Origin of the sequence: Collinsella sp. TM05-37 (assembly GCF_003436455.1) — a bacterium.
Taxonomy (GTDB): domain Bacteria; phylum Actinomycetota; class Coriobacteriia; order Coriobacteriales; family Coriobacteriaceae; genus Collinsella.
Genome location: NZ_QSPN01000007.1, coordinates 1 through 57671, shown reverse-complemented (window position 1 = coordinate 57671; position 57671 = coordinate 1). Strand labels below are relative to the sequence as shown.

General features: G+C 61.4%; 56 protein-coding genes and 2 tRNA genes (1 of these 58 running past the window's edge). 12 read left to right on the top strand and 46 right to left on the bottom strand.

Annotated features, from left to right (window positions below; translation table 11 throughout):
- The 24 genes from DXD48_RS05195 to rpsP form a co-directional block, all read right to left on the bottom strand.
- A protein-coding gene (locus DXD48_RS05195) for an RIP metalloprotease (protein WP_117564266.1) crosses the window boundary here: on the bottom strand, positions 1–253 show its 5' end (the start). 1109 nt of this gene lie to the left of the window's left edge; the window shows 253 of its 1362 coding nt (coding positions 1–253); the start codon lies at positions 251–253; its stop codon lies off the left edge, out of view.
- A 25-nt stretch (positions 254–278) separates the two neighbouring features.
- Positions 279–1466: a 1-deoxy-D-xylulose-5-phosphate reductoisomerase gene (dxr, locus tag DXD48_RS05190; RefSeq protein WP_117564265.1), complete on the bottom strand. Its 1188-nt coding sequence runs from the start codon at positions 1464–1466 to the stop codon at positions 279–281.
- A complete protein-coding gene (locus DXD48_RS05185; RefSeq protein WP_233514965.1) occupies positions 1466–2380 on the bottom strand; it encodes a phosphatidate cytidylyltransferase in 915 nt (304 codons plus the stop codon). The genes dxr and DXD48_RS05185 overlap by 1 nt, the downstream gene beginning before the upstream one ends.
- Positions 2381–2382: 2 nt before the next feature.
- The gene (locus DXD48_RS05180; protein WP_117564264.1) at positions 2383–3177 is read right to left on the bottom strand and encodes an isoprenyl transferase; all 795 of its coding nucleotides are present in this window, start codon (positions 3175–3177) and stop codon (positions 2383–2385) included.
- Position 3178: 1 nt separating this feature from the next.
- Positions 3179–3715: a ribosome recycling factor gene (gene frr / locus DXD48_RS05175; RefSeq protein WP_006236112.1), complete on the bottom strand. Its 537-nt coding sequence runs from the start codon at positions 3713–3715 to the stop codon at positions 3179–3181.
- Positions 3716–3717: 2 nt separating this feature from the next.
- On the bottom strand, positions 3718–4440 hold the full coding sequence (gene pyrH, locus DXD48_RS05170; RefSeq protein WP_040359955.1) for a UMP kinase: 723 nt from the start codon (positions 4438–4440) through the stop codon (positions 3718–3720).
- A gap of 117 nt (positions 4441–4557) precedes the next feature.
- Entirely contained in the window at positions 4558–5427 is an 870-nt protein-coding gene (gene tsf / locus DXD48_RS05165; protein WP_022094736.1) for a translation elongation factor Ts, read from the bottom strand.
- A gap of 45 nt (positions 5428–5472) precedes the next feature.
- A complete protein-coding gene (gene rpsB, locus DXD48_RS05160) occupies positions 5473–6201 on the bottom strand; it encodes a 30S ribosomal protein S2 (RefSeq protein ID WP_006236109.1) in 729 nt (242 codons plus the stop codon).
- 219 nt (positions 6202–6420) lie between these two features.
- A complete protein-coding gene (locus tag DXD48_RS05155) occupies positions 6421–7329 on the bottom strand; it encodes a tyrosine recombinase XerC (protein WP_370446300.1) in 909 nt (302 codons plus the stop codon).
- An 8-nt stretch (positions 7330–7337) separates the two neighbouring features.
- Positions 7338–8675: a methylenetetrahydrofolate--tRNA-(uracil(54)-C(5))-methyltransferase (FADH(2)-oxidizing) TrmFO gene (trmFO, locus tag DXD48_RS05150; RefSeq protein WP_117564262.1), complete on the bottom strand. Its 1338-nt coding sequence runs from the start codon at positions 8673–8675 to the stop codon at positions 7338–7340.
- 14 nt (positions 8676–8689) lie between these two features.
- Complete coding sequence (locus DXD48_RS05145) at positions 8690–9625, bottom strand: DNA-processing protein DprA (protein WP_334202454.1); 936 nt, start codon at positions 9623–9625, stop codon at positions 8690–8692.
- Positions 9622–11145: a YifB family Mg chelatase-like AAA ATPase gene (locus DXD48_RS05140; RefSeq protein ID WP_117564261.1), complete on the bottom strand. Its 1524-nt coding sequence runs from the start codon at positions 11143–11145 to the stop codon at positions 9622–9624. The genes DXD48_RS05145 and DXD48_RS05140 overlap by 4 nt, the downstream gene beginning before the upstream one ends.
- Complete coding sequence (locus DXD48_RS05135) at positions 11145–11630, bottom strand: YraN family protein (RefSeq protein WP_117564260.1); 486 nt, start codon at positions 11628–11630, stop codon at positions 11145–11147. Before DXD48_RS05135 ends, DXD48_RS05140 begins: the two co-directional genes overlap by 1 nt.
- 189 nt (positions 11631–11819) lie before the next feature.
- Positions 11820–12608: a ribonuclease HII gene (locus tag DXD48_RS05130; protein WP_117564259.1), complete on the bottom strand. Its 789-nt coding sequence runs from the start codon at positions 12606–12608 to the stop codon at positions 11820–11822.
- A 93-nt stretch (positions 12609–12701) separates the two neighbouring features.
- On the bottom strand, positions 12702–13043 hold the full coding sequence (gene rplS, locus DXD48_RS05125) for a 50S ribosomal protein L19 (RefSeq protein WP_006236098.1): 342 nt from the start codon (positions 13041–13043) through the stop codon (positions 12702–12704).
- 211 nt (positions 13044–13254) lie between these two features.
- A complete protein-coding gene (gene ppdK, locus DXD48_RS05120) occupies positions 13255–16005 on the bottom strand; it encodes a pyruvate, phosphate dikinase (protein ID WP_117564258.1) in 2751 nt (916 codons plus the stop codon).
- A gap of 346 nt (positions 16006–16351) precedes the next feature.
- The gene (locus DXD48_RS05115) at positions 16352–17227 is read right to left on the bottom strand and encodes a pyruvate, water dikinase regulatory protein (protein WP_117564257.1); all 876 of its coding nucleotides are present in this window, start codon (positions 17225–17227) and stop codon (positions 16352–16354) included.
- A 34-nt stretch (positions 17228–17261) separates the two neighbouring features.
- Positions 17262–19358: a glycine--tRNA ligase subunit beta gene (glyS, locus tag DXD48_RS05110; protein WP_117564256.1), complete on the bottom strand. Its 2097-nt coding sequence runs from the start codon at positions 19356–19358 to the stop codon at positions 17262–17264.
- Positions 19359–19361: 3 nt separating this feature from the next.
- Positions 19362–20273, bottom strand: a complete 912-nt coding sequence (locus DXD48_RS05105; protein ID WP_117564255.1) for a glycine--tRNA ligase subunit alpha — start codon at positions 20271–20273, stop codon at positions 19362–19364.
- A 59-nt stretch (positions 20274–20332) separates the two neighbouring features.
- Positions 20333–20941, bottom strand: a complete 609-nt coding sequence (gene lepB / locus DXD48_RS05100) for a signal peptidase I (protein ID WP_233506722.1) — start codon at positions 20939–20941, stop codon at positions 20333–20335.
- Between the two features lies 1 nt (position 20942).
- Positions 20943–21689 (bottom strand): tRNA (guanosine(37)-N1)-methyltransferase TrmD, encoded by a 747-nt coding sequence (trmD, locus tag DXD48_RS05095; protein ID WP_117564254.1) that lies wholly within the window; start codon positions 21687–21689, stop codon positions 20943–20945.
- Positions 21690–21699: 10 nt separating this feature from the next.
- Positions 21700–22221, bottom strand: coding sequence for a ribosome maturation factor RimM (gene rimM / locus DXD48_RS05090; protein ID WP_089573449.1), 522 nt, complete (start codon positions 22219–22221; stop codon positions 21700–21702).
- Positions 22222–22225: 4 nt separating this feature from the next.
- Positions 22226–22471, bottom strand: a complete 246-nt coding sequence (locus DXD48_RS05085) for a KH domain-containing protein (protein WP_171021534.1) — start codon at positions 22469–22471, stop codon at positions 22226–22228.
- Between the two features lie 42 nt (positions 22472–22513).
- Positions 22514–22855 (bottom strand): 30S ribosomal protein S16, encoded by a 342-nt coding sequence (gene rpsP, locus DXD48_RS05080; protein ID WP_022094749.1) that lies wholly within the window; start codon positions 22853–22855, stop codon positions 22514–22516.
- Positions 22856–23056: 201 nt separating this feature from the next.
- Between rpsP and dinB the strand changes: the two genes are divergently transcribed.
- A complete protein-coding gene (dinB, locus tag DXD48_RS05075) occupies positions 23057–24310 on the top strand; it encodes a DNA polymerase IV (protein ID WP_117564252.1) in 1254 nt (417 codons plus the stop codon).
- Between the two features lie 98 nt (positions 24311–24408).
- Here dinB and rsfS read toward each other — a convergent pair whose 3' ends face one another.
- The 19 genes from rsfS to DXD48_RS04980 all read right to left on the bottom strand — a co-directional run bounded on the left by rsfS (position 24409) and on the right by DXD48_RS04980 (position 44292).
- Positions 24409–24864, bottom strand: a complete 456-nt coding sequence (gene rsfS, locus DXD48_RS05070) for a ribosome silencing factor (protein WP_117564251.1) — start codon at positions 24862–24864, stop codon at positions 24409–24411.
- Positions 24865–24891: 27 nt separating this feature from the next.
- Positions 24892–25425, bottom strand: a complete 534-nt coding sequence (gene yqeK / locus DXD48_RS05065; RefSeq protein ID WP_199407900.1) for a bis(5'-nucleosyl)-tetraphosphatase (symmetrical) YqeK — start codon at positions 25423–25425, stop codon at positions 24892–24894.
- 86 nt (positions 25426–25511) lie between these two features.
- On the bottom strand, positions 25512–26189 hold the full coding sequence (gene nadD / locus DXD48_RS05060) for a nicotinate-nucleotide adenylyltransferase (protein ID WP_117564249.1): 678 nt from the start codon (positions 26187–26189) through the stop codon (positions 25512–25514).
- Between the two features lie 3 nt (positions 26190–26192).
- Entirely contained in the window at positions 26193–27671 is a 1479-nt protein-coding gene (gene obgE, locus DXD48_RS05055) for a GTPase ObgE (protein ID WP_199407897.1), read from the bottom strand.
- Between the two features lie 84 nt (positions 27672–27755).
- On the bottom strand, positions 27756–28013 hold the full coding sequence (gene rpmA, locus DXD48_RS05050) for a 50S ribosomal protein L27 (RefSeq protein ID WP_006236075.1): 258 nt from the start codon (positions 28011–28013) through the stop codon (positions 27756–27758).
- 33 nt (positions 28014–28046) lie between these two features.
- Positions 28047–28421, bottom strand: a complete 375-nt coding sequence (rplU, locus tag DXD48_RS05045; RefSeq protein WP_035138585.1) for a 50S ribosomal protein L21 — start codon at positions 28419–28421, stop codon at positions 28047–28049.
- Between the two features lie 67 nt (positions 28422–28488).
- Positions 28489–29301 carry a TIGR03936 family radical SAM-associated protein gene (locus DXD48_RS05040; RefSeq protein ID WP_117564247.1) on the bottom strand — a complete coding sequence of 271 codons (813 nt, stop codon included), beginning with the start codon at positions 29299–29301 and terminating at the stop codon, positions 28489–28491.
- The gene (locus DXD48_RS05035) at positions 29298–31175 is read right to left on the bottom strand and encodes a TIGR03960 family B12-binding radical SAM protein (RefSeq protein WP_117564246.1); all 1878 of its coding nucleotides are present in this window, start codon (positions 31173–31175) and stop codon (positions 29298–29300) included. Before DXD48_RS05035 ends, DXD48_RS05040 begins: the two co-directional genes overlap by 4 nt.
- A gap of 10 nt (positions 31176–31185) precedes the next feature.
- Entirely contained in the window at positions 31186–32115 is a 930-nt protein-coding gene (locus DXD48_RS05030) for a YcjF family protein (RefSeq protein WP_117564245.1), read from the bottom strand.
- Positions 32116–32133: 18 nt separating this feature from the next.
- Positions 32134–33360, bottom strand: a complete 1227-nt coding sequence (locus tag DXD48_RS05025; protein WP_055249988.1) for an FtsW/RodA/SpoVE family cell cycle protein — start codon at positions 33358–33360, stop codon at positions 32134–32136.
- Between the two features lie 9 nt (positions 33361–33369).
- Positions 33370–35439 carry a penicillin-binding protein 2 gene (gene mrdA, locus DXD48_RS05020; protein ID WP_117564244.1) on the bottom strand — a complete coding sequence of 690 codons (2070 nt, stop codon included), beginning with the start codon at positions 35437–35439 and terminating at the stop codon, positions 33370–33372.
- Positions 35440–35452: 13 nt separating this feature from the next.
- On the bottom strand, positions 35453–36019 hold the full coding sequence (locus DXD48_RS05015) for a hypothetical protein (RefSeq protein ID WP_117564243.1): 567 nt from the start codon (positions 36017–36019) through the stop codon (positions 35453–35455).
- 11 nt (positions 36020–36030) lie between these two features.
- Complete coding sequence (gene mreC, locus DXD48_RS05010; protein WP_117564242.1) at positions 36031–36972, bottom strand: rod shape-determining protein MreC; 942 nt, start codon at positions 36970–36972, stop codon at positions 36031–36033.
- 78 nt (positions 36973–37050) lie between these two features.
- Entirely contained in the window at positions 37051–38082 is a 1032-nt protein-coding gene (locus DXD48_RS05005) for a rod shape-determining protein (protein ID WP_006236061.1), read from the bottom strand.
- A 127-nt stretch (positions 38083–38209) separates the two neighbouring features.
- The gene (locus tag DXD48_RS05000; RefSeq protein ID WP_233502343.1) at positions 38210–39514 is read right to left on the bottom strand and encodes a tetratricopeptide repeat protein; all 1305 of its coding nucleotides are present in this window, start codon (positions 39512–39514) and stop codon (positions 38210–38212) included.
- A gap of 11 nt (positions 39515–39525) precedes the next feature.
- On the bottom strand, positions 39526–40068 hold the full coding sequence (locus tag DXD48_RS04995) for a peptidylprolyl isomerase (protein WP_117564241.1): 543 nt from the start codon (positions 40066–40068) through the stop codon (positions 39526–39528).
- A 107-nt stretch (positions 40069–40175) separates the two neighbouring features.
- Positions 40176–41318, bottom strand: a complete 1143-nt coding sequence (locus DXD48_RS04990; RefSeq protein WP_158548932.1) for a zinc ribbon domain-containing protein — start codon at positions 41316–41318, stop codon at positions 40176–40178.
- Positions 41319–41421: 103 nt separating this feature from the next.
- The gene (locus tag DXD48_RS04985; protein ID WP_117564239.1) at positions 41422–44139 is read right to left on the bottom strand and encodes an HAD-IC family P-type ATPase; all 2718 of its coding nucleotides are present in this window, start codon (positions 44137–44139) and stop codon (positions 41422–41424) included.
- 76 nt (positions 44140–44215) lie between these two features.
- Positions 44216–44292 (bottom strand) — tRNA-Arg (locus tag DXD48_RS04980).
- Between the two features lie 204 nt (positions 44293–44496).
- Between DXD48_RS04980 and aroF the strand changes: the two genes are divergently transcribed.
- The 10 genes from aroF to DXD48_RS04930 all read left to right on the top strand — a co-directional run bounded on the left by aroF (position 44497) and on the right by DXD48_RS04930 (position 54520).
- Positions 44497–45519 (top strand): 3-deoxy-7-phosphoheptulonate synthase, encoded by a 1023-nt coding sequence (gene aroF / locus DXD48_RS04975; RefSeq protein WP_117564238.1) that lies wholly within the window; start codon positions 44497–44499, stop codon positions 45517–45519.
- A 3-nt stretch (positions 45520–45522) separates the two neighbouring features.
- Complete coding sequence (locus DXD48_RS04970; protein ID WP_117564237.1) at positions 45523–46437, top strand: prephenate dehydrogenase/arogenate dehydrogenase family protein; 915 nt, start codon at positions 45523–45525, stop codon at positions 46435–46437.
- A 36-nt stretch (positions 46438–46473) separates the two neighbouring features.
- On the top strand, positions 46474–47580 hold the full coding sequence (gene aroB, locus DXD48_RS04965; RefSeq protein WP_117564236.1) for a 3-dehydroquinate synthase: 1107 nt from the start codon (positions 46474–46476) through the stop codon (positions 47578–47580).
- Positions 47574–48893 (top strand): 3-phosphoshikimate 1-carboxyvinyltransferase, encoded by a 1320-nt coding sequence (aroA, locus tag DXD48_RS04960; RefSeq protein ID WP_089573431.1) that lies wholly within the window; start codon positions 47574–47576, stop codon positions 48891–48893. Before aroB ends, aroA begins: the two co-directional genes overlap by 7 nt.
- 1 nt (position 48894) lies before the next feature.
- Positions 48895–49992, top strand: coding sequence for a chorismate synthase (gene aroC, locus DXD48_RS04955; protein WP_117564235.1), 1098 nt, complete (start codon positions 48895–48897; stop codon positions 49990–49992).
- 136 nt (positions 49993–50128) lie between these two features.
- Positions 50129–51274, top strand: a complete 1146-nt coding sequence (gene pheA, locus DXD48_RS04950) for a prephenate dehydratase (protein WP_117564234.1) — start codon at positions 50129–50131, stop codon at positions 51272–51274.
- Complete coding sequence (locus DXD48_RS04945) at positions 51275–52525, top strand: shikimate kinase (protein ID WP_117564233.1); 1251 nt, start codon at positions 51275–51277, stop codon at positions 52523–52525. It begins immediately after the preceding gene.
- Positions 52526–52589: 64 nt separating this feature from the next.
- Positions 52590–53027, top strand: coding sequence for a type II 3-dehydroquinate dehydratase (gene aroQ, locus DXD48_RS04940; RefSeq protein WP_117564232.1), 438 nt, complete (start codon positions 52590–52592; stop codon positions 53025–53027).
- 129 nt (positions 53028–53156) lie between these two features.
- The gene (locus DXD48_RS04935) at positions 53157–53648 is read left to right on the top strand and encodes a helix-turn-helix domain-containing protein (protein WP_117564231.1); all 492 of its coding nucleotides are present in this window, start codon (positions 53157–53159) and stop codon (positions 53646–53648) included.
- A complete protein-coding gene (locus DXD48_RS04930) occupies positions 53615–54520 on the top strand; it encodes an IS3 family transposase (RefSeq protein ID WP_199407899.1) in 906 nt (301 codons plus the stop codon). Before DXD48_RS04935 ends, DXD48_RS04930 begins: the two co-directional genes overlap by 34 nt.
- A gap of 63 nt (positions 54521–54583) precedes the next feature.
- Here DXD48_RS04930 and DXD48_RS04925 read toward each other — a convergent pair.
- The 3 genes from DXD48_RS04925 to DXD48_RS04915 all read right to left on the bottom strand — a co-directional run bounded on the left by DXD48_RS04925 (position 54584) and on the right by DXD48_RS04915 (position 56339).
- A tRNA-Arg gene (locus DXD48_RS04925) sits at positions 54584–54660 on the bottom strand.
- A gap of 54 nt (positions 54661–54714) precedes the next feature.
- Positions 54715–55482, bottom strand: a complete 768-nt coding sequence (locus DXD48_RS04920; RefSeq protein WP_117564229.1) for an ABC transporter ATP-binding protein — start codon at positions 55480–55482, stop codon at positions 54715–54717.
- Between the two features lie 11 nt (positions 55483–55493).
- On the bottom strand, positions 55494–56339 hold the full coding sequence (locus tag DXD48_RS04915; RefSeq protein WP_231501564.1) for an ABC transporter permease: 846 nt from the start codon (positions 56337–56339) through the stop codon (positions 55494–55496).
- A gap of 160 nt (positions 56340–56499) precedes the next feature.
- Between DXD48_RS04915 and DXD48_RS04910 the strand changes: the two genes are divergently transcribed.
- The gene (locus DXD48_RS04910) at positions 56500–57471 is read left to right on the top strand and encodes a glycosyltransferase family 2 protein (RefSeq protein ID WP_117564228.1); all 972 of its coding nucleotides are present in this window, start codon (positions 56500–56502) and stop codon (positions 57469–57471) included.
- Positions 57472–57671 lie beyond the last annotated feature (200 nt).

The window sequence follows — 57671 nt, the reverse complement described above, 5'->3', positions numbered from 1 at the left end:
CATCGGTCGGATCCATACCGCAGATGGCAGCGTAGCCACCCAGCAGCAGCGGGGTCACGCCAAACTTGGTTCCAATGCGACGCGACGTGTAATGGATGTCAAAGCGGCACGGCAGACCCAAAAAGAACTCGGTCACACGGACGCCGCAGGCACGCGCCGCCAAAAAGTGGCCGCCCTCGTGCAAAAACACGAGGACGGAAAGCATCAGCAGGCCCCAAAAGACCGATGAGAGAACGCTCAGAACAGTATCCATAAAACGAAAAAGCAATCCTTATGGGTTAGGAACGGGTTGCGGCGAGCACCTGCGCAGCCTTTTCACGCGCCCACGCATCGATGTCGCGAAGCTGCTCAAACGAATCGACCACCTGCATATCGTGGGCGTCCATGCAGGATTCCACAATGCGATCGATATCGGTAAAGCTGCAGCCATCGTGCAGGAAGGCATCGACGGCGACCTCGTTGGCGGCATTGAGCACGCACGGCATGGTGCCACCCGTCTTGCCGGCACGCTCGGCCAGTGCCAGACAGCGGAAGGTATCCATGTCGGCAGCATCAAACGTGAGCTGCCCCAGCTCGCGGAAATCGATACGAGGCGCCGGAGTATCCCAACGCTCGGGATACGAGAACGCGAACTGGATGGGAATACGCATGTCGGATGCACCGAGATGCGCCATCACGGAGCCGTCGGCGAACTCGACCATAGAGTGAATCTTGGACTGACGCTGCACGACCACGTTAATGAAATCGAGGTCGCAGTTAAACAGATGCATGGCCTCAATGCGCTCCAGGCCCTTGTTCATGAGGGTGGCGGAGTCAATGGTGATCTTGGCACCCATGGCCCACGTGGGATGCGCGAGGGCATCGGCACGCGTCACGCGATCGAGCTCGTCGCGCGTGCGGCCAAAGAACGGACCACCCGAGCAGGTGAGCCAAATGCAGTGGGCCTCGCGCGGGTTCTCCCCCAGATAGCACTGGTAGATGGCGGAATGCTCAGAGTCGACCGGAATAAGCTGGCCCGGTTGCGCCAACGGCATAAGCAAGTCGCCACCGACGACGAGGGACTCCTTGTTGGCAAGGGCAAGGCGCTTATTCGAGGTCAAGGCCGCATGGCTCGCCTCGAGACCGGCGGCGCCCACAATAGCGACGAGCACGCAGTCGACATCGTCGCGACGCGCGAGCTCGCAAACCGCCTGCGCGCCAACGCCGAGCTGTGTGCCCTCGGGCAACTCCTGCAGCACGGCGTCATCGCCATGAGCGACATCGGCAACGGCAACCGCCGGAACCGAGAACTCGCGGGCAGCGGCAACGAGCTCCGAGGTGCTGGAATTAACGGACAGCGCCGTCACCTGCAGGCGATCGGCATGCTGGCGGCACACATCGAGCGCCTGGGTGCCGATAGAGCCCGTACAACCCAGGATGGCAACGCGAAGGCGTCCATCGGGGCCATACGTCGTCTGGAAGGACATTACAGCACGCCTCCGATCATCAGCAACAGCTGTGCGGTGATGCAACCGAAGATAAGCGAATCGCTACGATCGAGCATTCCGCCGTGGCCCGGGATAAGGTTGCCGGAATCCTTGACGCCCACACCGCGCTTGATGCGCGACTCGATAAGGTCGCCGATAACGCCCAGAATGGACACGACCACGCCGCATAGCAGCGCATAGGGCAGGCTGAGCTTGTAGAAGTGCGTCGCCCACAGGATGAGCCAAATCAAAACCGAGCCCAAGATGCCGCCGGCAAACCCCTCCCAGCTCTTTTTGGGGGAGATCTTGGGAACCATCTTGTGCTTGCCGATACGGCTGCCCACGATGTAGGCAAACGAATCGGAGACCCAAAGGGACGCGCAAACGCCCACTGAAAGCAGGGCGCCGGCAAAACCGGGCACGGCATCGCGCAGCAGCACGATAGCCGACAGCATAAAGCCAGTGTAGATGGGACCCATGAGCGTCACGGCCACATCAGAGATGCGGGTACGCGGCGACCAGACATACCAAATGCCCACAGCGAGCATCAAGGCAAAAAGCAGGGCATTCAGCAACATCGAATCGCCCAACGCCGACAGCGGAAAGAGTACGGCGGCAACGATACCCATGCGTTCGTTAGCCATCTTGCCATCGAGCCTTGTCATACGGAAAAACTCATAGCAGCACAGACCGCTCATGACAGAAACAAAGATGGCCGTGGGCACGATACCCAAAACCAGGCACAGGATAAAGACAACGGCGTAGACGATACCGGCGGCGGCACGGGTAATAAAGCCCGCCAGCCACGAACCGGTGCCGCTCTTCGCTGCAGGCGCTCCCGCAGTGGCAGCCTTGCGCGCAGGCGCCGCGGAAACTGGCGTCTTGGGAGCAGATGCCTTGGGACGATCGGACACGATTAAGCCCCCTCGGTCTTGCTCAGTCCACCAAACCTACGGTCACGGCCCTGATAGGCCAAAATGGCGTCGACAAGGCCCCAACGATCAAAGTCGGGCCAATAGGTATCGGTGACGTAGAATTCGGAATAAGCCACCTGCCACAGCAGATAGTTCGAAAGGCGCAGCTCACCAGAGGTGCGAATCACAAGTTCGGGATCGGGAAGACCGGCGGTATAGAGGTGGGAAGCCACCATGTCGTCATCAATTGCGGCAGGATCGATCTTACCGGCGGCAGCGTCGGATGCGATCTGACGGACAGCGCGGGTAATCTCGGCACGCGCGCCGTAGTTGACGGCAAGCGCCAGCGTCATACCGGTGTGATCGGCGCACTCGGCAAGACCGCGCTCAAAAACGTCGCGAGTCTTCTTGGGCAGCGCGGAAATGTCACCCAAAAAGACTACGCGCACATTTTCGCGCTTCAGAAGCGGCAGCTCGTCGATAAACGTCTTGGCAAACAGGTGCATCAGAACGTTGACTTCGTGCTGCGGTCGATTCCAGTTTTCGGTCGAAAATGCATAGGCCGAAAGCACGTCGACACCCAGGCGCACGCAGGCGGTAATGATCTCGCGCAGCGAGACGATACCCGCCTTGTGGCCCTCGGTGCGTGCAAGACCGCGCGACGTGGCCCAACGACCGTTGCCGTCCATGATGCACGAGATATGGTGCGGAATGTTATTGAGGTCAAGGTCGGAAAAACCGACGCCCGCAGGGGCGTCGGCAAAGTACTCGACCAGTTTATGCTCGTCGTATTGCACCTTAGATCTCCATGACCTCGGCTTCTTTTTCCTTCAGAAGCTCCTCGACCTTGGCGACATACTCATCGGTATGCTTCTGGACCTTGGCCTGCTCGCGACGTACGTCGTCCTCGGTGAGCTCCTCATCGCGCTCGAGCTTGTTGTTGAAGTCGCGACGGATGTTACGGATAGACACCTTGGCCTGCTCGGCGTACTCGCGGCACTCCTTGACGAGCTCGCGACGGCGCTCCTCAGTGGGAGCCGGGAACGGAAGACGAACGACGGTGCCATCGGAGTTGGGGGTAATACCCAGATCGGAAGCGCCGATGGCCTTGACGATAGCATTGATGAGCGCCTTATCCCACGGCTCGATGAGCAGCATGTGAGCCTCGGGGGTCTTGACGGCGGCAACCTGCGTGACCGGCGTGGGGACACCGTAATAATCGACGGTGATGTCGGACAGAATGTTGGCGTTGGCACGACCGGTACGGACCTTGGAGAAGTTATGCTTGAGGGACTCGAGCGACTTGTCCATATGGGCGGTGATGTTCTCTGCCATGCTTAATCCTCCTGATAGACGAGCGTGCCGACGGGCTCACCCGCGAGCGCGCGCTTGACGGTGTCCTCGCCATCGATGTTGAGGACCAAAATAGGCATACGGTTATCCTGGCACAGGGCCGTAGCTGTGGAATCCATAACCTGCAGACCGCGAACGAGAACCTCGTGATAGGTAATCTTGTCAAAACGGACGGCATCGGCGCACTTGACGGGATCCTTGTCGTAGATGCCGTCAACCTTGGTGGCTTTAATCAGAATCTCGGCGCCGATCTCGCACGCACGAAGAGCCGCGGCGGTGTCGGTCGTAAAGTACGGATTGCCCGAACCGGCGGCAAAAATAACGACGTTGCCCTTGGAAAGGTGGTTGATGGCGCGACGGCGAATATAGGGCTCGCAGATCTCGTTCATCTGGATAGCGCTCATCACACGGCAGGGAACGTCGTTATGCTCGAAAGCATCCTGCAGGGCGAGCGCGTTCATAACGGTCGCGAGCATGCCCATGTAGTCGGCCTGAGCACGCTCCATGCCACCGGCAGCGCCTGCCATGCCGCGGAAAATATTGCCGCCGCCGACAACGACGCCGACCTCATGGCCAACGGCGAGCAGCTCCTTGACCTGCTTGGCAAGATGATCGGTAACCTTGGGGTCGATGCCATATTGGCCGTCGCCCATCAGCGCTTCGCCGGAAAGCTTAAGAAGCACTCGTTTATATCGGATGTCGGACAAAGCGATCCTCCTTTAATTAGACTCTCAATATGATATCAAAGGCTCTGATAAGAGCCATGAAAAAGCAGGCTGTGAGTAAAACCCACAGCCTGCTCATTACCAGCTACAAGAGCTTATTTACTCGCCACGGACCAGACGGTCAAAGGCAACGACGGTAATGGTGTCGCCGAGCTCCTTGGAGACCTGCTCAGCGTACTTCTTGATGGTGAGGGAGCTGTCCTTGATGAACTCCTGCTCGGTGAGCACGGACTGCTTGTAGAACTTCTCCAGACGGCCAACAGCCATCTTCTCCTGGATAGCCTCGGGCTTGCCGGACTCGGCAGCCTGGGCCATGTAGATCTGCTTCTCGTGCTCGACGGTCTCGGCCGGAACCTGATCGCGGGTAGCGCAGATCGGGGCGACGGCGGCAACCTGAAGGGCAACGTCGTGAGCGAAGGTCTTGAAGGACTCAGCCTGAGCGGTCTCGGCCTTCTCGAAGGCGAACTCGACGAGGACGCCGATCTTACCACCCATGTGGATGTAAGAAGCGAGCGCGCCGTTCTCGGCCTTGCGGGCAGCGAAGCGGGAGATCTTCATGTTCTCGCCCATGATGTGAATCATCTCGGTGAGCTCGGAGGAAACGGTCTCCTCGCCCATCGGCTTCTCGAGCAGAGCGTCGACGTCAGCAGGCTCGGTGGTAGCGACAACCTCAGCGACCTTAGAAGCAAAGCCGGTGAACTTGGCGTTGGAGCCAACGAAGTCGGTCTCGCAGGAGAGCTCGAGCAGAGCACCGGTCTTGCCATCCTCGGAGACGAACGCGGCGACAGCGCCCTCGTTGGTCTCACGGCCAGCCTTCTTGGCAGCCTTGGCAAGACCGTTCTTACGCAGAACGTCGACAGCGGCGTCCATGTCGCCGTCAGCCTCGACGAGAGCCTTCTTGCACTCCATCATCGGGGAGTCGGTCATCTCGCGGAGCTGCTTGACCATAGCGGCGGTAATCTGGGCCATTGTGGTTCCTTTCAAAGAGATGAAAAAGAATTAACTAAGACTGATTTACTCGGCCTTGGGCTCAGCGGCCATCTCGGCCTCGGAGACCTGCTCCTTGCCGGAGCCAGCGAGGCAGGCGTCAGCCATGAGCTCGCACATAAGGGTGACAGCAGAGATAGCGTCATCGTTGCAGGGGATGCCGTACTCGACCTCGTCGGGATCGGAGTTGGTGTCGATCAGAGCGACGACGGGGATGTTCAGGCGCTGAGCCTCCTTGATGGCGTTCTCCTCGCGCTTGGTGTCGATGACGAAGAGAGCCTGGGGCAGACCCTTCATGTCGCGGGCACCACCGAGGTTGGTCTGGAGCTTGGTGAGCTCCTTGCCGAGCACAGCCTGCTCCTTCTTGGGGAGCACTGCCATGCGGCCGTCCTCGACCATGGCCTCGAGCTCCTCCATGCGGTTGATGCGGGAGCGGATGGTGACGAAGTTGGTCAGCATACCGCCGAGCCAACGCTGGTTGATGTAAGGCATGTTGGCGCGCTCAGCAGCGTTCTTGACGGCCTCCTGAGCCTGCTTCTTGGTGCCGACGAACAGCACATTGCCGCCCTTGGCGACGTTCTTGACGAAGGTGTAGGCCTGATCGGCGTCGAGGATGGTCTGCTTGAGGTCGAGGATGTAGATGCCGTTGCGCTCACCGAAGATGAACGGCTTCATCTTGGGGTTCCAGCGACGGGTCTGGTGACCGAAGTGGCAGCCGGCCTCGAGCAGGGTGCGGATATTAATCTTGGTAGCCATGTTAAACCTCCTGTGGTTTGCCTCCGCGCGGGGTCATCCTCCAAAACCAACCCGGACATGTGCTACCAAAGCCCGGGCACCACGGTATGAAGTAGCCGCGCGTGCGTGATAAAAACCTGTTGCCGTGAAGCAACCCGATGAATGATAGCAGGAATGCATCTTCCTGCCAACCCGCAATCAAAACCACACACCTGAGCGCGGCGCGGGACGTCCCAGCCACTATTCGCCGCGGGGATGGGCTTGAGCCACAGCCCGCTTAAGCCGATCGGGTGTGAGATGCGTGTAGATCTGCGTCGTGGACAGGCTCGCATGGCCCAGCAGCTCTTGAACCGAGCGCAGGTCCGCACCGCCCTCGAGCAAGTCGGTCGCAAAGGTATGGCGCATCGCATGCGGGGCGATGTCGGCAGGCATGCCGGCGAGCGTCGCCAGCGTATGAAACCGCCGCCTGAGCATGGCGGCACTCATGCGATTACCGCGCGCCGATATAAGCAGCGGATGCGGCCTGGTAACGGGGTCACGACGCTTTGCCTGAGCGAGCAACTCCGGCCTCCCCTCCTCAATATAGAGACGCGTCGCCTCGAGCGCACGACGATACAGAGGGACGATACGTTCTTTGCTCCCCTTGCCCCACAGGCGCAGCGTGCGTTCGGACCACGCAATGGACTCCACATTGAGTGCTGCGAGCTCAGAGATACGGGCGCCCGAGGCATAGAGCAGCTCGAGCATCGCCGCATCGCGCAGTCCCGCGGGTGTTGAGGTATCAGGCGTCTTGAGCAGCGCCTCGACCTGCTTGGTCGTAAGGACGCCCGGCAGGTCACGCGGCAGCTTGGGCGATGCGATCGCCGAGACTGCATCGCCCTCCACGACCCCCTCGGCAGCCATCCATCGATAGAGCGATCGGATAGCCGACAGATGCGCCGCAAGCGTTCGGGGAGCCACCTGCTCACGCGAAAGCTCGGCAAGATAGCGACGAATGGTGCGCACGTCGGCAGCGAAAGCATCGATATCCTCGCGCTCGCACCAGGCAGCAAAGCGCTCCAGCCTCGAGCCATAGGCCGTCACCGTATTGGGAGAAAGCCCCTCGACACGTGCGATATAGGCGATAAACGAGTCGACGGTGTCGTACAGGTCAAAGGCTATGACCGGTCGCCTCCAAACAGATCAGGACGAGTGGCCAGATAGGCATCAAGGGCCTCGAGCGCACGGTCCGCATAGGCCTGGTAGCGGTCGCGCTTGCTGCGGCGCTTACCATCCTCGAGTGGCGGCACCAGGCCAAAGTTGACATGCATAGGTTGATAGCCCACGGTGGCAGGATCGGTCGCATAGCCCACGAGCGCACCCAGGGCGCCCACGCGCGGCAACTCGACGCCCGCGACACCGATAGCCTCGGCATAGGTGTTGAGCGCCGCGAGCAGACCGGTCGCCACGGCTTCCATGTACCCCTCGGTGCCGGTGATCTGACCGGCCAGGCGCACGCCGGTACCGGGCACGGCAAAGGTGCCATCGAGCACGTGCGGGGCGTCGACAAAGGTATTGCGGTGCATGACACCGTAGCGGAAGAACTCAGCGTTCTCCAGGCCCGGCACCATATGGAAGACGCGCTTCTGCTCGCCAAAGGTCAAGTTGGTCTGGAAGCCCACCAGGTTATAGGCGGTCTTCTCCTTATTCTCGGCACGCAGCTGAATCGCCGCCCAGGGACGACGACCGGTTCGCGGATCGGTGAGGCCGACGGGCTTCATGGCGCCAAAGCGAATGGCGTCCTTGCCGGTGCGCGCAACTTCCTCGGCAGGCTGGCAGGCCTGGAACAGATCGCCGCCCTCAAAGTCCTTGAGCACCACGCGGTCGGCCGTGGTAAGCGCCTCGATAAAGACCTCGTACTCCTCCTTGTTGAGCGGAGCGTTGAGATAGTCGCCGCTCCCCTGCTCCTCGTAGCGCGACTGCGAGAACAGCACGTCCATATCGAGCGTGGAGGCATCGACGATCGGCGCCGCGGCATCGAAGAACGCAAGGGCGTTGCCACCGACGAGCTTCATGACCTCTTCGCTCAGCGCCGGCGAGCACAAGGGGCCGGCGGCAATGACCACGTGACCTTCGGGAATCTGCGTGACCTCGCCGTGAATGATCTCGATATTGGGACGGGCGGCAACCTCGGCCTCGACAAGCTCGGAAAACTTGACGCGGTCGACCGCCAGGGCACCGCCGGCGGGAACAGCCGCGCGATGGGCGCAATCGAGCAGGACTGAACCCATGCGCTCAAGCTCGGCCTTCAGCAAACCAGCCGCGGAATCCGGACGGGTCGACTTAAACGAATTGGAACAGACGAGCTCTGCCAGGTGATCGGTATGGTGGGCCGGGGAGCTAACCTGGGGGCGCATCTCGCACAGCTTTACGGCGAACCCGCGATCTGCAAGCTGAATCGCGCACTCCGAACCCGCCAGACCGCCACCGATAACCGTCACCTGATCAAACAGCATCTGCAAACACCTTTCTAATTGACATGTTTTCCATTGTGACCGAAGGGTGTCTGAGCGTGAAGGGCAAACTTGGAGGGCGCATACCTTCCATCCATCATGCGCTCGATAAGACCCTCGAGCTCAAGCGAACCCAGGAGTTTGAGTACGCCGACGGCATCGAGCGAGACGAGCGCCGCGATGTCGTCGACCTTGAGCGGAGAGGCGATGAGCGCATGCATCACGGTCTGCTGTGTTTGATCCAGGTCGGCAATGCCGGGAGCATCGGGGCGCGAGTAGCGCAGGGTGCCGTAGATGCGTGAAATAGCCATCTCGATAGATTCCTCGTCGATGATGCAGCAGGCACCGTTCGCAATGAGGTAATTCGTGCCACGCGACTCGGGCGATAGGATCGACCCTGGCACGGCAAGAAGTTCTCGCCCCAAATCCATAGCAGCCTCGGCTGTAGAAAACGTCCCGGAAGGCATACCCGCCTCGGATACAAAGAGGGCTTGCGACAGGGCCGCGATTACGCGATTGCGGCGCGGAAAGGCAAACTTGCGCGGACCCATGCCCCACGGAGAGATCGACACGACCGCGCCACCCGTATCGAGCGTGCGCGTAATAAGCCCCGCGCTCGAACGCGGGTAGACCACGTCGGCGCCCGTCCCCAGCACCACGACGTGTTTGCCGCCGGCATTGACCGCAGCCCAACCCGAGGCCTGGTCACAACCGACCGCGCCGCCCGAAACTACCGTCACGCCCGCCTCGACCGCAACCTTTGCCGCAAGCTCTGCCACGGCAAGACCATACGGAGAGGCCTTGCGCGCGCCGATGATGGAGAGCGCGGGCGTCGAAAGCACCTCGGGGTTGCCGCGCACATAGAGTGTCTGGGGTACATCAGAAAGCTCCAAAACGGTCTCGGGATACAACGCGTCACCTGGATGCAGCTCGAAGGTCCCCTCGGCCATCATTGGTCCCTCCTTCCCTGGTACATCGCCGCCTCGAGCACGTGGTCCTGCGTCACTTGCTCGCTCTCGGCGACGTCGGCGATGGTACGCGCGATACGCACCAGGCGCACGATGCCGCGGCCCGTGAGATGCGTGCGCTTCGACAGGCCGAGCACACACTTCTCCGCCGCATCATCGAGCTCAAAGGTCGAAACGACGCCGTCAATGGACCGTGTCTCGTCATCCTCGGCCTCGGCATCCGCATCGTCCATACGGGATTCGCGCCAAGCGCGAAAAGCGCGACCGCGCACAACGTAGTCACGTAACTCGGCAGACGACATACCCTCCGCACCCTCGATAATCACCTGAGGGTCGGGACGGGTCACATCGATCATCATGTCGATACGGTCGGCCAAAGGACCGCGCAGCTTTGACCGATAGCGCTCGACCATCGCCGCCGAGCAGCGGCATGGCACCTCACGGTCGCCCAAAAAGCCGCAGGGACAGGGATTGCTCGCAGCCAGCAGCTGAAAGCGCGACGGGAAGGTAAAGGCCCCGTCGACGCGCACGATCCTCACATAGCCGCGCTCGATGGGCTGACGCAGCGTCTGCAGCACACTCGTGGGAAACTCGGCAAGCTCGTCCAAAAAGAGCACGCCGCCATGAGCCAGGCTGATCTCACCCGGATGCACCGGGCGCCCACCGCCGATAAGACCTGCGGTCGAAATACTGTGATGGGGACTGCGGAAGGGCCGGTGCCCCGCCAACAAGCCATCAATGTTCTCACCCAAAACCGAATGGATGCACAGCGCCTCCTGTTGATCCTCAACGGAAAGCTCGGGCAGGATGCCGGTCATACGACGCGCGAGCATCGTCTTGCCCGATCCCGGGGACCCGATCATGAGCAAGCCGAGTTCTCCTGCCGCCGCAAGCGCCATGCCGCGCTTGGCGACCTCCTGCCCCAGTACGTCGGCATAGTCGAGCTCGGGCTCAAAGGTCGCCTCGAGCACTTCAGAATCCAAGTAGTGCCGCGCGGCATCGCCCATGCCATGGGCAAGCTGAGACAAATGATCGATGAATCCACAATCCACGCCCGCGAGTGGCACATGCTGGTCTGACCTGCCGGCGATAAAAGACAGCCCCATATCACGCGCCAATAGCTGAAACGCCACCTCGCCCTTGACAGGAAGCACCGTACCGTCCAAGCCAAGCTCACCTGCGATAAGACAACGATCGAGGTTGTCGCGGGGAATCTGACCATCGGCCGCCAATACCGCGATGGCGATGGGCAGATCAAAGCCGCTACCGGTCTTGCGAATATCGCCAGGCGCCAGATTGACCGTAATGCCCGAGCGCGGGATTTCAAACCCGGCGGAGCGCATCGCGCAGCGAATACGACCGCGTGACTCCATCACCTCCATACTCGGAATGCCGAGCATCTGAATGCCCGGAACGCCGCCGGCAAGCGAGACCTCGACCGTGACGTGAATCGCCTCGACGCCACGGATGCAGGCCGCGTGAACGGCAAACGTCTCGAACGCCATCACGACACCTGCCAATCGAACGCGTTGTACTGATGCCCGATCTCGGCGATATGCCCACCGCGAATGGTGACACCCACGGCATCGAAGCGAATCGCCTTGAGCGGATAATGTTCCATGAGATAGCAACTTGCGATGCGGCGATAGCGGCGTTGCTTTCGGGCGTCCACAGCCTCCTCGGGAAAGACCCGCGTGCTGCAATCCAGCGCAACGCGTCTGGTCTTGACCTCGGCCATCACCACGACATCGTCGAGCTCATCGAGCAGCACCAGATCGGCCTCGCCCTCGGAGCAACGATAACCCTGCTCCAGCAAGGTGTAGCCGCGCTCGTTAAAGTAATCGATTGCGATCAGCTCGCCCAGCATGCCCAGCTCGCGGGGACTGAGCCCCTTGATAAACTCGGGCGTCATCGCCCCGCAGTCGAGCTCGCCATTTTCCCAACGCTCCTTGAGCTGCTGCGTCTTGCTCTTTTTGCTTGCGGCACTCATGGGGTCTCCTTTCCCGCACGCTGCATTGCCCCGATGATGAGGGCACCTTTCATGCGGGTAAGTACCGGAAGCAAACCAAAAGCTGACCAAATGCCGTCAAAAAACGGGCCGTACGCAGCAATGGTGTTGCATACGGCCCGTTACCAGCAAGTTTATAAAACCCCAGAGGTCCCTGTCTCCACAATTGACCTAGAAAAGGCGCTCAGTCTGCAGAAAGTTTCCGCAAAAGCTCACGCGGTGCAGTGGACAAAGCCCATGTTTGCGAATGGCCTCGATATGCTCGGGGCTTGCATAGCCCTTCGACTCGGCCAGATGGTACTCGGGATACTCGGCGTCGTACTCGACCATCATCTCGTCACGCGTGACCTTGGCCATGATGGACGCCGCGGCGATGCAGGCGATTTTGGCATCGCCCTTCACCACATCGCGCTCGTTAGGAACGGCGCCCAAGGGGTTACCATCCATGAGGACGCAGTCGGGCTCAAGTCCCGTATCGGCCACGGCGCCCGCAACGGCAGTACGGATAGCACGGGCCATGCCCATTTCATCGATATCCTTCGGCGCGATATGGCAAAAACCGATCGCCGTCGCCACCTCGGCAATCTTCACTGAGAGCAACTCGCGGCGCGCGGGCGTGAGCTTTTTGGAATCGTTGATACCCCAGACGCGCGGCTCCATAGGAAGACAGACGGCGCATACCGTCAAAGGACCGGCCACCGATCCGCGGCCCACCTCGTCGACACCAACGACCACCCCATCGCCGCCAAGCTGATGCATAAGCTCGTACATGTCATTGACGCGCTCGCGCTCGGCAAGCTCTTTGTCATGGCGTTTGAGGGCGCGTTCACAAGCCTTGATCACCTGCTGGCGCGGGTCCTCGCGATAATGCTCCACGAGGGCGGGAATCTCCTCGAACGTAGCGCTCGCCAACTCACCAGCAACCTGCGATGCCGAAACCGAGCTCGTCATGTTGGCCATACCAGGCCCTCCTTGCATGCAAATCAGATAAAAAGAAGGGCCACCCGAAGGTGACCCTTGTGTCCAAACGAGTGGACAGACGCTGCGATCTTCTTAGCGCTTCTCGGGGATGCGAGCAGCCTTGCCCACCTTGTCGCGGAGGTAGTACAGCTTGGCGCGACGGACGCGACCATGACGAACGACCTCGAGCTTGGCGATCTTGGGGCTGTGAAGCGGGAAGGTACGCTCAACACCGACACCGAAGGACATCTTGCGGACGGTGAAGGTCTCGCGGGCACCGGCGCCGGCCATGCGGATGACGTCGCCCTGGAAAACCTGGATGCGCTCGCGGTCGCCTTCCTTAATGCGGTAGTGAACCTTGACGTTGTCGGCGACGCGAACCTGAGGAATGTCCTCGCGGATCTGCTGACGCTCGATTGCGCGGATGTAATCCATGTGCAATTCCTTACTCTTCTAGAGGTGCCGTACCACCTTGGCCGGCACGTAGTTGAACAAACGTATTCGAGTATACACGCGCGGGTTTCTGCTGCAAGAACAATTTTTTGCGCAGACAAAAAGACAAAACCCGCACATGATAACCGCCCGTCTCACGAATGAGACGGGCGGCATGAAGGGGGGCTACGCTAGGCGTCGATGCGCAAGGGGGCTAGGCGTTGCGCTTGGCCTCGAGCTTGGCCTGAGCGGCAGCTAGGCGCGCGAGGGGCACGCGGTAGGGCGAGCAGGACACATAGTCCACATCGGCCACGTTAAACAGGCCCTTGATGGACTTGGGGTCGCCGCCGTGCTCGCCGCACACGCCAAAGTGCATGCCAGGGTTGGTGGCGCGACCCTTTTCGACGGCCATACGCACGAGCTCCAGCACCGCCGTATCGATGGTCTCGAAGGGGTTGTCCTTCAGGATCTTCTTGTGCAGGTACAGCGGGATGAACTTGGCCTCGGCGTCGTCGCGCGAGAAGCCAAAGGTCGTCTGGGTGAGGTCGTTGGTGCCAAAGCAGAAGAAATCTGCGTGATGGGCGATCTCGTCGGCGACCATGCAGGCGCGCGGCAGCTCGAGCATCGTGCCCACGGGAATGTTGAGCTCAACGCCCTCTTCAGCGGAAACCTCGGCGATTACGCGCTCAATGACCTCGCGGGTCTGAACATGCTCGGCCGTGATGGAGACGAGCGGAACCATGATCTCGGGGCGCGGGTCGACGCCCTCCTTGATAAGGCGGGCAGCAGCCGTGGCGACGGCGCGAACCTGCATGAGAGGCAGATCGCTAAAGACGACGGACAGGCGCACGCCGCGCAAGCCCAGCATGGGGTTGGACTCGACCATGCCGTCAATGCGACGTAGGCGGGCGCGCAGGGCAGTGAGCTCCTCCTCGGGAGCGCCGGCGGCCTCCTTCTTGGTGATGGCGACCTCGAGCTCGCGAGGATTATCCAGGAACTCGTGCAGCGGCGGATCAAGCAGGCGAACGACCACATCGCGACCGGACATGGTCTTGAACATGGCTAGGAAGTCCTCGGTCTGGACCTTGAGCAGGTCGGCCAGGGCCTGCTGCTTCACGGCCTCGTCGTCGGACAGGATGAAGCTCTGGATGATGTTCTTACGATCGCCCAGGAACATGTGCTCGGTGCGGCACAGGCCGATGGCCTCGGCGCCAAACTCGAGGGCGAGTGCGGCATCCTCAGGGTTGTCGGCGTTGACGCGCACATGGTTGGCGTGGCCACAGGTCTCGTCCAGGCGAATCTCGTCGGCCCAGGACAGGATGGTGTCCAGATCGCCGGTGAGCTCTGCAGAGACCAGGTCGACCGCGCCGTCGACGACGATGCCCTGGGTGCCGTCGATGGAGATGACATCGCCCTCGTGCAGTACGCGGTCGCTGCCATCGATGTGCACGACCTTCTCGGCGGCGTCGATGTGGAAGCGCTCGACACCGCAGACGCAGGGTGTACCCATGCCGCGGGCGATAACGGCTGCGTGGCTCGTCTTGCCACCATGGCTGGTGAGGATGCCCTCGGCAGCGACCATGCCCTTCAGATCGTCGGGGTTGGTCTCCCAGCGAACCAGGATAACCTTGTGACCCTCGTTGGCGCGCGCGACGGCGTCATCGCTCGAGAACACAACCTCGCCCACGGCGGCACCGGGGCTGGCGTTAAGGCCGGTAGCAAGTGCCTCATACTTCTTGGAGGCATCGAACTGCGGGTGCAGGAGCTGATCGAGCTGTGCGGGGTCGATGCGCCCCACGGCTTCCTCGCGCGTGATCAGGCCCTCCTCGACCATCTCGATGGCGATGCGCAGGGCGGCCGTGGCGGTACGCTTGCCCACGCGGGTCTGGAGCATCCAGAGCTTGCCCTGTTCGATGGTGAACTCGATATCGCACATATCGCGATAATGATCCTCGAGGGTCAGGAACACGCGCTCGAGCTCCTCACCTGCAGACTCGAGGCCCGGGGTGGTCTTGAGGTCGGCGATGGGCTCGGTATTGCGGATGCCGGCGACGACGTCCTCGCCCTGGGCGTTAACCAGAAAGTCGCCGTAAAACTCCTTGGTGCCGTCGGCCGGGTTGCGCGTGAAGGCGACGCCGGTCGCGGAGGTCTCGCCCTTATTGCCAAAGGCCATAGCCTGAACGTTGACGGCGGTGCCGAGTTCGTCGGAGATACCATGCTGCTTGCGGTAGATGCAGGCGCGCTCGTTCATCCAGCTGCCAAAGACGGCCTGGATGGCAAGACGCAGCTGGAGCTCCGGGTCGTGCGGGAAGACGGGCTTGCCGTCAGCGACCTCGAGCTCGGGGTACAGGGCGGCCTCGACGTTGTCGGAGAAGATCCCCTTGAAGGTCTCGACGAGCCCCTGCAGGTCCTCGGCCGAAAGCTCGGAATCGACGCGAACGCCGGCGACCAAGCGTGCCTGGGTCAGAGCGTTCTCGAACAGGTCGGCGTCGACGCCCATGACGACGTTGGAGAACATCTGGATAAAGCGGCGGTAGCTATCCCAGGCAAAACGCGGGTTTTGCGTCTGGGCGATAAGGCCCTGAACGGAATCGTCATTGAGGCCCAGGTTGAGGACTGTGTCCATCATACCGGGCATGGAGAACGGAGCGCCCGAGCGAACCGACACGAGCAGCGGGTCGGAGGCGTCGCCGAGCTTCTTGCCACAACGGGCCTCGAGGTCCGCCTCGGCGGCAACGATCTCATCGAGTGCGCCCTCGGGCCACACGTTGCCGGCACCGGAGTACTCGACACAAGTCTGGCAGGTAATGGTAAAGCCACCGGGAACCGGCAGGCCGATGCGGCTCATCTCGGCAAGGTTTGCGCCTTTGCCGCCAAGCACGAAGTTCATGGACTTGTCGCCCTCGGTGACACAGGTGCCCTGGGCGTCGGTTCCAAAACGGTAAACCCTCTTGCAATCGCTCACGATACTTCCCCTTCCATGCGCTTACGCGCACGACCGTGGTAACGAATCGACCCGCCGGATGCGGGCCGTGAGGGAACTATACGGCGGGTTTTGGGCAGGCTTGAGCAGAGGGTGCGCGGTTTGGTAAACGTGCTAAAACTAGCGGTAAACGGTAGGTAAAGTTGGTTACCTTATGAAGATACCACTACAAGAAGATTGCAGGTCAGATGCGATGTTTTTGCTAAATCGCTTTATCAATTCAGGCTATTTAGCCACTCCGATGATTTTTCTGGGACGGGGATTAAAAAATCATTGAGTACCTAATGATTTTTTAATCCCCGTCCCAGAAAAATCATCACAGAAAGGACTACTGCTGTTGAGCGCGGCGGGCGGCACGGCGGGCTCTTGCCTCTTGAATCTCTTCGAGATGAGCAATGATCTCGGCAGCGCTTTCCTCGATGGCTTTGCCGTCGGTACGCACTACAAAGCAGCCCAGGCGTTTCATGAGCGCGCGGGCTTCCGCAAGCTCACTACGCACGCTCTCGGGCTCGGCATAGGAGCCTGCGACGGCGCGGGCGTAGTCGTCGCCCAAGCGGCTATCGCGAATCTCGGAAATCACATCGACGGTCGAAATCAAGCCGAACAGGCGCATCGGGTCAACCTCGTAAATCGACTTGGGCGGCTCCATGCCATGCGCCAGTGGGACATTGGCGACCTTGTAGCCCTGATAGGCTAAATACATCGACAGCGGCGTCTTGGATGTACGCGACACACCCAGCAGCACGATATCGGCACCCGACAGATCGTCGCAACCACGACCGTCATCGTGCTCAACGAAATACTCCATGGCCTCGATACGATGGAAATAGCGGTCATCGGTCTTGTGAATCACGCCCGCAACGCACTTGGGCAGCACACCGATGAGCGACGACAGCACGGCAAGCGTCGGGCCGATCAGGTCGACCGAACGGATATGCAGCATACCCAGGTAATCGAGCACGCGGGCGCGAAGCGCCGGATCGACAATGGTATGGAACACGGCGACATCGCGATGGTCGGCATCGACGCGCGGCCCCACAAATGACTTGACCTGCTCCACCGAGGTCACCTTGGGCAGGCGCAAGAGACGAAAAGCCCCTTCATCAAATTGCCCGGACGCCGCAAGCACCACCTCACAAGCGGTATCGCCGAGCGAATCGGAGATAACGATAACGATGGGACGAGCGGTGACCGGGCAATCCATGCGGGGCTCCTTTTGCGCTTATGCGCAGGCTGGCTTACTTTTTGCGGGCAAGCTCACCGATGTTGGCGATGCCGGAGAAAACGGCCTCGAAGCGGTTGAGCAGCTTAAGGCGATTATCGCGAAGCTGCTCGTCCTTGTCCATGACCATGACCTCGTCGAAGAAGCGGTCGATGGGGGCACGCAGGGCGGCGAGGGCAGCAAATGCGGCCGGGTAGTCCTCGGCAGCAAGGGCGGCATCGACAGCGGTCTGAGCAGCCTCGGAGGCGTCGGCGAGCGCGAGTTCGGCCTCGCCCATCAGGGCGCGGTCGTACTCCGCACCCAGCTCGGGCTTCGAGATATGCGCGGCACGGGCATAGGCGGTAGCCAGGTTGTCGAACGTCTCAGCGTCGTTTTTGCGGGCCTCGTCGAGGGCGGCGCAGCGGGCGAAGAAGACGGACGGGGCGATAATGTGCACCGCGGAGACGGCGGCAACGGTATCGGCCGGGATCTTTTCGTCGCGGGCCATGCTCACCAGGCGGCCATGGAAGAAGTCACGAACCTGCTGCGCGACCTCGGCGGCGTCGAACTCAATGCCCTGCTCGCTATAGAGCTCGAGCGCAAAGTCGATGAGCGACGTGGGATCGATCGGCAGACGGTCGCGCAGGATGTTGATGATACCGATAGCGGCACGACGCAGCGCGTAGGGATCGGAGGAGCCAGTCGGGGGCTCGCCGATGGCAAAGATACCGGCGATGGTATCGAGCTTGTCGGCGCAGGCCACGATGCAGCCAGCGGTGCCCTCGGGCAGCTCGTCGCCGGCAAAGCGGGGACGATAATGATCGCGAATGGCGTGGGCAACCTCGTCGTTCTCCCCCATCGCGGTCGCGTAATAACCGCCCATCACGCCCTGTTGGCTCGTGAACTCGACGACGGCGTTGGACACCAGGTCGGCCTTGCACAGGTGAGCGGCGCGAGCGGCGTCGGCGGCCAGGTGGGCGCCCAGATGGGCCTCACGGGCAATGGCGAGCGCGAGCTGCTCAACACGCTCGGACTTGGCGAGCACGCTGCCGAGCTTCTCCTGGAAGGCGACCTTGGCCAGACGCTCGCGGAACTCGTCGAGGGAGATCTTCAGGTCCTCCTCGTAGAAGAACTTGGCGTCGTCCAGGCGGGCGCGCACGACGCGCTCGTTGCCGTCGATCACACGCTCGGCGTTCTCGGGCTTGCTGTTGGAAACGACCACGAACTCACGCGTGAGCTTGCCCTCGCCGTCATAGATCGGGAAGTAGCGCTGGTTGGTGAGCATGGACTCGCAGATAATCTCGTGCGGGACCTTGAGGAACTCCTCGTCAAAGGTACCGACGAGCACCGTCGGCCACTCGCAGAGGTTGATGACCTCCTCAAAGACCTTCTTGGGCGTATCGACATGGCAGCCGGGGCGAGCAGCCTCGACCTCGGCGATGCCGGCAAGGATGGCCTCACGACGACGCTCGGCAGAAAGCACGCCGGCGTCCTCGAGCACCTGCTCGTAGACGGCGGGGCTGGCGACAACATGGTCGCCGGGGCCAAGCACGCGATGGCCGCGCGTGGTGTTGCCGCTCGTCACGTCGGCAAACGACACGGGCACAACGTCCTCGCCCAGAAGACAGCAGATCCAACGGACCGGACGTACAAACGTAGCGTGCTCGTGACCCCAGCGCTGGCTGCGGTAGTTGGGCCACTGCAGGCCGGCGATGGTCTTCTCGCACAGGGCCGTCAGGATCGGGGTAGCCGGTGCGGAAGGAATGTTCTTCTCGGCGAACACGTACTCACGGCCGTCGGTGCCCTCGCGACGGACCAGATCCTCGGCACCCACACCGCACTTGCGGGCAAAGCCCTGGGCGGCCTTGGTGGCGTTGCCGTCGGCATCGAAGGCAATGTTAGCCGCGGGACCGCGCTTGACCTCGTGAACCTCATCGGTCGCAGTGGCGACGTTGGCCACGAGCGCAGCCAGACGACGCGGGCTCGAGATCACGCGGACCTCGCCATGGGCCAGACCGGCCTCGTCGAGGCCCTTGGCAATCATGGTGCCAAGCTGCTTGACGGCATTGTTCAGCGGTGCGGAGGGCATTTCCTCCGTACCGATCTCAAACAGGAAATCCTTAGCGTCTGCCATGGCTTACGCCACCTCGCCTTCCTGGTCGGCATTCTCGTTGACTCCGGCGACCTCGGCCATATAGGCCTCGCAGCACGCCTTGGCGACGGCGCGGACGCGCAGGATGTAGTTGGCACGCTCGACCGCGGACAGGGCGCCGCGGGCATCGAGCAGGTTGAAAGCGTGGCTGCACTTCATGACGCAGTCGTATGCGGGCAGCGGCAGCTTGCGTTCCAGGCAGGAATGGCACTCGGCCTCGTAGTCGTCAAACTTCTGACGCATCATCTCGACGTTGGCGACCTCAAAGTTATAGGCACTGAACTCGCGCTCGTTCTCGAGGAACACGTCGCCGTAGGTCATGGGCGTGCCGTCGGGCAGATAGCTCCACACCAGATCGTAGACCGAGTTGACGCCCTGGGCGTACATGGCGATACGCTCCAGGCCATAGGTGATCTCGACGGGCACGGGGTCGACCTCGATACCGCCCACCTGCTGGAAGTACGTAAACTGCGTGACCTCCATGCCGTTGAGCCAGACCTCCCAGCCAAGGCCCCAGGCGCCCAGCGTCGGGCTCTCCCAGTCGTCCTCGACAAAGCGGACGTCATGGTCGTTGGGGTCCAGGCCGATAGCGGCAAGCGAGCCCAGGTAGAGCTCCTGGGCGTTGGACGGAGACGGCTTGATGAGCACCTGGAACTGATAGTAGTGCTGCATGCGGTTGGGGTTCTCGCCGTAGCGGCCGTCGGCGGGACGGCGGCAAGGCTGCGCATAGCAGGTGCGCCACTCGGCGGGACCGAGCGATCGCAGCGTGGTCGCGGTGTGGAAGGTGCCGGCACCGACCTCGGAGTCATAGGGCTGCATGATGACGCAGCCCTGCTCGCCCCAGTACTGCTGGAGGCGCAGGATGATGTCTTGGAAGGAAAGCGATGAAGCGTTCATGCCTCTAATATCCCCTCGTCGAAACGATTACACGGTTAGGTACTGTACTATAGCGGTTTTTAGTCGATAGCGCCGATGCGGTTGAGCGGCCAGTAGCGCACGAGCGCCACGGCGATCAGATCAGAGCGATCGACGGGACCAAAGTAGCGCGAGTCGGCAGAGTTTTCGCGGTTGTCGCCCATCACCCACACGCACCCGTCGGGAACGGTGTAGGGATAACTCACCTGGGCGGCGGGCGCCTGGACCGAAAGCGGCCAGCTCATGCCCGTCGTATAGTCCTCGTCGAGCGCTTGGCCGTCAACGACGACCTTGCCGTCCTGAAGGTCGACCGTCTGGCCGGCCGTGGCGATGACGCGCTTTACCAGCACGTCATGCTCGGACGTGGCATCGGGGTTATGGAACACCACGATATCACCCTGTTTGACGGGCTGACCGAGCTCGAGGCTCACCTTTTGTGCCAGGATCTGGTCGCCAATCTCGATCGTGTCCTCCATGGAGCCGGTGGGTACCACAAAGGGCTCGACCACAAAGGTGCGGATCAAGAAGGTGGCGGCGAGCGCGATAAGAATGACTAAAATCCACTCCAGAGCACCACGTAAAGTGAAAACGGACCTTTCGCCAAAATCATGTTCGAGGTGAACCCGTTGACGCCCTTTATCATCCACCATTCTATTCACCCCTTCCGGAAAGCAAATCTTGCGCGTATGCGCGCTCCTGGGGCGTGAGCCGCGCCGTCTCGATCAGGTCGGGACGCCAGCGGCAGGTGCGCTCGATGGCCTTCTTACGGCGCCAGGCGTCAACCTTGGCATGGTCGCCGCTCACGAGCACCGGCGGCACGCCCTCGCCGTTGAACTCGGCAGGGCGGGTGTACTGCGCATACTCGAGCAGGCCTCCGTCCTCGGCGGTCGAGAACGACTCGTCCACGTTGCTCATCTCGTCACCAAGGGCGCCGGGGATCAGGCGTACGACGGCATCGGCAACGACCATAGCGGGAAGCTCGCCGCCCGTGAGCACGTAATCGCCGATCGACAGGCGCTCGTCGGCATACGCATAGGCACGCTCGTCAACACCTTCGTAACGGCTGCACACAAACAGCAGGCGCTCGCTTTTGAGCAGGCGCTCGGCCACATGCTGCGTAAAAGGCTCGCCGCACGGGGTGAAGAACACCACCGTCGGCTTGGGGCCCTCCGCGCTAATGGCCTCGATAGCCTCGGCGATAGGCTCGACCTTCATCAGCATGCCCTGCCCGCCGCCGTACGGCTCGTCATCGACGGTACGATGGCGGTCGTGCGTCCAGTCGCGCAGGTTATACGCCTTAAAATCAAAAAGGCCGGCCTTGCGGGCGCGGCCCAAAATCGATGTGGACATGACGGGCTCAAACATCTCGGGAAAGACCGAAAGGGTCTCAATCAGCATGTTGTCCTCCCTACTTGTCCATATCGATCAGGCCGTCCATAACGTGGACGGAAATTGTTCCTGTGTCGGGAAGATCGAGCACAACCTGCTCGATCACGGGAATCAGTACCTCGCCGTACCGATCGCCCTCGACAACCCAAACATCGTTAGCGGGCGTCGACATGATCTCGACGATCGTACCGAGTGAACCGAAGCGCTCGTCGACCACCTCGCGACCCATCAGGTCGGAATAGGCGGCGTCGAGTGAATCGAGCTCAAAATCGTCACGATTTGCCAACACATAGCATCCCGTGATGCCCTCGGCGGCCGTCAAGTCGTCAATGCCCTCAAACGAGACCAGATCGCCATCGCCCGTATCGGTGACGGACACGACCGTGCAAAAACGGTCCCGCTTGAGCGCCGGCGGCGTCAGGGCGACGCGCATACCCGGCTCTAATACAGAAGGAAGCCCCCGCAGCGGCTGCGCGAGGACCTCCCCCTTCCTTCCGTGCGGCTTGACCACACGGGCGATGTTTTTGTACTGGGACCTCAAGGTCCTAGCCCAGAACCTCTACCTCGACAGCAGTGTCGAGGCGAGCGGCCAGTGCACGGGCGAGCGTGCGAATGGCCTTGATGGTACGGCCACGACGGCCGATGACCTTAGCGACGTCATCCTCGGCGACAGAAACCTCGATCGTAGAGGCGTCGTCACCATCGATGACCTCAAGGCTCACGGAATCCGGGTCGTCGACGATCTGAACAACGAGATATTCGACGAGATCGGCGATGCGATCTGAGAGCATTGCCTCACCCTCGAGCTGTGCAGAGTCAACCTCAGGCACGATTTACTCCTCGGCGCCCTCAGCGGCCTCAGCGGCAGCCTTAGCGGCCTCGGCCTCTTTGGCGAGCTGCTTCTTGGACTTCTTGACAACGGTCTCGGTCTTCTCGCCCTCGTTGGCGGCCTTGACCAGAGCGGCGACGGCGTCGGTGAGCTGAGCGCCCTTGGACTGCCAGTCGGCGATCTTCTCGAGGTCGAGGTTGATGGTCTTGGGGGCGGTCATCGGGTTGTAGCGGCCAACCTCCTCGATGATACGACCGTCACGCGGGGCGCGGGAATCGGCGACGACGACACGGTAGTACGGACGCTTCTTAGCGCCGTGACGAGCAAGGCGAATCTTGACTGCCAAAGGAAACTCCTCCAACCAAGCAGCTTTAGGCTGCAACTACAAACAAACAGTTGAACATAATACGCCATCGACGCGGGCAGGTGAAGTCCGTGAGACCAACTTCTTCGGTGTAGTCGAAGGCAAATCCATATCTTAGACAAGAATTCGCGATTTGCAAGCACATCCACGCACCCCACATGAGCTGCGCGGTATACTCATGCCATGAAAAGACGCGAACATACATACGGTTATGAAGATGCTGCGGGCGTCACGCCGCCGCCCTGGACGGGGCCGGCGGTGGGCCTCATGGATCTCGATGCGTTTTTTGCGAGCGTGGAAATGCTCGACCATCCCGAGTGGCGCGGCAAGCCACTCATCGTGGGTGGCGATGCCGATTCCCGCGGCGTTGTGTCCACCTGCTCATACGAGGCGCGTCGCTTTGGCGTGCACTCCGCCATGCCCTCGGCCGAGGCACGGCGCCTCTGTCCGCAGGCCATTTGGACGCATGGGCACTTTGATCGCTACCGCGAGGTGAGCGCGCAGGTCATGGCGATTCTTGCCGAAGAGACGCCGCGCGTTGAGCGCGTATCCATCGACGAAGCCTTTATCGATATCACACCGGGTCGTTTTGCGCCCGAGGACCCGCTGCTGGTTGCACGGCGCATAAGCGACCGCGTGGCAGCGCTGGGAGTGACCTGTTCCATTGGCGTGGGCTGCAACAAGACGGTCGCAAAGATCGCAAGCGAGCGGGATAAGCCGTTTGGGCTGACCATCGTGCGCCCCGGAACCGAGCAGCGCTTTTTGGCCGCGCTGCCGGTATCTGCCATGAGCGGCATCGGGCGCTCGGCCGAGGAGCGACTGCGCCGCATGCGCATCTACACGCTCGGCGAGCTATCACGTGCACCGGAATCCACCTTGGCCTCTATTTTTGGCGTCAACGGCGAACGCATGCGCCAGCGTGCGCTGGGGCTCGAAATATCCGAAGTAACAAGCCTCGATGAGGAACGCGAGGTTAAATCCGTGAGCAATGAGCGCACCTTTGCGAAAGATTTGACTGAGCGTGGGGACATCGAAGCGGCGATTGCGTTGTTGGGAGAGTCAGTGGGACGCCGCCTGCGCCGTCAGGGACTAACGGGCGCCACGGTGACGCTCAAGCTCAAGTATTCGTATGGAAGCGGGCGAACGGCGCAGCGGCGGCTTCCCCACCCCACCGACGATGAGAACATCTTTGTGGCGGTTGCGCTCGAACTGCTCGACAACATCTGGCAGGAAGGCATGCATGTTCGCTTAGCAGGCATCGGCATGAGCGACTTCAACCACCAAGGCGGTATCCAAACCGACCTGTTCTGCGAAGTCGATGACCGCGGGGCCCAATCCAGCGACCGACGCGACCTCTCCGTCGCAATTGACGCCGTCCGCGACAAGTTCGGCGACACCGCCCTATCCTTCGGCCGCCAATCCCGCTTCAACGATTAACCGCCTTTGGGCAAAAAGAAAGCCGGGCAGGTGCGGAAAACCGCAACTGCCCGGCGATATGCGTGAGGGTAGCTAAAACCCCCGTCTCAAATGAGCTACTAGAGGAGATTGAGGGGGAGCTGGGGAGCGTCTCCCCAGAGTTTCTCGAGGCGGTAGAAGTCGCGGGCTTCGGGAGTGAAGACGTGGACGACAACCGAACCGTAGTCCATGAGCATCCAGGTCTTCTGCTCACGGCCCTCGATGGAGAACGGATGCTCGCCGCAAGCCTCGGCGACCTTCTCCTCGATCTCGTCAACGATCGAATCAACCTGACGGTTGTTGGTGCCGGTAGCGATGACAAAGTAGTCGCACACATCGGAAAGCTCAGTCAGGTCGAGCACTTGAACGTCCTCGCCTTTCTTGTCGTAGGCGGCCTGCGCGGCGGCGCGGGCGACATCCTCGGCGGCGACACCGCTCGCGGACAGCGAGGCGGCAGTGCGGTCGGACGTGGCAACGAAACTCTTGTGCTCCACACCTTCAAGAATCTGCTCGTCGGTCATGGTCTCGTCGGCCATGGAATACCTCTTTCTAGATAGCCCGAGCTAGCGCAGCTGGGCGTAATGGTTGTAAATCGTAATAGCCGTGGGATAAAGATAGCGCCCGGACTGGATCACATAGACCAGACCCTGCGCAAAACAGGAGAAGAACAACTCGTCAAGCGTCGGCTCCCCCACCATCTTGCGCAGCGCGTGGGCATAATCACCATGGCGGTTGGGTTCGATGGCATCGGCCACAAAGACCACCATATCGAGCGGCGTCATGTCGCAGGCACCCACGGTGTGACGGTCGACAGCCTGGAAAACAGCCGGCGACAGCTCGGGGAAAAGCTGCGGAAGCTCATAGGCGGCAACAGGGCCATGCAAAAGCGGCGTCGCGGCGGAAGGAGAGCCGGCAACCTTGATGCCATAGTGAAGCGCGCGGGCCACGAGCTCGTCATCGGAAAGAACCTTGTCCCAATCGTGAATTAAGCCGGCGGCAGCCGCATCAAAGCGGTCAACGCCGTAGACCTCGGCCAGATGAAGTGCGGTCTCGGCAACACCCAGCGAATGCACATAGCGCTTGCGCTTATCTTTCATGCGAACATCGAGCAGCTCTTGAATGCGCTTGAGCAGCGCGCGCTCATCGCCCTCAAACTGATCCTCTACCGACAACGTAGCCCCCATCACTCAAAATCTTCTTGTCCCAAATCGGCATATAGCCTGCGCTTGCGAATGTAGCCGAGCACAGACTCGCTCGTAAGATAGCGCACGCTCATGCCGCGGGCAACTCGCTTACGAATGTTCGTCGAGCTGATCGCCAGCGCCGGAATCTGAATATAGCGCACGTCGAACGGCAGCCCCGACTCTTTGATTCGGGCACGCGCCGTATCGATATCAAAGCCCGGTCGCGTCGCCGCAATAAAGGTAGCAAGCTCAGCGATTCGCTCGGCATCATGCCAGGTCACAATATCGATAATCGCGTCGGCGCCCGTAATAAAGTAGAGCTTTACCTGCGGCGGGTAAAAGTCGCGAAGGGCATGAAGCGTATCGGCCGTATAGGTTATGCCCGGACGGTCAATCTCGAACCGGCTCGCCAAAAAGGCCGGGTTCGCGGCGGTGGCGAGGACCGTCATGGCATAACGGTCCTCGGCAGGCGTCACCGGCTTGTCAAGCTTAAAGGCGGGAGAGCCCGCCGGCATAAAGAGCACAGCGTCCAAGTCGAGCGACTCGCGCGCCTGCTCGGCAGTCACCAGGTGCCCGTAATGAATCGGGTCGAAGGTGCCGCCCATAATGCCAAGCCGAAACTCTTTGCCCTCTTTTATGGGCAGCTCGGGCAAACCGATTCCACCGCGCAGCGACATGGCTTACTCGCCCTCCGAGGTCTCGGCATCGTCCGCGACATCCGCCGCATCGACAACCTCGACGCCCTCATCCGGAGCATCGGTCACGTCAAGGGCCTCAACGGCAACGTCCTCGCCAGCGTCCTCGCCAGCGTCCTCGAGCTCCTCGTACTCCGAAAAGTCCTCAGCGCCCTCAAAGTCAAAGGCGCGCTGGCAAATGCGGACCTCGTCGCCCGCACGGCAGCCGGCCTTCTCGAGCGCATCGTCGACACCCATGCGCGCGAACTTATGCTGCAGGTAGATGACAGCTTCCTCGTTTTCCCAGTCGGTCTGGATGACCATGCGCTCAATCGCGCGACCAACCACACGGAAGGCACCGGGCTCTTCCTGGACAATGCGGAAACGCTTCTCGCGCTGCAGACGGCGGCGCTCCCACTCCTCGTCGCGCAGATCGACCGGCTCAGCGGAGACCGCCAACTCGGCACGCAGCTTAGCCACCTGCTCGCCCACGGCAAGCATCAGCGTGTTGAGGCCGGCGCCCGTCACGGCGGACACGGCAAAGAACATATGTCCATCGTCGAGCGCGGCGCGCTTGAGGTCGGCAATCTTGTCGGCCGTGCCCGGCGCATCGCACTTGTTGGCGACGACAATCTGCGGACGCTCCGAAAGCTCGGCGCCATACTGCTCGAGCTCACGGTTGATGATGCGGTAATCCTCAACCGGGTCGCGATCCTCAAAACCGCCCGTCATGTCGACGACATGCATGATCAGGGCCGTACGCTCAATGTGGCGCAGGAACTGGTGGCCCAGACCCTTGCCCTCGCTCGCGCCCTCGATCAAACCAGGAACGTCGGCAACAACGTAAGAATACTCACCGGCACGCACCATGCCCAGATTGGGCACGAGCGTGGTAAACGGATAATCGGCGATCTTGGGTCGGGCGGCACTCATGCGCGCGATGAGCGAGGACTTGCCCACCGAGGGGAAGCCCACGAGCGCGGCATCGGCCATAAGCTTCATCTCGAGCTCAATCCAGTGCTCCTCGGCCGGTTCGCCCAGCTGAGCGAACGCGGGCGCGCGGCGCACCGACGTCACAAAGTGCGTGTTGCCCAGGCCACCGGCACCGCCGGGCGCCACGACAACGCGCTCGCCATCGTGCACCAGGTCAGCAATCTCGAACATCGGGGTCTGCGTCTCGGGGTCGAGCTCGCGCACCACGGTGCCCATGGGAACCTTCAGGATCAGGTCCTCGCCGCTCTTGCCGTTACGACGGGCACCCTGCCCGTGCGTGCCGCGTTCGGCGCGAAAGTGATGCTTAAAGCGGTAATCGATCAACGAAGACAGCTGAGCATCGGCCTGGATGACGACATTGCCGCCACGACCGCCGTCGCCGCCATCGGGGCCGCCCTTGGGGACAAATGCCTCGCGCCTAAACGACATGCATCCGGCTCCGCCGTCGCCGCCGCACACGTTAATGCGGCTGATATCGGTGAACTGTGACAACAGAATCGCCTCCTACAAAAAGAGGGAGACCCTTGAATCCTAAAACTCAAGTGCCTCCCACATATGTGCTCTATGAAGGGTGAATTACGCGTTCGCGAGCGGGCGTACGCTGACCCTGTGCTTGATACCCTTGTGGAACTCAACGGTACCGTCGACCAGCGCGAACAGCGTGTCGTCCTTGCCACGGCCAACGTTCTCACCCGGGTGGATGTGCGTGCCGTGCTGACGGACGAGAATCGTGCCCGTGGTTACCGTCTGGCCGGCATAGCGCTTCGTGCCAAGGCGCTGACCGCGGGAGTCACGGCCATTACGGGAGGAACCGAGTCCTTTTTTGTGTGCCATTGTGTATACCTACTCTTTCGTTACGAGTGTAATCTACTCGGCGACGGGAGCCTCGGCAACAGCCTCGGCCTCTGCCTTGACAGCCTTCTTGGCGCGGGACGTAGCCTGGACCTTCACGATCTTCAGCTTGGTGAGCTGCTGACGGTGACCCTTCAGACGACGATAGCGCTTACGCTTGTGGAACTTGAAGACCAGCTGCTTCTCGCCCTTGAACTGCTCAACGATCTGAGCGGTAACCTTGGCCTTGGCCAGCTTGTCGGGATCGGTGACGATCTTCTTACCATCGTTGAGGAAGATGACCGGCAGGGTGACCTTGTCGCCCTCATTGCCCTCGATCTTCTCGACGGTGATGACATCGTCGGTGGCGACCTTGTACTGCTTGCCGCCCGTGTTAACGATTGCGTACATGTTTACTTGCCCTTCATGCATCAGTTAGTGCAACAGCCGAATATAGTAGCAGGCGAAAATACCCCCGTCAACGAGTATGTGGAGCAAATCCACAAGTTCGCACAGGTATGGGGCTGACGAGTCGGCCCTCGTCGTCCTCGCATGCTTGATTCTGACGCTCGACATCGTAGGAGCAGATGGTCACGAGGTCTTGCATACCGGTGGAAACAATAGGTGCATCGACGCCCGGGGTCAAGCCCTGCAACAAAACATCAGCAGCAGAAAGCAAAATCTCCGGACGCATGGAGCCCTCGTTGTCGGCATGGGTGTCGAGCATGAGCACCAGATGGTCCGGACGCTCCCCCGCCGTGATCTCATAGCCCACCAGTGTGTGGTCAAGGTCTAAGCGCTTGCTCTTTTTGCCGCGCGCATAGTCAATACCATGACCCGCGCGCAGCGTGTCGATCGCACGACGCACCTCGTCGGCGCTCACGGGGGCTTCGGGGTCCAGGTGCAAGTCGATACGGTACGACAGACGCGTAAGCTGAGCCGTGAGCGCCGGCGTGCGCACGTCGATGTACGCCGCCTCGATGGGCGCCAGATCGGCCGGAGAGGCCGCAGCCAGGCGCCCAAACGCCTCGTCGAGCGCCACGAACTCGGTCATAAACAGGTCATACCACTCGCAGGTCGACGACGTACCAACCGGTAGCGCCGAAGAGAAGCCCACGCGCATGTGCGGAGAGAAGCCCTGCGTGACGGCATAGGGAAGTCCCGCACGGCGCACGATGCGCTCAATGGTATGGATTACTTCGAGATGGCCCAGGTACTTAAGGCGGTCGCGCTTGCCATAGCGAACACGAAGCCTAAAGAGCGAGGGGTTGTCGGTCAGGCGCTCACTCATGCGCGATCACCCATCAATACATTCTTGGCGTGGAGCGTGGGGCAGATCCCGCAGCCGGTGCACGACGTGCGGGTGCAGTCGGGAGTCGTGACGCCCTCGAGCGAGCGACGGTACTCGCGCTCGAGGAAGCCGCGCGTGCAGCCGGGACTCACGTGCTCCCACGGCAGGCGCCAGTCCAACTCGTAGGGCAGGTGCACGAGCTCATTGAGGTCGATGCCGTTTTTGGCAGCAGCTTCCTTCCAGTTATCGAGCGAGAAATGCTCTACCCAGGCGTCAAAGCGAGAGCCCGAGCGCCAAGCATCGATGATGACGGGCGTCATGTCACGACCGGCGCGGGACAGCGCGGCCTCGATGAGCGAGGTCTCGGCATCGTGGTAATGCACGCGGACGGCACGGTTGCGAACGCTCGTGATAAGCAGCTTCTGGCGACGCTTGACGTCGTCGTAGTCGAGCTGCGGGCACCACTGGAACGGCGTGGCAGCCTTGGGGATAAAGACCGAAACCGAGATGGATACCGAAATCGAGCCGCGACGAGCCTTGGGCACCACGGAACGACCGAGCTCCAGCACGTGATCGGCCAGATTGGCAATGGCTACGATGTCCTCGTCGCGCTCACCGGGAAGGCCCATCATAAAGTAGAGCTTCATGCGGTTCCAGCCGGCCTCGAAGGCCGCCTTGGCCGCACGGTCCAGGTCCTCCTCGGTCACGTTCTTGTTAATGATGTCACGCATGCGCTGACTGCCGGCCTCGGGCGCGAACGTCAGGCCGCCCTTCTTTTCGCCGGCGACCGACTCGGCCATATCCACGCCAAACGAATCCAGGCGCTGCGACGGAATAGATACGCGAATACCCGTATCCTCCAGGCGACGGTTGAGCCTGCCGAGCACGTCGCGAATGCAGGAGTGGTCAGTCGTGGAGAGCGAGGTCAGCGACACCTCGTCATAGCCGGTCTTTTCCAGACCCTGAATCACCGACGAGACGATCTGGTCGGCCGAGCGCTCGCGCACTGGGCGATACGTCATGCCGGCCTGGCAAAAACGACAGCCGCGGGCGCAGCCGCGCAGGATCTCGATAGACAGGCGGTCGTGGACCAGCTGCGCATAGGGTACGCACGACTGCGACAGCGGATTCGTGGCGCCGAAATCCTCGACGACGCGCTTGTAGACCACGGTCGGCGCATTCTTGCCTTCACGCGGCACGGTGTAGCCATGCGGCGAACAGGGCTCGTCGTGACGAACCTCATAGAGCGACGGCACGTAGTTGCCGGCAATGGATGCAAGCTGCTCAACAATCTGTGCGCGCGGGACTCCTTCGTCGCGCAGGCGACGATGCAGCTGGCAGGTCTCGAGCAGCGACTCCTCGCCCTCGCCGATGAGGATGGCATCGAAGAAGGCCGCGTACGGCTCGGGGTTGTACACCGAGGGGCCGCCGGCGATGATAATGGGGTCGTCCTCGGTACGGTCGGCCGCTAACAGCGGAATGCCAGCGAGGTCGAGTGCCTCAAGGAAGTTCGTCACCGCCATCTCGTGCGGCACATGCAGGCCGACGATATCAAACGAAGCGACCGGCGCTGCACCCTCGAGCGAGAGCAGCGGAATGCCTGCCTCGCGCATAGCGTCACCCATATCGGGCCACGGCACATAGCCACGCTCGCAGGAGATGCCCTCGGCCTGGTTAAGGATGTTGTAGAGGATGGCGATACCCTGGTTGGGCAGACCAACCTCGTACACATCCGGGTAGATCAGGCAGCAACGGTAGTCGGCATCGGCCTTGGAAAGCGTGCCCCACTCGTGATCGATATAGCGACTCGGCTTTTCGACCTTGGCGAGCAACGGCTCAATTAAATGAAAACAATCTTGGTACGGAACGCGCAACGGAAAACCCCTAAGCAGCGAGATCTGATGCGTCCTGATAGGACGCCATAGGACGGGTAGTGCCCGCGACCGTGGTCACCAGATCGCGAACGCGGGAGAACGTGGCAGTGACCACCTCGTTGGCACGGCTGTAGTCGACATCGCGTTCGTAGAGCGAAACGAGCGCACGGCCCATGCCATAGGTGCCCGCGGCAGCAGTGAGCGCCTTGACGGCAAACCCAATATGCGGCGTCTGCTTGACGAGCGCGCGGGTGACCGCGCGGATCACAAGACCGCCGGCAAGCACGCCCGCGACCTCGTAGCCGCGCTCAGGCTTAATGCCGCGTCCAAAGACGGCAGCGAGCTCAAAGAGCATGCCCACCTGCGCCAGCGCCATAACAGGATAATCGGCGCCCGGCAAAAACACCAGTGCACCGGTCGCCATATTGGTGAGCGCGCACGAGGTGATGATACGATTAGCTGCCGCGATGCGCATAAAGGCAAAATTCGCCGCAAAAGCCGTTTCCTTGTCGGTGCGATCGAGAATCCAGCGGGCAAGCGTCTCGAGCAGATACGTCTTATCGGTTGCCGCCACCACGCCGAGCATGGGCGTGGATTCCTCGATAAACGGCACCTCCACAGCAGACTCGGCAAGCACGCACACGGGGGCGCCGGCGATCACGAGCTCCTGCACGGCACTCTCCAAGCGGTCGGAGCCGCACGAGAGCACCAGCACCACATCGGTATCGGTCTTTGGAGCAATTCGCTCCTCCCCCAGACGCTCGACGCGCACAATGCCCGAGGTCGTCTGCGGCACAAAGGCGTCACGCACCGTCTCGGCCAGAAAGCGCGAGGCGGACGAATCCAAATAGACCGAGACGCGCACCGGCGTATCGGAATCCTTCTTAACGGACGCGCCCATCTTAAAAGCGCGGGTCAGCTTATCTACGGGAATTTTCATAGCAAACCCCTCCAGCGGTTACGCGGCGCCCGAACGATGCCGCCATATGGATTGTACGATACCCACCGTCAGCAGCTGAATCATCATCGAAGACGAACCGAAGCTAATAAACGGTAGCGGAATACCGGTAATCGGCATCATGCCAATGCACATGCCGATGTTTTCGAAGGTCTGGAACGCCCACATGCCAACGATGCCCACACACGATAGGCGCAAGAACAGCGACTCACACTTAAAGGCGACGCGAATCGTCGAAAAGATCAGCAGCACGTAGAGGCACAGGAGCAAAAAGGAACCGCAAAAGCCAAAGGTCTCGGATAGGAAGGCGAAGACAAAGTCGGTGTGGAACTCAGGAAGAAAGCCGCCGGCCGACTGCGTCGCATGGCCCAAACCCTTACCAAAGAAGCCGCCCGAGCCAACGGCGATAAGCGACTGCTGCAGGTTGTAGGCATCGTCCGAATCGGCATTATCGGGGTCGATAAAGACCGTCAGGCGGTTCATCTGATACTGCTTGATGAGCACATCGTGGCCGAGCAACGAATCAAAGACCGAATCGAGCGCCAGGACGAGGGCCACCAGGCCCACAAGCAGGGCCAGGGTCGACAGCACCCATTCGCGGCGCGCACCGCTCATGCAGATGACGATGGCGCCCGAGACCAGCACGACCAGGCCCGAGCCCAGGTCGCCCATGGCAACGACGGCCAAAAACGGGATGGACAGCATGCCGCAGAGCTTGACGTAGTCGCGAACGGTATCGATGCGGCCGTTATACTGCGAGCCAAGCGTGGCGATAAAGAAGATGGTGATGAGCTTGGCAAGCTCGACCGGCTGGAATGTCAAGCCGATACCGGGAATCTTGATCCAGCCTGTCATGCCCAGACCGCCCGTATAGGACAGACCCGGAATCTTGGGCGAGAAGATCACGATCAGGTCGATGACGAGCAACGCCGTCGAAAAATTGGAAATACCGCGCAGATCGGTACGCCAGACGAGCACCGCAAGCACCGCGCCAATGCCAATGCCCAGCAGGTGGCGCGAGAATGAGGCGTCGGCCTTAAACTGTGACGCCGACCAAATAATGATGGCGCCATAGGCAACGAGCGCAACGGTAGCCAGCAGCACACCGATATGCACCTTTTGGCGAAACGTACCGCGCGAGGCCGAAAGTTGCTTGTTGACGCGGTCCAGGCTGCTGCGAGAGCCGGTCTTGGTTGAACGGAACAGATCCGCCGGAGAAAAATCCATCGCAACCTCCTATCGAACCGAAGAATCGCCCGAGGCCGAAGAGGTATCGGGCTCGTCATAAATCACGCCGAGCACGTCGCGCACGACATGCATCGCGGTATCCGAACCACCGCCGCCCTGCTCCAGGACAGTAGCGATGACATACTTGGGATCATCGGCCGGTGCATAGGCGCAGAACCACGCGTATTCGTCCTCGCCGCTTTTCTCGCCCGTGCCCGACTTGCCGTACACCTGCGGCGTCAGGGTGCCAAAGTGAGCCGCCAGGGACGTCGATGCCGTGTAAATCACGTCGTGCATGCCGTTGCGAACAAGAGTCAAATCCGAATCGCTGTTGATCTTGGCCTCCAGGCGCTTCTTCTTGCCCTTGCCGTTGTACTTATAGGCATCGCCGTCGCCATCGCGCGACACGGCAGACAAAAACACGTGAGGCACGTACTGTTTGCCGCCGTTGGCAAGACCCATATAGGCGCACGCCATCTGCAGGGGCGTCACCAGGATGTCGCCTTGGCCGATGGCAATGTTGGTCATATCGCCGGCATTCCACTTGCGGTCCTCGGCAGAGGCGTCGGTAAAGTACGACTCTTTCCACTCGGCATCGGGAATACGGCCCGCGCCCTCACTCGGCAGATCGATACCGCAGGTCTTGCCTAGGCCCCAGCGACGAAAGACCTCCTGCAGGCCCTCGGAATGTTGCTCGTCATAAAAGAACGCCTTGCCCATGTCGTAGAAGACGGGGTCGCACGAGTTGGCGATACCCGACTGCAGCGTCATGGTGCCGTGGCCAGACGTCAACCAGCAGCGCTTGCCCCAAGCCTTGCCCAAGCCCGTCCAATAGCCCGTGCAGTTGGTTGTCTGTGTTGAAGTGTAGGTTCCAAACTCAAGACCGGCCAGTGCCGAAAGCGGCTTGATGGTCGAGGCCGACATGTACTGTCCGCTAATGGCGCGGTTGAGCAGCGGGTGCGAACCCTTGTCATCATTGAGCTCGGTCCACACGTCATTTGAGACGCCGCCGATAAAGACGGAAGGATCGAACTTGGGCTCGCTCGCCATGCCCAGGATCTCGCCATTGTTGGGATCGAGACACACCACAGCGCCGTTGCCGGCATTGCTGTAGCCAGTGGTCTTGGCAAGCTCGATGGCGCTCGCCAGCGCCGTCTCACAGGCCTGTTGGATCTTAAGGTCGAGCGTGAGCTTAATGTCGGAGCCGGCCTTGGCGGGCACGGCGCCGGCCTGACCGGTCACATTGCCCGAGGCATCGACCTTGACGGTCTGCTCGCCACGAATACCCTGCAGCAGGTTTTCGTAGTAGCTCTCAACACCCGCCTGGCCCACGATATCGCCCGACTGGTACGTAATCCGGCCAGCAGAAGCATCATCGTCGCCAGAGGTTTTCTTATTCTGGGCCTCAAGCTGCTCGGAGGTAATGGTGCCGGTATAGCCCAAAATGTGACAGGCCGTCTCGCCATATGGATACTGGCGCTCGGTACGCTCGGCAATCTTGACGTCCGGGAACTCGCCGGCGTGCTCCTGAATATAGGCAACCGTGGAGCGACGGACGTCCGTCGCGATGGTATGCAGGCTCTGAGCGCCCTCGGAATTGTCCTGAATATTGCGCAGCACCGCCACGTAGGGCATACCGAGCACGTTGGCAAGATGGCGAACCAGAACCTCATCCTCGGCAAGGTCGCGGTAGGCCACGACAGCAAGTGAGGGACGGTTCTGGACAAGCGCCACGCCATTGCGGTCGAGGATGCGGCCGCGCACAGCGGGTGTGGTAACGGTGCGCGTCTGATTGCTATTAGCCTGCTTTTCGTAATAGTCCGACGAGACCATCTGCATGCCCCACAGCTTGACGGCAAGCGCCGCGAACATCGCGCCCACACCCGTGGTGAGGATGGAGAAGCGGCCCTTAAAGGCGGTCGTCGCGGTATTGCCCTCGCCCTCGGTGGCGCGCGGGGCCGTTCCATGCTGCGTATCGTAGGTAAAACGAGAATCGCCGCGACGCATGATGACCAGCGCGACCACGATGGCCACTACCAGCACGATACCGGCGATAATAACCGTCATCTGGGAAGACATCTACAGGCCTCCCCTATTTGAGCTTACGGGTCTTGGGCTTAAAGCGCATGCCCGTCTGGCGTCCGCCACGTGCGGAGAATCCATAACCGGACTGCGGCACGACGCCGGACATCAAAAACGGAATGGCAACCAGACCCGTCAGGATCGAAGACGGCAGCGCATGGCCGAAGATCGCCACGACAAAGCTCGTCTCCAAACCCATAAACAGCAAGATGATGCTGTAGATCACATTAATGACGAACGCGAAGGCGCCCACAGTGATGCCGCGCGCACTCGGGCTACCGCCCGTCTGACCGGCAGCGCTATGCACCAGGGCAAAAGAACCCACGGTCAGCAGGAGCGACATAACGCCCACCGGCACGGCAGCGGAAAGGTCATAGAACAAGCCGCTGCAAAAACCGCACACGACGGCACGGGTCGGGTCGCCCGAGAACACGCTTAGGCACACCAGGATAATCATAAAGTTGACGCGACCGCCCGCAATGGAGATCTGCGGTGCCAGGCCTGCCTGCAACAGCACGCACACGATGGCGGCGATTACAAACGTGCGGGAGCTCATCCCCTGCTCATGTAGATCCATGGACATGCCCCCTATTCGCTCGAGCCGGAATCGGTCGTCTCGGACGTGTCGGAACTGTCATCCGGGCTCTCGTCCTTCGTCTTGGTCGCAGCATCGCGCGACGTTCCCTGCGGCGTGCTGTTGGCCGTGTTCACGTCCTCATCCGAGGCCGACTGTTCGTCGGTCAGCGAGGTAATGACCAGCACTTCCTCGTTGTTCTCGGCCGTCGTCTGGGCGCGCACCACAATGGTGTAGTACACGTCGTTTGCCGATTTCTCAACCGACGAGACGGTGCCGAGCGGTAGACCCTTGGGGAACACACCGCCAATGCCCGAGGTCACGATGATGTCGCCAACCTTAACGTCGGAGTCGACGCTCACGTACTCAAGACGCAGCGTGCCGTCAGCCTGACCCTGCAGCATGCCCTGGGCGCGCGTGTCCTGCACCATAGCGGACACGCCCGAGTTCTCGTCGCCAATCAGGCGCACGGTGGACGTCTTGGCCGAGACCTCGATAATCTGGCCTATGACACCGGCAGAACTCGTCACAGGCATGTTGATGGTAAGACCGTCGGCAGAACCCTTATCGATGGTGACGGTCGAGGTCCAGGCATCGCCCGAAGCGCCGACGATACGAGCTGCGGTTGATTTGAGGTTGTAGGTCGACTGCAGGCCGACCAGCCCCTCCAGTCGCTCGGCGGTCTTTTGAGCCTCGGAGAGCTCGGCAACCTTAGAGGTCAGTTCCTCGTTTTGCTTCTTAAGCTCGTCAAGCGTGTCCTGCGACGCCGTAAGGTTAGAGAACACGTTACCGATCGCATTGAAGGGAGCCGCCACAGCCGAGCCCACAAAGCGCACCGGCGAGGTAATCGTCGTCACGCCCGAGCGCACGGCATGAATCGGTCCTGCCTCGCCCTCGCGGATGTAAAACGTGAGCAGCAACACCGAAATCAGGCTGAAAACAATCAACGGGCGCATACCCGTTGATTGTCGCTTGGTATTCAGATTTGTGGAGAAACCCGAAGATCGTGCCAAATGGAATCCACCTTTTGGAAATTAAGCATTGGTCTGGACGAAGCCGCCATCAAACGCATTGGCCTCGAGCACGCGGGCACAGCCGTTAACGACGTTATCGAGCGCCGTGGGGCTGACGTTGACCGAAACGCCGGTCTCATCGCGCAGGCGCACGTCGAGACCGCGCAGCAGCGCGCCGCCACCGGTCAGCAAAATGCCGTAGTACATAAGGTCCGAGGCAAGATCGGGAGGCGTAGCGTCGAGTGCGTCCTTGACGGCCTTGGCCATCTCGTCGAGCGGCTTGTTGAGCGCGCGACGAATCTCCTCGCTCTCGATGCGCACGGTCTTGGGCAGACCGGTGATCACGTCGCGGCCGTTGACCTCGACGTCGAGCTCATCCTTGAGCGGCACGGCGGAGCCGACCTTGATCTTGATGTCCTCTGCCGTACGCTCGCCGATGGCCAGGTTGTAGGCATCGCGAACGTGCGTGAGAATGGCCTGATCGAACTCGTCGCCGGCAATACGGATGGACTGCGAGACGACGATGCCGCCCATAGCGATAACGGCAACCTCGGTGGTACCGCCACCGATGTCGATGACCATGGAGCCGGTGGGTTCCTCGACGGGCAGGTCGGCGCCGATGGCAGCCGCCATGGGCTCTTCGATCAGATAGGCCTGGCGGGCACCGGCCTGGATCGTGGCCTCAAAAACAGCGCGCTTCTCGACCGACGTGACACCGGAGGGAACGCAGACGACAACACGCGGACGCGGAGTCCACGGATAGCGCTTCTCGGACGCCTTGTCGATAAAGTAGCGAAGCATGGCCTCGGTAACATCGAAGTCGGCGATGACGCCGTCCTTCAAGGGACGAACGGCCACGATGTTGCCGGGCGTACGGCCGAGCATGCGCTTTGCCTCGATACCGACCGCCAAGATGCGCTCGTCGTTCTTGTCGATGGCGACAACAGAGGGCTCGCGAATGACGATGCCCTTGCCGCGCACGGAGACAAGCGTATTGGCGGTGCCGAGGTCGATGGCAAGATCGCCCGCATAGCTACCGAAGAACATATCCATCAAAGAAAACAACGCAACTCCTGATGTGTTGGATGATTGCTGGAAAACTACTAGCCCATCATACTAGCGCAAGCCCGGCACCTCACTTGCGGTGAAGCGCCGGGCAAAGCTAAATCCCATAAGGTCACTACTGGTTGTCAGCAGCCGAGAAATCCATATCGAGCGAAGAAACGGCCCAGCCGATATGGTTGTCGGAGCGCACGAATTTGACGGTGTACTCCTGCTCGCCGCCCTTGGACATCGATGCCTTCACCTTGGCGGTCGTCTCGGTCATGGACTGATCCATGCCCTCGACGGACACGGTGGCACCCTGCGGAATCGAGGAGATGATCATCGACTTAGCGTCCTCGGACAGGCTCGAGGCCAGGCAAGACTCGGCCTTTGCGGCGTCACCGTCGCCGGCAGCCTGGAACAGATCGGTAACGACAGACTCCTGAGACGGGAAGCCAAAGCCGCGCGTGTAGGCAAAGCCCAGACCGCCCGCGGCGATCAAAATGAGCAGAAGCAGCACGATGAAGACTTTGAGACCCGTATGGCGATGGCGACGACGGACCTTGGCCTGCTTACGATCCTGACGGTCCTGCTGGACCATCTCGGACTCGGACAGCGTAAAGAAGCCGGTGTCCGAGGGATCAGGCATAAACTGACCGGTCGCGCCCGTAGGATCGAGCGGATCGACGGCAGGAGCGTCCATCGCGGGCGCCGGAGCCGTGGCCATAGCCGTCTGGGCAGACAGCGCGGCAAGCGAATCCTGCACGCGGGCAAGCTCATCGGCCTGCTCGGAGGTGAGCTGGTAGATGCCATCGGCAGTAGCGGCATTAAAGGCGTCGAGTGCGTCGGAGGGACGGCCGGCGGCAGAAAGCGCCTGACCCATGCCGGCGTTGAGCGCACGCGTGTCGTCGCGGGGGCCGGCAAAGTCGATAGCCGTGCGGTAAGTCTCCACGGCATCCGCCGGACGGCCGAGCTTAATGAAGCAACGACCGAGCTCGCCGAGTGCGGCGGCAGGAGCCGGATTGGCGCCGTCGATGGCAGCCTGACGGAAGGCGGTTCCCGCGTTGGCATAGTCGCCCGACTGGAACAGCGCATTGCCCAGGCCCAGATAGGCCTTGAACGGCGTGGCATAGGAAGCATCCTGCGTAGCGGCAGAGAACGCCTGGGCGGCCGTCGTGTAGTCGCCCACGGCGGCGAGCGCCTTGCCGCGGTTGGTGAGCAGCGCGCCGCGCTTGCCGTAGGTACCGTCGTTGAGGGCGGCGGCATAGGCCTCGGCGGCCTCGGCATACATGCCCAGGTGCATCAAGGCGTTGCCACGAAGGTGATCGGCCTCGCCCATAATCTCATCGGGAGTCTTTGCCGCCCCAAGCATCTGGGCTGCAGCAGAAAAATCACCCGCGCGGTAAGCGGCGCGGCCCTGTTGGATCAGCTGGCTATTCAAGGAAGTCCCCTTTACTCGTGAACGATCTCGACATGGACGATCTCGTCGCCGGCACGCAGCTGCGAAATCACATCGAGACCCTCGACCGTGGTACCAAAGACGGTGTAACCAGAATCGAGGTTATGCTGGGCACCCAGGCAGAAGTAGAACTGCGAACCCGCGGAATCGGGATCCATGGAGCGTGCCATGGCAAGGGCGCCATCGACATGGCTGTTGCGCGGATTGGTGGCAAACTCGCCCTTGATGCAGTAGCCGGGACCACCGGTGCCGGGCATGCCGTCGGGGCCCTCAAGACCGGCAGCGACGTCGGCGCCGGACATGTCGCGGGTATTGGGGTCGCCGCCCTGGATAACAAAACCGGGCACATAGCGATGGAACTTAAGGCCATCATAGAAGCCCATCGTGGAAAGCTCGCAGAAGTTCGCGACATGAATGGGAGCGCCCTCGCCGTCAAACTTGACCTTGATGGTACCCTTCGACGTCTCGATTACGGCGCACTCGTCGCCGATAAGCTGATACTCGGGCGTGTAGAGCTCTTTCTTAAAACCAAACATGTGGTTCCCTCCTCGTGCGTTTAAAGCATATTTGTACGAATTGTAGCAATAAGCACGGGCTTACATCAATTGCGCACGTAGGTTATGCCGACTATGGCGAACTAATTTTAGGAACGCTGCTGCGGCTTCCAGGAACCCACATTGGCGTCGTACTGGTTCAGCGCGCTGTTGCCACCCTGCGCGATGGGCGCCAGGATCTCGCTTTGGTGGGAACTCATCGACTCGCCATCGGGAATGGCCAGCGAGATATCCCAGCTCTGGCAGATCACGTCAACGCGCTCATACATCCACTCGGCAAGCTGCTTTAAGTGGGCGATGTCGTCCGCATAGACCGTATCGTCCTGATACTTAAGATTGTTGAGCTCATCTTGCGTCTTTTTGATCTGGTCGCGCAGGGCGTAGGCACTCTGCGACAGCTCCTGACGGGTGGACAGCGGCGTTCGGAGATAACCATTGTTAAAGGAATCGATGACCTCGCCAATCTGGTCCTCGTCATCGTAGGACACGATGGTCTGATACAGACCGTCGAGCCTGGTATAGAGCTGATCATCGGTGAGCACGGTTTCTTCCTGGACCACCTCGGCAGAATCGTCCTGCTTGGTATCGTCCTCAATCGCCTCGCCCTTTTGACGCGTGGGGAAGGTGGTTTGTGCAGCTTGGCCAAACTGGTCGTAGAAGTCAGGCATAACACCCATGGGATCGGTCGTCACGAACCAATAGGCACCACCGCACACGACGGCAAGGACCGCGATGATAATGAGCGGCTTGGGAATATGACGCTTGTGCTTGTGATAGGCGTCCTCGTCGGGATGCACCTTACGCTTGGGTTTTTGAGGATCGTCGTGCAGTGAAACCGGCGTGGGAATAACGACCTTGGGGATACCGAAATCCTTATCGAAAGCCGGCAGCACGCAGGTCTCATTGGGGTCGGCGGCGTCTGAAAGCACCGCGGCGGCAGAGGCTGGCGCATGCGGCACCTCGGTATCGATCTGCTCTTGCGTTAGGCGCGGAAAGCCCGCCGTGCGGCCCGCTGCCAGGTCGGATGCGGCCGTGTCCTCGGAGAGGATACCCGGAGCGGGGCGTCCGCATTTGGGGCACGTACGATCATGCGGAGAAAGACGGGCACCGCAGCCCTCGCAGAACACAAACTCGGTGTGCTCGGGACCATCGCCCGGACCCACATAGGCGTTGCAGTAGGGGCAGAACGAGGCGCCGTCCTCGATAGTCTTAAGGCAATGCGGGCAGATCACGGCATCCTCTTTTCGAAGCAATTCAAACAATCGAGGTTAGAGCATAACATCGCCACGGCCCCACAGGAGCAAGGCACCAATTCAACATCGCCAGGGCGCGTAGCTACTTCTTCTTTTTGCTTGGCATCGAAACTTTGATGCCTTGGGCGGACTTGGTTACGCGGAAGCGCTTGGCGCCCGTGGGCTTCTTTTTCTTGGGCTGGGCCTGGGCCACGCCCTCGAGTGCGCGGGCCTCGGCCTCACGAACGGTGCGAGCTTCGCGGCGCTGCGCCATGTCGGCGGCGACGCGCTTGGCAAAACGCTCCGCCGTCGAACCCGTCGAGCTCACCTTGCCGCCACCGCGACCCAGGCGGACGCGAACACCGCGGCCAAAACCAGTTGCGGCATGACGACGACGCGGCTTGAGCGAATCCATCATCGTGGCGAGCTTAAAAAACACCGAGCAGGTAAAGACCACGATGACAGCCAAGATAACCATCTGGCCCATCGACAGGTTAGCAATAGACAGCAGCTCCGGGAATCCGATAACGCCCACCAAGATGCCAGCGACTACAAACACAAAGAGCACCACGCGCAAGGGCGTGAGAGGCTGCGAGATGCGCCAGATCAGGCTGACGCTCGCCGCGCACGACGTAAGCAGGCACATCGTAGACAGCGTGAGCTGGTTAAAGCCAAACACGCGCGCCACAAAGATATCGAGCGCCGCGGCCAAAATGACCGCAATCGACGCCGGCAGTGCCCGCTTGAGCACGTTCGTCAGGAACGACCCCTTCACGCGAGCATTGTTGGGCTCCAGGCCCAAGACAAAGCCCGGCGCGCCAATGCAGAAGAAGTTGATGAGCGTCATCTGAATCGGCTCGAAAGGGTACGGCGGCAGCGCGATGCACAGCGCCGCCAGGCCCATCGAGAACAGCGTCTTGGTCAAGAACAGCGAAGCCGAACGCTGCAGGTTGTTGATGGAGCGACGGCCCTCGGCCACCACGGCGGGCATCGAGGCAAAGTCGTTGTCGACAAGTACGATCTCGGCCACGTTACGCGCGGCATCGGAGCCGGCCGCCATGGCGACGGAGCAGTCGGCCTCCTTGAGCGCCAGCACGTCGTTGACGCCGTCGCCCGTCATGGCCACGGTGTGCTCGCGGCGCTTGAGTGCCTGCACGAGCTCGCGCTTCTGCTGCGGGGTCACACGACCAAAGACATGGTAGCGGTCCACTGCGGCATCGAGCTTGGCCGGCGTATCGAGCGTCGTGGCGTCCACATAAGCGTCCGCCCCCGGCACGCCCACCACGCGTGCGATCGACGACACCGTACGCGGGTCGTCGCCACTGATCACGTTGAGGGTCACGCCCTGCTCGTTAAAGTAGCCGATGGTCTCGGCCGCCGAGGTACGAATCTCGTCGCGGATGGTCACAAAGCCCACGGGCTCGGCCTCGCCCACCATATCGCCATCGGGCGTAAAGCCGTCCACGAGCGCCACCACGAGCACGCGGCAGGTATCGGCAAGCTCGGCGACACGGTTCTCGACCTGGGCAAACGCACGATCAGAGAGCACAAACTGCGCCGCACCCATCACATATGAGCCCTGTGCAAACGACGCGCCGCTCCACTTTTTGGAAGACGAGAACGGAATGACCGACAGCGGCTCGGACACCTCGACCGGACGGTCGGCGTAATAGTTGAGCAGCGCCTGACAGGTCTCGTTGGCATCGGCCGAGGTCGCACGTGCGACGTTAGCCAGCGCAAAATCGAGCACCGTGGTATCGACGGGAACGGCGGCGTCGCCCTCCCCCGCACCCATACCCTCGACCGGCAGCGGATAGGTACCCTCGACCTCCATGCGGCCCGACGTGATGGTGCCCGTCTTGTCCAGGCACAGCACGTCGACGCGCGCGAGCGTCTCAATGCAGTAGAGCTGCTGCGCGAGTACCTTGCGGCGGGCCAGGCGCACCGTGGCGATGGCGAGCACCGACGAGGTCAGCAGCACCAGGCCTTGCGGGATCATGCCCAGCAGGGCGCCCACCGTGGACAGCAGCGCCGACGAAGGCACATGACCAGCCAACAGCTCGGAGAAGCACCACGAAAGCGCGCTATTGCCTGGGGTTCCCGCGGCATCCCACAGCTCGCTCACGCTCGAGGCAAACAACGCCAAACCGAGCGGGATCATGATGATGCTCGCAAAGCGCACGATGGCGTTAAGCGCGTTCATGATCTCGGAATTGACCTTTTTGACGTACTTGGCCTCGTTATTAATTTTGGCCACGTAGTTGTCGGCGCCGACATGGATCACGCGGGCGCGCAGCAGACCCGAGTCGATAAAGCTGCCGCTCATGAGCTCGGAACCGGGCTGTTTCTTAATAAGATCGCTCTCGCCCGTCAGCAAGCTCTCGTTCACGAGCGCCTCGCCCGAAACCACCACGGCGTCAGCGGGGATCTGGTCGCCGCGCCCCAGGCGGATGATGTCGTCGAGCACGATCTGGTCCAGGTCGAGCTCCACCTCGGAGCCGTCGCGCACCGCGATGGCCTTCTTGGAGGTCAGCAGCGTGAGCTTATCGACCATCTTCTTGGAACGCATGGACTGAATGACGCCAATAGCGGTATTGAGGAACACCACGAACAGGAACGTCAGATTCTTAAACGAACCGGTCAAAATGACCAGGAACGCCAAGATCACGTTGATCAAATTGAACAGCGTGCAGAGGTTCTCGATGATGAGCTCTTTGACCGACTTGGTCTTGAGCTCCATGTTGCGGTTGATCTTACCGGCGGCGATGCGCTCCTCGACCTCGGCGGTCGAGAGTCCGCGCTCGATATCCGTTGCTGCCATACCACGTCCCATCACGTCGCGTCGGTATAAGAAAAACCGCCCGGACCATGCGAGGTTCGGACGGTCTCACGTTCGATGGTGCCCCATGTTGGATTCGAACCAACGGCCTTCTGCTCCGGAGGCAGACGCTCTAATCCCCTGAGCTAATAGGGCCAACGTTTGGCATTATACCCAAGTGCACCACGGGCTATCAAAATAAAAGAAAAAGCTTTGCAATTCCGAGGAAGACGCGGCGCAGAGGCTCACTTTAGAACGCAAAAGTGAAACAATTAGTATAAACTCACATGCACCATATATACACGGCTCGCGATGCGGGCCGTTTTTGCAAGGGTTATCCATCGATGTGAGAGGCACACCATGATTGCAATTTTAAAGCAGAGCGCCAGCGACGAGGCCGTCAGCCATATCGTCAGCTGGATTGAGAAAAAGGGCCTGAAGACCGACGTCTCGCGCGGCGAGAACGAGACGATCATCGGCCTGGTGGGCGATACGACCAAGATCGACCCGTTCCTGCTCGAGTCCATGGACGTCGTCGAGCGCGTGCAGCGCGTCTCCGAGCCGTTCAAGCGCGCCAATCGCAAGTTCCACCCCGAGGACTCCGTCATCGACTGCGGCCACGGCGTCAAGATCGGCGGCGATCAGTTCCAGGTCATCGCCGGCCCGTGCTCCGTCGAGGGCGAGAACCTCATCCGCATCGCCCGCCGCGTGAAGGCCGCCGGTGCCACGATGCTGCGCGGCGGTGCCTACAAGCCCCGCACTTCCCCGTACGCCTACCAGGGCATGGGCCCCGCCGGTCTGGACCTGCTGTGCGAGGCGTCTGCCGATCTCGACATGCCGATCGTCACCGAGATCATGGACCCGCGCGACGTGCAGGTCTTCCTGGACAAGAAGATCGACGTCATGCAGATCGGCGCCCGCAACGCCCAGAACTTCCCTCTGCTCAAAGAGGTCGGCAAGACCAAGACTCCGATCTTGCTTAAGCGCGGCATGTCCGGCACGATCGATGAGCTGCTCATGGCCGCCGAGTACATCATGAGCGAGGGCAACGACAACGTCATCCTGTGCGAGCGCGGCATCCGCACCTTCGAGACCCGCACCCGCAACACCTTCGACCTCAATGCCGTGCCGGTGCTGCACCACCTGTCGCACCTGCCCGTCGTCGCCGACCCCAGCCACGCCACCGGCTACACCCGCTACGTTGAGCCCATGGCGCTCGCCGCGACCGCCTGCGGTGCCAACGGCCTAGAGATCGAGGTCCACGACGAGCCCAGCCGCGCATGGTCCGACGGCGCTCAGGCCCTCACCCCCGATCAGTTCGACGACACCATGCGCCGCATCCGAGCCATTCGCGAGGTTGTCTGCCATGAGACCATGGAGTAGCCCATGGGTACAGTGAGAAACGCGCGCGTTAACCAGGGCGGCCCCAAGTGCGCCGGCATCGTCGGCCTGGGCCTCATCGGCGGCAGCTTTGCCCGCGGCTATGCGCAGGCGGGCGTCCGCGTGCTAGCCTGGGACCCCGATGACGATGTCATGACGGCCGCCAGCATGGGCACTGTCGCCGGAGAGCTTAACGACAAGACGCTCGGCGAATGCGACATCATCGTCCTTGCCTGCTATCCCGAGGCATGCATCGAGTGGCTCGAGGCGCACGCCCAGGCGCTCGCCGACGCCACCGACACCGAGGCCATCATGGGCCCCGTGGTGATCGACACGGTGGGCGTCAAGGGCATCGTGTGCGAGCGCGCCTTTGAGCTAGCCCGCGAGCACGGCTTTTACTTTGTGGGCGCGCACCCCATGGCGGGCACGCAGTACTCGGGCTATGCGCACTCCCGCGCCGACCTGTTCCAGGGCGCCCCGCTCGTGCTCGTACCGCCCGCGGTGGACGATGCGCTCAAACTGGAGCTTTTGGGCCAGGTGCGCGAGATGGTACGCCCCTTGGGCTTTGGCAAGTTCAGCGTGACCAGCGCCGCCGAGCACGACCGCGTCATCGCCTTTACGAGCCAGCTCGCGCACGTCGTCTCCAACGCCTATGTTAAGAGCCCGACCGCTCAGGTCCACCACGGCTTTTCGGCCGGCAGCTACCGCGATCTCACCCGCGTGGCGCACCTCAACCCGCAAATGTGGTCCGAGCTCATGATCGACGACGCCGACGCGCTCGCCTTCGAGATCGACCATCTGATCGAATCGCTTGGCGCCTACAGCCGTGCGCTCAAGGACCGCGACCAGCGCTATCTGGAGAATCTCCTTGCCGAGGGCGACCGCATTAAGCGCGCACTCGACGACGAGGCCTCCCACTAGACAACCCATCACGCCAGGTCGAAAGGACCGAAGCTTATGGCGATTACCATCGATATCGACACTGCACGCCCCTACCAGGTGCATGTTGGCACGTTTTTGCTGGAGCAGGCGGGACCGCTCGTGCGTGCCACTGCCGGCGGCACCAAGGCCGTCATCGTGACGGACACCAACGTGGGCCCGCTCTACCAGATGCCCGTTAAGCAGAGCCTGGAGGCGTCAGGCTACGAGGTGAGCATCTGCACCTTCGAGGCCGGCGAGGCCCATAAGCGCGCTGAGACCTACGTTGCCATTTTGGAGTTTGTGGCCGAGCACGAGCTTTCGCGCTCCGACGTGATCGTGGCACTCGGCGGCGGCGTCGTGGGCGACGTGGCGGGCTTTGTGGCCGCCACCTACATGCGCGGCTGCAAGTTTGTGCAGATCCCAACGAGCCTGCTCGCCATGGTGGATTCGTCGGTGGGAGGCAAGACGGCCATCGACCTGGCAGCCGGCAAGAACTTGGCCGGCGCCTTTTGGCAGCCGAGCGTGGTTATCGCCGACGTGGGGTGTCTGGCCACACTCACGCCCGAGCAGTTCGCCGACGGCTGCGGCGAGGTCGTCAAGCACGCCGTGATCGCCGACCCGGAGCTTTTCGCCGAGCTGGAGAAGACCCCGCTCACGCTGGAGCTGCTCAACCGCGATGTGGCCCGCGTAGCACTCATCATCGCCCGCAATATCGACATCAAGCGCGCCGTGGTCGTCGCCGACGAGCGCGAAACCAACCAGCGCAAGCTCCTCAACTTTGGACACAGCGCCGGACACGCCGTCGAGGCCTGCGAGCACTTTGAGCTGGGACACGGCAACTGCGTGTCGATCGGCATGGGCATCATCACGCGCGCCGCGGCCCTGCACGGCGTCTGCGATGCCGCACTGCCCGGTCGTATTGAGGAACTCTGCGCCCGTCATGGCCTCACGACCCGCTGTGACCTAGATGCCGATACCGTCTTTGCCGAGGCGCTCCACGACAAGAAGCGCGCGGGCGACACCATCGACCTGGTGATTCCGCACGGCATTGGCCGCTGCAGCATCGACCGCACACCGCTTTCCACTTTCCACGAACTCATTGCCGAGGGCCTCGGCCAGAAGGGAGACGCATCCGCATGCTAGCCCGCATCACCCCGTCCCCGCTCAAGGGCACCGTTCCCGCCATCGCGTCCAAGTCGATGGCGCATCGCCTGATCATCTGCGCTGCGCTTGCCAACGGCGAGACGCACGTCACCTGCAACACCACCTGCGCCGACATCGAGGCCACGGTGCGCTGCCTTACGGCACTGGGTGCTCGCATCGAGACCGTCGAGGACGGCTTCCAGGTCCACCCCACCATGAAGAGTGTTGAGTTTGGCCTGCTCAAGGCCCTTGCCGGCGGCACGCTTGACTGCGGTGAAAGCGGCTCCACGCTCCGCTTTATGCTGCCTGTCGCCTGCGCGCTGGGTGCAGAAGCAACTTTTGTGGGTCAGGGGCGCTTGGGCGCCCGCCCGCTCTCCCCGCTCTCGGACGAGATCATCGCCGCCGGCTGCGACCTACAGGGTCTGGGCGGTTTTCCGCTCAAGACGAGCGGCCGCATGCGCCCGGGCACCTTTGTGCTTCCGGGCAACGTGAGCTCGCAGTATATCTCCGGCCTTCTGCTGGCAGCCCCGCTGCTGGCCCAGCCCTCCTGCGTGCAGGTAACCGGCCTCATTGAGAGCCGTCCCTACATCAACCTGACGATCCAGGCCATGAAGGCCTTTGGCGTCGAGGTCAACGTCGAGCGTATTCCGGCCAAGGACGGCCAGCCCGAGGTCACGAACTTCCGCGTGAGCAGCGGCTCGTACCGCACGCCCGGCAGCGTAGCCGTCGAGGGCGACTGGTCCAACGCCGCCTTTTGGCTGTGCGCCGGTGCCATCGGCAACGACCCCATCACCGTCGAGGGCGTGTCGCTGAGCTCCGCACAGGGCGACCGTAACGTGCTTGCCGCGCTTTCGCGCTTTGGCGCCCGCATCGTGCGCTCCACCAACGCCGCCACCGTGCAGTCCGACAAGCTCGCCGGCTTTGAGATGAGTGCCCACGACATTCCGGACCTGGTGCCCGTCATCTCGGCCGTGGCCTCACTGGCACAGGGCCGCACCTTTATCCGCGATTGCGCCCGTCTGCGCATCAAGGAATCCGACCGCCTGGTCACCACCACCCGCGAGCTCACCGCGCTGGGCGCGCAGGTGCGCATTGCCGGCGATGACCTCATCATCAAGGGTGTCGATGCCTTCACCGGCGGCGAGGTCGATTCGCACAACGACCACCGCATCGCCATGATGGCCGCTATCGCCGCGAGCCGCGCCGCCGGCGAGGTCGTGATCCACGGCGCCGAGGCCGTCAACAAGTCCTATCCCGATTTCTTCGACCACTACCGCCTGCTGGGCGGCAAGGTCACACTCGAGGAGGAATAGCATGTCCTCGACCTTTGGCAACGTCTTGCACGTAAGCATCTTCGGCCAGTCGCACTCCCCCGCCATCGGCTGCTCGCTCGATGGCGTCCCCGCCGGCATCGCCGTTGACCAAGAAGCGCTGCAGGCCTTTTTGAACCGTCGCGCCCCCGGTCGCGACGAGACCGCGACCAAACGCCGCGAGGCCGACGCCGCCCACATCATCGCCGGTGTGGTCGATGGACATACCACGGGAGCACCCATCGCCGCGATTATCGAGAACACCAACACGCGCTCAAAGGACTATTCCGAGCTGCGCCGCAAGCCCCGCCCCGGACACGCGGATTTTCCGGCGCGCGTGAAGTATCACAACATGCACGATGTCGCTGGTGGCGGGCATTTCTCCGGCCGCCTGACGGCACCCCTGTGTATCGCCGGCGGCATTGCGCTGCAGGCACTCGAGGCCCGCGGCATTAACGTGATGGCGCATGTGGCGCAGATCGGCGGCATCTCCGACCTGCCGATGGACGATATGGTCTATCGCGAGGCCGACCGCAAGGCGATCCTGACGAACGATCTTCCTTGCATTGACGCCGCCGCAGCCGGCCGCATGCGCGAGGAAATCCTAGCCGCGCGCGACGAACTCGACAGCATCGGCGGCATCGTGGAGTGCGGCATTTACGGGCTTCCCGCGGGCATCGGCGACCCCATGTTCGACGGCATCGAGAACCGCATCGCGCAGATCGCGTTTGGCATTCCCGCCGTAAAGGGCGTGGAGTTTGGCATGGGCTTTGCCGTGGCCGCCATGCGCGGCAGCGAGAACAATGATCCGTATCGCATCGATGCCGAGACCGGCGAGATCGAGGTCGAGTCCAACAACGCCGGCGGCATCCTGGGCGGTATTTCGACCGGCGCGCCCGTCATGTGGCGCATGGCCGTAAAGCCGACGCCCTCCATTGGTCGTGAGCAGCAGACGGTGGACATGGACGCTATGGAAAATGCCGAGCTCTCGGTCCACGGCCGCCACGATCCCTGCATCGTCCCCCGAGCCGTCCCCGTAGCCGAAGCAGCCGCCGCCCTCGCGATTTGGGACGCTCTCCTCGAGGACGCAGACCAGCTCTAAAAATCTCCGGGGGCCAACTCCGGCCCCCACGCCCACCCAGTGATTTTTCTGGGACGGGGATTAAAAAATCATTGTGTACCTAATGATTTTTTAATCCCCGTCCCAGAAAAATCACCGACTCGTGAAAGGGGTCTCCATGGACCTTGCCGATATTCGTCAGGCCATCGATGGCATCGACGCCACGCTCCTCAACAGCTTTGTCGAGCGCATGGACATTGCCACCGAGGTCGCCAAGTCAAAAATCGAGATGGGCAAAGCCGTCTTCGACCCCGCCCGTGAGCGCTCCAAGCTCAACAACCTCGCCAGCCGCGCGCCCGAGCGCTATGAGGCACAGACCATCACCCTGTTCCGCTTGCTCATGAGCATGAGCAAGGCCGAGCAGCAGCGCTACATCAACGAGCTCAAGGGCATCACCGTCTCGCAAAAGGCCCACGCCACGGCTACAGCCTCCGACACGCCCTTCCCTCAAACGGCCACCGTCGCCTGCCAGGGCGTCGAGGGCGCTTACAGCCAAATCGCCGCGTGCAAGCTCTTCGACGTGCCCGACATCGCGTTTTTCGAGACCTTCGAGGGCGTCATGCGCGCCGTACGTGACGGCTTCTGCGAGTTTGGCGTGCTGCCCATCGAAAACTCCACCGCGGGTTCCGTCAACGCCGTCTACGACCTGCTCGCACAGTTCGATTTCCATATCGTGCGCTCGCTGCGCCTCAAGATCGACCATAACCTGCTCGTCAAACCCGGCACCAAGCTCGCAGACGTGCGTGAGGTCTACAGCCACGGCCAAGCCATTGCCCAGTGCGCCGGCTTTATCGAAGCCCACGACCTGCACGCCACCAAGTACCCCAACACGGCCATGTCGGCCGAGATGGTCGCTAACTCCGACCGCACCGACGTTGCCGCCATCGCCTCGCGCAGCTGTGCCGCACTGTATGGCCTGGAGATACTGGAATCCAACATCCAGGACTCGGACAACAACTACACGCGCTTTGTCGTCATCAGCCGCGAGCCACGCGTCTACCCCGGCGCCAACCGCACCTCGCTCATGATTACCACGGCCAACGAGCCGGGCGCGCTCTATCGCGTACTCGAGCGCTTCTACGCGCTCAATATCAACCTCATCAAGCTCGAGAGCCGCCCCATCCCCGGGCACGACTTTGAGTTTATGTTCTACTTTGACCTGGACTGCCCCTTTGGCAGCAAGGCCCTCGATGACCTGCTCGATTCCATCGACGACGTGTGCGAGAGCTTCACCTACTTTGGCAGTTACACGGAGGTGCTCTAGATGACCGATGTCGCCGCAACCCGCCCCTACGGAGTGCTGGGCCGCGTGCTGGGCCACAGCTACACCCCGACCATCTACAAGGAGCTCGCGGGGCTCGAGTACGTACGATTTGAGCGCGAGCCCGAGGACCTCCAGGCTTTTATGACGGGTGACGAATGGGAGGGCACCAACGTGACCATCCCCTACAAGCGCGCCGTCATGGAATACCTGGACGAGCTGAGTCCACTCGCCGAGCGTATGGGAAACGTCAACACCATCACGCGCCTGCCCGACGGCCGCCTGCGCGGCGACAACACCGACTACTTTGGCTTCCAATGCCTGGTCGAGGAGCTGGGCGTCGAGGTTGCCGGCAAGAAGGCCCTCGTGCTCGGTGCCACCGGTGGCGCCGGCACCACTGCCAGCATGGTGCTCGGCGACCTGGGCGCCATCGTCGTGCCGGTCGGCCGCACGAGCGAAGTCAACTACGACAACATCGCGCAGCAGTCCGACGCCGCACTGCTCGTCAACTGCACGCCCGCCGGCATGTTCCCCCACTGTCCCGATGCCCCCTGCACGCTCGAGGGGCTCGATGCGCTCGAGGGCGTCATCGACATTGTCTACAACCCTGCACGCACGGGCCTGATGCTCGAGGCCGAGCGCCGCGGCATCCCCTGCATCGGCGGCCTGCTCATGCTCGTGGCCCAGGCGGCGCAAGCCGTTGAGCGCTACACCGGCCAGGTCACTCCGCGTGAGCGCATTCTGGACGTAACGGAGCGCCTGTCACGCCGCGAACAGAACATCGCGCTGATCGGTATGCCGGGCTCGGGCAAGACCCGCGTGGGCGAGCAGATTGCCCTGCTCACGGGGCGAGAGCACATCGACCTGGACCGCGCCCTCGAGGAGCGCCTGGGCATGCCCTGCGCCGACTTTATCGTCGAGCGCGGCGAGGCGGCCTTCCGCGAGCAGGAGACGGCGGCGCTGACCGGCATCTCCAAGCGCAGCGGCCTGGTGCTTTCCACGGGCGGCGGCGTGGTCACGCGCGACGAGAACTACCCGCTACTGCACCAGAACAGCCAGATCGTGATGCTCAACCGTAAGCTCGACGAACTCGCCCACAAGGGTCGCCCCATCACCGCCCGCGATGGCATCGACAAGCTGGCCGAGCAGCGCATGCCGCGCTACCGCGCCTGGGCCGACTACCTCATCGACTCGCGCGATTGCGCCGCCAACACCGCCCAAGCCCTCCTCGACACCCTCCCACCCGCTCTCTAACCAAAACCACCACAAAGGGGACAGGCACCTATGTGGCGGTTTCTCGACTGCAAAGGAAGCAAACATGAAAGCACTCGTCATCAACGGCCCCAACCTCAACATGCTCGGCATTCGCGAGCCGGGTATCTACGGCAGCGACAACTACGACCGCCTGGTCCAGATCTGCCAGGAGGCGGGCGCCGCGCAGGGCTTTGACGAGGTCGAGGTCTTCCAGTCCAACCACGAGGGCAGCATCGTCGACAAGATCCAGGAGGCCTACGGCAAGGTCGACGGCATCGTCATCAACCCGGCGGCATACACGCATACGAGCGTGGCGATCCTCGACGCCCTCAAGGCCGTCGCCATCCCTGCCGTCGAGGTACACATCAGCGCCGTAGAGACACGCGAGGACTTCCGCCAGGTAAGCTATGCACGCCTAGCCTGCTTCGCCACCATCACCGGCGAAGGCCTGCAGGGCTACGCTCACGCACTGGAGCTGCTGAGGGAGCGTATCGAAAAGTAAAATGCCAACCCCAACAAACAGCAGCGGCTTGCTCGCACTCGGCTCCAGCAGCACACAAGATGAAAAAAGCCCAGACCACCAATGAACTGCCTCCCATTTCTTGGACATGAGAAATGGGAGGCTTTCTTTATGCGCGTTGATTTGAGAGTGAAGCATGATGTCGAGGCCAGGAAGGCGGCCATAGGGCTCTTCGAGCTCGGGCACGGGTATAAATCTGCCGCGATTGCCCTTTCGCTTCCCGTGGAAGCCGTGAGAAGACGGCAGGAGATATACCGCGCATTCGGGAGCGAGGTGCTGCTGCGCATGGACGGAAAGCAGGGCAGGTACACATACGAGCAGAAGGTCGCCGCCGCCTCCGCCGTCGTCGACGGCGGCATGACGAAGACCGAGGCGATGGCGGCGTTTGGCATAATGTCGATGTCGCCGCTCAAGAAGTGGTGCGCGCTATACCGCCGGGGCGGCGCGGAGGCCCTGCGCCCGAGGCCCAAGGGCCGGCCGAAGGGTTCCAAGGCGAGGCCGCGGACCCGCGAGGAGGAGCTCGAGGAGCGGTGCCGTAGGCTCGAGGCCGAGGTGGCCTACCTAAAAAAATTACGCGCCCTGGTCGAGAGGGACGGGCTCTGACCAGGGCGAAGGCCGAAGCGGTCGCGGCCCTGCGCGCCGAGGGGCACGCGCTCGGGCACCTGCTCGCATGCGCCGAGCTCAAGCGGTCGACCTACTACTACGCCCTCGCGCACCCGCCGAGGCCCACGCGCCCCGAGCTCCGGGAGGCGGCCGCCGAGATCTTCTCGCGCACCGCCAACGGCTGCGGGCACCGGCAGATAGCGATGTGCCTCAGGGCGGAAGAGGGGGCCGTGATAGCCGACAAGACCGTGCTCAAGATGATGCGCGAGATGGGGATCCGCTGCGGTATCAGACGCGAGACGGCCTACCACGGGTACAACTCGTACAGGGGCGTCGTCGGCAGGACGTTCGAGAACGTGATCGCGAGGGATTTCGACGCCGGGGCCCCGTGGCGGAAGCTGGGGACGGACGTCACCGAGTCCAAGGTGGCGGGCGGCAAGGCCTACTGGGCCCCGACGCTGGACTTCTGCACCAAGGAGATCGTGGCGAGCGACATTTCGACCACGCCCGACATGGCCCAGCAGGTCAGGATGCTCGACGAGCTGCTGTCCAAGATCCCCGAGGGCGCCGCCCCGACCATGCACTCGGACCGGGGCCGGCAGTACCAGCGCGCCTCGTACACATCCAGGCTCGAGGCCGCCGGCATCGTCCAGAGCATGTCCAGGAAGGCGAACTGCATCGACAACGCCGCCACCGAGCAGCTCTTCGGCCACGTCAAGGACGAGTTCTACCGGGGCCGCGAGTGGGAGACGTTCGAGGATTTCAAACGCGACCTGGAGGAATACATAGTCCACTGGAACACGAGCCGGAGGCAGGTAAGATTGAAGGGCCTGACCCCGGAGGAGTTCCGGAATCAGGCCCTCGCGGCCTAGTCGCTATTTAGGGCGTCCAAGATTTGGGACGCAGTTCACAAGCGGTCCGGGCTTAATAAACGATGGTGCTCCATGGCGGATTCGAACCGTCGACCTTGGGATTAGAAGTCCCCTGCTCTATCCAACTGAGCTAATGGAGCAAATAACCGCACGCCCAAGCAAGCGCAAACCTGTCAGGCGCAAGTAATTATAACCTAGTTGAACTGCTCGCGGTACGCCTTGCAGACCTCATCGACCGGGCCGTCCATGCGAAGGTCACCCTTCTCAATCCAAACGGCACGCTGGCAGATGCGTTCAACCTGCTCCATGGAGTGCGAAACGAACAGAACCGTCACGTCGCCGCTCTGGATAAAGTGCTGGATGCGGGCCTCGCACTTCTGCTGGAAGAACACATCACCGACGGACAGCGTCTCGTCAACGATCAGAATATCGGGCTCGGTAATCGTCGCGATTGCAAAGGCAATACGCGCAACCATGCCCGAGGAGAAGTTCTTAAGCGGCATGTCGACAAAGTTCTGAAGCTCAGCGAACTCGATAATGCCGTCAAAGTTGGCGTCGATGAACTCCTTGGTATAGCCGAGCAGGGCGCCGTTCAGATAGATGTTCTCGCGGGCGGTCAGCTCGGGATCAAAGCCGGCACCAAGCTCAATCAGCGGCGCGATGTTACCGTGCACCTTAACGCTGCCCTCGCTTGGCTCAAGCACGCCAGCGATAATCTTGAGCATCGTAGACTTGCCGGAGCCATTGGTGCCAACCAGACCCACGACCTCGCCACGATGAATATCAAACGAAATATGCTTAAGCGCCCTAAACTCCTCAAAGAACAACTCGTGCTTGACAAGCTTGATGAAGTACTCCTTGAGGTTGGTCAGCGACTCGGACGCCATGTTAAAGATCATGGTGACGTCGTCGACCTCGACAGCCAGAGGCTGCTCGCTGTAATCAACAACAGATTCAGTCATCACAGCACTCCTTAGATGTAGAGGATGAACTTGCGCTCGGACTTATGGAACACGGTATAGCCAATAACAAGCGCAAGAACCGCCCAAGCAGCGCACATACCAAACGTCATAAGCGAGGGCGTAGTTTGGAACAGAAAGATATCGCGCATAAACTGCAGGTAGTTGTACATGGGGTTCGCATACATCAAGATACGCACGAGATGCGGCATTTGCGCAATATAGTCAGTCGTCCAGAAGATGGGCGTAATATAAGTCCACGCCGTAATGACGACGCTCCACAGATGCATAACGTCGCGGAAAAAGACCGTAAGGGCAGAGAGCATCATGCCCAGGCCCATGCAGAAGCACATAAGCAGCAGCAGGCAAACCGGCAGCAGAATCAGGTGCCAAGAAGGCATAACGCGGAACCACAGCATGACGATGGCGACGGCGACCAGCGAGAAGGCAAAGTTCACGAGCGAGAAAAGCACTTTCTGCACCGGGAAGACCCAGCGGTGCACCTTAACCTTCTTGAGCAGAGGGGCAGCACCCACGATCGACGTTAGGGCCTGGTTCGTGGACTCGGACATGACGGCAAAGGTAACGTTACCCACGATTAAGTACAGCGGGTACATCTCGGGCGTCATTGATCCATTGCGGCCCTGGCCAAAAATCGTCGAGAACACGATGGCCATGACGATCATCATCAGCAGCGGGTTGAGAACCGACCATGCGACGCCCAGAACGCTACGGCGATACTTGATCTTAAAATCCTTGGTAACCAGCTGACGAAGGATAAACGCGTCCTTCTCAAATTCGTTCTTAGCAAACGTCGCAGGCAGACTGCGAGTTTCTTGTTGCTTTGTCTGATCCGACACGGATGCAACTCCTTTACTCGTAATCGTTGACAAACGAACAGTATAGACCCGACGGCCATGCAAACGATTCGCGCAACAAAACTGGAGAACTAACCCACATCTTAGGATGCCAAGCCCAAACGGCTATACTTTCAAGAATTGAATGTATAAGGAGCATTGAGTGAATTCTGAATCCATCGCCGTCATCATCCCCTGCTACAACGAAGCCCTCACGATCGGCAAAGTCATCGACGACTTTCACCGCGAGCTTCCGCAAGCGACGGTCTACGTCTATGACAACAACTCGTCGGACGATACCTCACGCATCGCCACCGAGCACGGCGCCACGGTCCGCTTTGAGCCCCGTCAGGGAAAGGGCAACGTGTGCCGCCAGATGTTTCGCGATATCGACGCCGATTGCTACCTGATGGTCGACGGCGACGACACCTACCCCGCCGAGGCGGCCAAGGCCCTCTGCGAGCCTATCCTCAACGGCGCGGCCGATATGACCGTAGGCGACCGCCTTTCCAACGGCACCTACGCCGAGGAAAACAAGCGTGCTTTCCACGGCTTTGGCAACAATCTGGTCCGCGCCATGATCAAGTGGATCTATGGCTACAGCTTCGATGATGTCATGACCGGCTACCGCGCCATGAGCCGCCCGTTCGTTAAAACCTTCCCTGTGCTTTCCGAGGGCTTCCAGATCGAAACCGAGCTCTCGATCCACGCCGTCGACCACCGCTGGCGCATCAAAGATGTGCCCATCGAGTACCGCGACCGTCCGGAAGGCTCCGAGTCCAAGCTCAATACCGTGAGCGACGGCATTAAAGTCGTCACGATGATCGGCACGCTGTTCAAGGACTACCGCCCGCTGAAGTTCTTCAGCCTCGTCGCGCTTCTGTTTGCGGTGATCGGCCTCGCCCTGGGCATGCCCATCGTTGTCGAGTATTTCCAGACCGGCCTCGTTCCGCGCTTCCCCACCGCCATGCTCGCCGCGTCGTTTATGTTCCTGTGCGGCCTGAGCCTTGCAACCGGATTCATCCTGGATTCTGTAGCAAAGGTCGAAAAAAAGCAGTGGGAGGTCAACGTATATAGCAAGTACGCCTACGACGACCAGCCCGGCCACCCTACTTCCAAGCCAAGCGAGAGGTAGATCTTCCGCAAAATACTATTGGCACCACTGCGCAGATAGCCACCAACAAGAAAAGCCGCCGTTAAAGAACGGCGGCTTTTACTCTCGAAAAGTTAATAGCGCCTAGAGCGTCTTGATGTACTCCCCCAGCTCTTCCTCCCAGTCGGGCATGTGGAAGCCTGCGGACTCCAGCTTGGACAGGTCGAGCGCGGAGTGGACCG

Bases quoted from the DNA above. Each gene is read 5' to 3' on its own strand.
- DXD48_RS04970 (WP_117564237.1), top strand. From the start codon at position 45,523: ATGGGTACAGTGAGAAACGCGCGCGTTAACCAGGGCGGCCCCAAGTGC.
- DXD48_RS04935 (WP_117564231.1), top strand. From the start codon at position 53,157: ATGCGCGTTGATTTGAGAGTGAAGCATGATGTCGAGGCCAGGAAGGCG.
- DXD48_RS05135 (WP_117564260.1), bottom strand. From the start codon at position 11,630: ATGAGTGCCGCAAGCAAAAAGAGCAAGACGCAGCAGCTCAAGGAGCGT.
- dxr (WP_117564265.1), bottom strand. From the start codon at position 1,466: ATGTCCTTCCAGACGACGTATGGCCCCGATGGACGCCTTCGCGTTGCC.
- DXD48_RS04920 (WP_117564229.1), bottom strand. From the start codon at position 55,482: ATGACTGAATCTGTTGTTGATTACAGCGAGCAGCCTCTGGCTGTCGAG.
- aroF (WP_117564238.1), top strand. From the start codon at position 44,497: ATGATTGCAATTTTAAAGCAGAGCGCCAGCGACGAGGCCGTCAGCCAT.
- DXD48_RS04985 (WP_117564239.1), bottom strand. From the start codon at position 44,139: ATGGCAGCAACGGATATCGAGCGCGGACTCTCGACCGCCGAGGTCGAG.
- mrdA (WP_117564244.1), bottom strand. From the start codon at position 35,439: ATGTCTTCCCAGATGACGGTTATTATCGCCGGTATCGTGCTGGTAGTG.
- rpsB (WP_006236109.1), bottom strand. From the start codon at position 6,201: ATGGCTACCAAGATTAATATCCGCACCCTGCTCGAGGCCGGCTGCCAC.
- trmD (WP_117564254.1), bottom strand. From the start codon at position 21,689: ATGCTGATTGAGACCCTTTCGGTCTTTCCCGAGATGTTTGAGCCCGTC.
- aroA (WP_089573431.1), top strand. From the start codon at position 47,574: ATGCTAGCCCGCATCACCCCGTCCCCGCTCAAGGGCACCGTTCCCGCC.
- aroQ (WP_117564232.1), top strand. From the start codon at position 52,590: ATGAAAGCACTCGTCATCAACGGCCCCAACCTCAACATGCTCGGCATT.
- DXD48_RS05030 (WP_117564245.1), bottom strand. From the start codon at position 32,115: ATGAAAATTCCCGTAGATAAGCTGACCCGCGCTTTTAAGATGGGCGCG.
- glyS (WP_117564256.1), bottom strand. From the start codon at position 19,358: ATGGCAGACGCTAAGGATTTCCTGTTTGAGATCGGTACGGAGGAAATG.
- DXD48_RS05025 (WP_055249988.1), bottom strand. From the start codon at position 33,360: ATGGATTTTTCTCCGGCGGATCTGTTCCGTTCAACCAAGACCGGCTCT.
- trmFO (WP_117564262.1), bottom strand. From the start codon at position 8,675: ATGCTGTTTGATCAGGTGACGGTTATCGGTGGCGGTCTGGCGGGTTCG.
- DXD48_RS05015 (WP_117564243.1), bottom strand. From the start codon at position 36,019: ATGGATCTACATGAGCAGGGGATGAGCTCCCGCACGTTTGTAATCGCC.
- DXD48_RS05005 (WP_006236061.1), bottom strand. From the start codon at position 38,082: ATGGATATGTTCTTCGGTAGCTATGCGGGCGATCTTGCCATCGACCTC.
- DXD48_RS05105 (WP_117564255.1), bottom strand. From the start codon at position 20,273: ATGAACGCTTCATCGCTTTCCTTCCAAGACATCATCCTGCGCCTCCAG.
- DXD48_RS05140 (WP_117564261.1), bottom strand. From the start codon at position 11,145: ATGGCGTTCGAGACGTTTGCCGTTCACGCGGCCTGCATCCGTGGCGTC.
- nadD (WP_117564249.1), bottom strand. From the start codon at position 26,189: ATGTCGCTGCGCGGTGGAATCGGTTTGCCCGAGCTGCCCATAAAAGAG.
- rplU (WP_035138585.1), bottom strand. From the start codon at position 28,421: ATGTACGCAATCGTTAACACGGGCGGCAAGCAGTACAAGGTCGCCACC.
- DXD48_RS05115 (WP_117564257.1), bottom strand. From the start codon at position 17,227: ATGGATTGCCCGGTCACCGCTCGTCCCATCGTTATCGTTATCTCCGAT.
- frr (WP_006236112.1), bottom strand. From the start codon at position 3,715: ATGGCAGAGAACATCACCGCCCATATGGACAAGTCGCTCGAGTCCCTC.
- DXD48_RS04995 (WP_117564241.1), bottom strand. From the start codon at position 40,068: ATGTTTGGTTTTAAGAAAGAGCTCTACACGCCCGAGTATCAGCTTATC.
- lepB (WP_233506722.1), bottom strand. From the start codon at position 20,941: ATGGTGGATGATAAAGGGCGTCAACGGGTTCACCTCGAACATGATTTT.
- DXD48_RS05040 (WP_117564247.1), bottom strand. From the start codon at position 29,301: ATGAGTGAGCGCCTGACCGACAACCCCTCGCTCTTTAGGCTTCGTGTT.
- dinB (WP_117564252.1), top strand. From the start codon at position 23,057: ATGAAAAGACGCGAACATACATACGGTTATGAAGATGCTGCGGGCGTC.
- DXD48_RS05085 (WP_171021534.1), bottom strand. From the start codon at position 22,471: ATGCTCTCAGATCGCATCGCCGATCTCGTCGAATATCTCGTTGTTCAG.
- mreC (WP_117564242.1), bottom strand. From the start codon at position 36,972: ATGCGCCCGTTGATTGTTTTCAGCCTGATTTCGGTGTTGCTGCTCACG.
- tsf (WP_022094736.1), bottom strand. From the start codon at position 5,427: ATGGCCCAGATTACCGCCGCTATGGTCAAGCAGCTCCGCGAGATGACC.
- pheA (WP_117564234.1), top strand. From the start codon at position 50,129: ATGGACCTTGCCGATATTCGTCAGGCCATCGATGGCATCGACGCCACG.
- yqeK (WP_199407900.1), bottom strand. From the start codon at position 25,425: ATGAAAGATAAGCGCAAGCGCTATGTGCATTCGCTGGGTGTTGCCGAG.
- aroB (WP_117564236.1), top strand. From the start codon at position 46,474: ATGGCGATTACCATCGATATCGACACTGCACGCCCCTACCAGGTGCAT.
- DXD48_RS04945 (WP_117564233.1), top strand. From the start codon at position 51,275: ATGACCGATGTCGCCGCAACCCGCCCCTACGGAGTGCTGGGCCGCGTG.
- rpmA (WP_006236075.1), bottom strand. From the start codon at position 28,013: ATGGCACACAAAAAAGGACTCGGTTCCTCCCGTAATGGCCGTGACTCC.
- aroC (WP_117564235.1), top strand. From the start codon at position 48,895: ATGTCCTCGACCTTTGGCAACGTCTTGCACGTAAGCATCTTCGGCCAG.
- rsfS (WP_117564251.1), bottom strand. From the start codon at position 24,864: ATGGCCGACGAGACCATGACCGACGAGCAGATTCTTGAAGGTGTGGAG.
- rplS (WP_006236098.1), bottom strand. From the start codon at position 13,043: ATGGATTACATCCGCGCAATCGAGCGTCAGCAGATCCGCGAGGACATT.
- DXD48_RS05145 (WP_334202454.1), bottom strand. From the start codon at position 9,625: ATGATGGCCGAGGGGACCTTCGAGCTGCATCCAGGTGACGCGTTGTAT.
- DXD48_RS05130 (WP_117564259.1), bottom strand. From the start codon at position 12,608: ATGGCCAACATGACGAGCTCGGTTTCGGCATCGCAGGTTGCTGGTGAG.